The 56,591-nt window shown below is 66.0% G+C and carries 59 protein-coding genes, 1 tRNA gene and 1 pseudogene (1 of these 61 cut by a window edge); 37 read left to right on the top strand and 24 right to left on the bottom strand.

What is annotated here, in order from left to right:
• The 14 genes from IEY55_RS03910 to IEY55_RS03845 form a co-directional block, all read right to left on the bottom strand.
• Positions 1-223: the 5' portion of a hypothetical protein gene (locus IEY55_RS03910; protein WP_189053926.1), read on the bottom strand. The gene continues 92 nt to the left of window position 1, outside the view; 223 of the gene's 315 nt are visible here — the first part of the coding sequence; it begins with the start codon at positions 221-223; its stop codon lies beyond the left edge, outside the window.
• A gap of 72 nt (positions 224-295) precedes the next feature.
• A complete protein-coding gene (locus tag IEY55_RS03905; RefSeq protein ID WP_189053924.1) occupies positions 296-922 on the bottom strand; it encodes a phage tail tube protein in 627 nt (208 codons plus the stop codon).
• A 15-nt stretch (positions 923-937) separates the two neighbouring features.
• Entirely contained in the window at positions 938-2,656 is a 1,719-nt protein-coding gene (locus tag IEY55_RS03900; RefSeq protein WP_189053922.1) for a phage tail tube protein, read from the bottom strand.
• Positions 2,646-3,071 carry a hypothetical protein gene (locus tag IEY55_RS03895; protein ID WP_189053920.1) on the bottom strand — a complete coding sequence of 142 codons (426 nt, stop codon included), beginning with the start codon at positions 3,069-3,071 and terminating at the stop codon, positions 2,646-2,648. Before IEY55_RS03895 ends, IEY55_RS03900 begins: the two co-directional genes overlap by 11 nt.
• On the bottom strand, positions 3,068-3,382 hold the full coding sequence (locus IEY55_RS03890; RefSeq protein ID WP_189053918.1) for a hypothetical protein: 315 nt from the start codon (positions 3,380-3,382) through the stop codon (positions 3,068-3,070). Before IEY55_RS03890 ends, IEY55_RS03895 begins: the two co-directional genes overlap by 4 nt.
• Before the next feature lie 333 nt (positions 3,383-3,715).
• Positions 3,716-4,144 (bottom strand): hypothetical protein, encoded by a 429-nt coding sequence (locus IEY55_RS03885; protein WP_189053916.1) that lies wholly within the window; start codon positions 4,142-4,144, stop codon positions 3,716-3,718.
• Between the two features lie 19 nt (positions 4,145-4,163).
• Entirely contained in the window at positions 4,164-5,174 is a 1,011-nt protein-coding gene (locus tag IEY55_RS03880) for a major capsid protein (RefSeq protein WP_189053914.1), read from the bottom strand.
• 22 nt (positions 5,175-5,196) lie between these two features.
• The gene (locus tag IEY55_RS03875; RefSeq protein ID WP_189053913.1) at positions 5,197-5,721 is read right to left on the bottom strand and encodes a hypothetical protein; all 525 of its coding nucleotides are present in this window, start codon (positions 5,719-5,721) and stop codon (positions 5,197-5,199) included.
• A gap of 33 nt (positions 5,722-5,754) precedes the next feature.
• Positions 5,755-6,507, bottom strand: coding sequence for a VG15 protein (locus IEY55_RS03870; RefSeq protein WP_189053911.1), 753 nt, complete (start codon positions 6,505-6,507; stop codon positions 5,755-5,757).
• Positions 6,504-7,991 carry a phage portal protein gene (locus IEY55_RS03865; RefSeq protein WP_189053909.1) on the bottom strand — a complete coding sequence of 496 codons (1,488 nt, stop codon included), beginning with the start codon at positions 7,989-7,991 and terminating at the stop codon, positions 6,504-6,506. The genes IEY55_RS03870 and IEY55_RS03865 overlap by 4 nt, the downstream gene beginning before the upstream one ends.
• A gap of 20 nt (positions 7,992-8,011) precedes the next feature.
• Positions 8,012-9,649: a terminase large subunit domain-containing protein gene (locus IEY55_RS03860; RefSeq protein WP_229685965.1), complete on the bottom strand. Its 1,638-nt coding sequence runs from the start codon at positions 9,647-9,649 to the stop codon at positions 8,012-8,014.
• A gap of 1 nt (position 9,650) precedes the next feature.
• A complete protein-coding gene (locus IEY55_RS03855; protein ID WP_189053906.1) occupies positions 9,651-10,082 on the bottom strand; it encodes a phage terminase small subunit in 432 nt (143 codons plus the stop codon).
• Positions 10,083-10,169: 87 nt separating this feature from the next.
• Positions 10,170-11,168, bottom strand: coding sequence for a GH25 family lysozyme (locus tag IEY55_RS03850; protein ID WP_268239272.1), 999 nt, complete (start codon positions 11,166-11,168; stop codon positions 10,170-10,172).
• A 30-nt stretch (positions 11,169-11,198) separates the two neighbouring features.
• Positions 11,199-11,272: transfer RNA gene (locus IEY55_RS03845), tRNA-Trp, on the bottom strand.
• A 1,270-nt stretch (positions 11,273-12,542) separates the two neighbouring features.
• On the opposite strand from IEY55_RS03845, the gene IEY55_RS03840 reads away from it, so the two are divergent.
• From IEY55_RS03840 to IEY55_RS03765, 16 genes are all read left to right on the top strand, one after another.
• Positions 12,543-12,899 carry a hypothetical protein gene (locus tag IEY55_RS03840; RefSeq protein WP_189053902.1) on the top strand — a complete coding sequence of 119 codons (357 nt, stop codon included), beginning with the start codon at positions 12,543-12,545 and terminating at the stop codon, positions 12,897-12,899.
• A gap of 74 nt (positions 12,900-12,973) precedes the next feature.
• The gene (locus IEY55_RS03835; RefSeq protein ID WP_189053900.1) at positions 12,974-13,237 is read left to right on the top strand and encodes a hypothetical protein; all 264 of its coding nucleotides are present in this window, start codon (positions 12,974-12,976) and stop codon (positions 13,235-13,237) included.
• A 1,342-nt stretch (positions 13,238-14,579) separates the two neighbouring features.
• Complete coding sequence (locus IEY55_RS03830; RefSeq protein ID WP_189053898.1) at positions 14,580-15,125, top strand: antirestriction protein ArdA; 546 nt, start codon at positions 14,580-14,582, stop codon at positions 15,123-15,125.
• A 1,976-nt stretch (positions 15,126-17,101) separates the two neighbouring features.
• The gene (locus IEY55_RS03825; protein WP_229685964.1) at positions 17,102-17,686 is read left to right on the top strand and encodes a hypothetical protein; all 585 of its coding nucleotides are present in this window, start codon (positions 17,102-17,104) and stop codon (positions 17,684-17,686) included.
• Between the two features lie 82 nt (positions 17,687-17,768).
• On the top strand, positions 17,769-18,062 hold the full coding sequence (locus IEY55_RS32905) for a hypothetical protein (protein ID WP_373289962.1): 294 nt from the start codon (positions 17,769-17,771) through the stop codon (positions 18,060-18,062).
• Entirely contained in the window at positions 17,987-18,835 is an 849-nt protein-coding gene (locus IEY55_RS03815) for a RecB family exonuclease (RefSeq protein ID WP_189053894.1), read from the top strand. Before IEY55_RS32905 ends, IEY55_RS03815 begins: the two co-directional genes overlap by 76 nt.
• A gap of 176 nt (positions 18,836-19,011) precedes the next feature.
• Entirely contained in the window at positions 19,012-19,788 is a 777-nt protein-coding gene (locus IEY55_RS03810) for a DnaB-like helicase C-terminal domain-containing protein (protein ID WP_229685963.1), read from the top strand.
• 16 nt (positions 19,789-19,804) lie between these two features.
• Complete coding sequence (locus tag IEY55_RS03805; protein ID WP_189053892.1) at positions 19,805-20,149, top strand: hypothetical protein; 345 nt, start codon at positions 19,805-19,807, stop codon at positions 20,147-20,149.
• A gap of 16 nt (positions 20,150-20,165) precedes the next feature.
• Positions 20,166-20,552, top strand: coding sequence for a CHC2 zinc finger domain-containing protein (locus IEY55_RS32900; RefSeq protein WP_373289958.1), 387 nt, complete (start codon positions 20,166-20,168; stop codon positions 20,550-20,552).
• A complete protein-coding gene (locus IEY55_RS03795; RefSeq protein WP_229685961.1) occupies positions 20,545-21,114 on the top strand; it encodes a toprim domain-containing protein in 570 nt (189 codons plus the stop codon). Before IEY55_RS32900 ends, IEY55_RS03795 begins: the two co-directional genes overlap by 8 nt.
• Positions 21,111-21,878, top strand: coding sequence for a metallophosphoesterase (locus IEY55_RS03790; protein WP_189053890.1), 768 nt, complete (start codon positions 21,111-21,113; stop codon positions 21,876-21,878). The genes IEY55_RS03795 and IEY55_RS03790 overlap by 4 nt, the downstream gene beginning before the upstream one ends.
• A gap of 13 nt (positions 21,879-21,891) precedes the next feature.
• Positions 21,892-22,497, top strand: coding sequence for a hypothetical protein (locus IEY55_RS03785; RefSeq protein ID WP_189053888.1), 606 nt, complete (start codon positions 21,892-21,894; stop codon positions 22,495-22,497).
• 52 nt (positions 22,498-22,549) lie between these two features.
• On the top strand, positions 22,550-23,029 hold the full coding sequence (locus IEY55_RS03780) for a D29-gp49 family protein (protein WP_189053886.1): 480 nt from the start codon (positions 22,550-22,552) through the stop codon (positions 23,027-23,029).
• Between the two features lie 161 nt (positions 23,030-23,190).
• Positions 23,191-23,364, top strand: coding sequence for a hypothetical protein (locus tag IEY55_RS03775; protein ID WP_189053884.1), 174 nt, complete (start codon positions 23,191-23,193; stop codon positions 23,362-23,364).
• Positions 23,365-23,367: 3 nt separating this feature from the next.
• Positions 23,368-25,170: a DNA polymerase gene (locus IEY55_RS03770; protein WP_189053882.1), complete on the top strand. Its 1,803-nt coding sequence runs from the start codon at positions 23,368-23,370 to the stop codon at positions 25,168-25,170.
• 12 nt (positions 25,171-25,182) lie between these two features.
• Positions 25,183-25,437, top strand: a complete 255-nt coding sequence (locus IEY55_RS03765) for a hypothetical protein (RefSeq protein ID WP_189053880.1) — start codon at positions 25,183-25,185, stop codon at positions 25,435-25,437.
• Between the two features lie 66 nt (positions 25,438-25,503).
• Here the strand turns inward: IEY55_RS03765 and IEY55_RS03760 are convergent, their stop codons facing one another.
• Positions 25,504-25,770 carry a hypothetical protein gene (locus tag IEY55_RS03760; protein WP_189053878.1) on the bottom strand — a complete coding sequence of 89 codons (267 nt, stop codon included), beginning with the start codon at positions 25,768-25,770 and terminating at the stop codon, positions 25,504-25,506.
• A gap of 168 nt (positions 25,771-25,938) precedes the next feature.
• Here IEY55_RS03760 and IEY55_RS03755 point away from each other — a divergent pair, with 168 nt between their 5' ends.
• Positions 25,939-26,397, top strand: coding sequence for a hypothetical protein (locus tag IEY55_RS03755; protein ID WP_189053876.1), 459 nt, complete (start codon positions 25,939-25,941; stop codon positions 26,395-26,397).
• A 377-nt stretch (positions 26,398-26,774) separates the two neighbouring features.
• Here IEY55_RS03755 and IEY55_RS03750 read toward each other — a convergent pair whose 3' ends face one another.
• Positions 26,775-26,984, bottom strand: coding sequence for a DUF397 domain-containing protein (locus IEY55_RS03750; protein ID WP_189053874.1), 210 nt, complete (start codon positions 26,982-26,984; stop codon positions 26,775-26,777).
• 11 nt (positions 26,985-26,995) lie between these two features.
• Complete coding sequence (locus IEY55_RS03745) at positions 26,996-27,859, bottom strand: helix-turn-helix domain-containing protein (RefSeq protein WP_189053872.1); 864 nt, start codon at positions 27,857-27,859, stop codon at positions 26,996-26,998.
• 1,844 nt (positions 27,860-29,703) lie between these two features.
• Between IEY55_RS03745 and IEY55_RS03740 the strand changes: the two genes are divergently transcribed.
• The 5 genes from IEY55_RS03740 (at position 29,704) to IEY55_RS03720 (ending at position 32,803) form a co-directional block, all read left to right on the top strand.
• On the top strand, positions 29,704-29,931 hold the full coding sequence (locus IEY55_RS03740; RefSeq protein ID WP_189053869.1) for a hypothetical protein: 228 nt from the start codon (positions 29,704-29,706) through the stop codon (positions 29,929-29,931).
• Positions 29,932-30,192: 261 nt separating this feature from the next.
• Entirely contained in the window at positions 30,193-30,306 is a 114-nt protein-coding gene (locus IEY55_RS03735; protein ID WP_189053867.1) for a lasso RiPP family leader peptide-containing protein, read from the top strand.
• Between the two features lie 110 nt (positions 30,307-30,416).
• Positions 30,417-32,123 carry an asparagine synthase-related protein gene (locus tag IEY55_RS03730; RefSeq protein WP_189053865.1) on the top strand — a complete coding sequence of 569 codons (1,707 nt, stop codon included), beginning with the start codon at positions 30,417-30,419 and terminating at the stop codon, positions 32,121-32,123.
• A gap of 6 nt (positions 32,124-32,129) precedes the next feature.
• Entirely contained in the window at positions 32,130-32,381 is a 252-nt protein-coding gene (locus IEY55_RS03725; RefSeq protein ID WP_189053863.1) for a lasso peptide biosynthesis PqqD family chaperone, read from the top strand.
• On the top strand, positions 32,381-32,803 hold the full coding sequence (locus IEY55_RS03720; RefSeq protein WP_189053861.1) for a lasso peptide biosynthesis B2 protein: 423 nt from the start codon (positions 32,381-32,383) through the stop codon (positions 32,801-32,803). The genes IEY55_RS03725 and IEY55_RS03720 overlap by 1 nt, the downstream gene beginning before the upstream one ends.
• On the opposite strand, the gene glf is transcribed toward IEY55_RS03720, so the two are convergent.
• The gene (gene glf / locus IEY55_RS03715) at positions 32,800-33,984 is read right to left on the bottom strand and encodes a UDP-galactopyranose mutase (protein ID WP_373289957.1); all 1,185 of its coding nucleotides are present in this window, start codon (positions 33,982-33,984) and stop codon (positions 32,800-32,802) included. The two genes, IEY55_RS03720 and glf, sit on opposite strands and share 4 nt — an antisense overlap.
• Before the next feature lie 323 nt (positions 33,985-34,307).
• Here glf and rlmN point away from each other — a divergent pair, with 323 nt between their 5' ends.
• Together rlmN and IEY55_RS03705 are read left to right on the top strand one after the other, a co-directional pair.
• Entirely contained in the window at positions 34,308-35,414 is a 1,107-nt protein-coding gene (gene rlmN, locus IEY55_RS03710; protein WP_189053857.1) for a dual-specificity RNA methyltransferase RlmN, read from the top strand.
• Between the two features lie 61 nt (positions 35,415-35,475).
• Positions 35,476-36,039: pseudogene (locus IEY55_RS03705) on the top strand (radical SAM protein); the annotation flags it as partial.
• Between the two features lie 251 nt (positions 36,040-36,290).
• Here IEY55_RS03705 and IEY55_RS03700 read toward each other — a convergent pair.
• Positions 36,291-36,545: a DUF2631 domain-containing protein gene (locus IEY55_RS03700; protein ID WP_189053855.1), complete on the bottom strand. Its 255-nt coding sequence runs from the start codon at positions 36,543-36,545 to the stop codon at positions 36,291-36,293.
• 216 nt (positions 36,546-36,761) lie between these two features.
• Between IEY55_RS03700 and IEY55_RS03695 the strand changes: the two genes are divergently transcribed.
• From IEY55_RS03695 to IEY55_RS03680, 4 genes are read left to right on the top strand one after another with little or no spacing between them, the layout of a single operon-like run.
• On the top strand, positions 36,762-37,979 hold the full coding sequence (locus IEY55_RS03695; protein WP_189053853.1) for an ABC transporter ATP-binding protein: 1,218 nt from the start codon (positions 36,762-36,764) through the stop codon (positions 37,977-37,979).
• A 5-nt stretch (positions 37,980-37,984) separates the two neighbouring features.
• Positions 37,985-39,145 (top strand): polyamine ABC transporter substrate-binding protein, encoded by a 1,161-nt coding sequence (locus tag IEY55_RS03690; protein WP_189053851.1) that lies wholly within the window; start codon positions 37,985-37,987, stop codon positions 39,143-39,145.
• Positions 39,145-39,996, top strand: coding sequence for an ABC transporter permease (locus tag IEY55_RS03685; protein WP_189053849.1), 852 nt, complete (start codon positions 39,145-39,147; stop codon positions 39,994-39,996). Before IEY55_RS03690 ends, IEY55_RS03685 begins: the two co-directional genes overlap by 1 nt.
• Positions 39,993-40,859, top strand: a complete 867-nt coding sequence (locus IEY55_RS03680) for an ABC transporter permease (protein ID WP_229685959.1) — start codon at positions 39,993-39,995, stop codon at positions 40,857-40,859. The genes IEY55_RS03685 and IEY55_RS03680 overlap by 4 nt, the downstream gene beginning before the upstream one ends.
• A 209-nt stretch (positions 40,860-41,068) precedes the next feature.
• Here IEY55_RS03680 and IEY55_RS03675 read toward each other — a convergent pair whose 3' ends face one another.
• Positions 41,069-41,341 (bottom strand): GlsB/YeaQ/YmgE family stress response membrane protein, encoded by a 273-nt coding sequence (locus IEY55_RS03675; protein WP_189053846.1) that lies wholly within the window; start codon positions 41,339-41,341, stop codon positions 41,069-41,071.
• 188 nt (positions 41,342-41,529) lie between these two features.
• On the opposite strand from IEY55_RS03675, the gene dxr reads away from it, so the two are divergent.
• The 4 genes from dxr (at position 41,530) to IEY55_RS03655 (ending at position 46,110) form a co-directional block, all read left to right on the top strand.
• Positions 41,530-42,816: a 1-deoxy-D-xylulose-5-phosphate reductoisomerase gene (dxr, locus tag IEY55_RS03670; protein WP_189053844.1), complete on the top strand. Its 1,287-nt coding sequence runs from the start codon at positions 41,530-41,532 to the stop codon at positions 42,814-42,816.
• Positions 42,813-44,012 (top strand): M50 family metallopeptidase, encoded by a 1,200-nt coding sequence (locus IEY55_RS03665; RefSeq protein WP_189053842.1) that lies wholly within the window; start codon positions 42,813-42,815, stop codon positions 44,010-44,012. Before dxr ends, IEY55_RS03665 begins: the two co-directional genes overlap by 4 nt.
• 35 nt (positions 44,013-44,047) lie before the next feature.
• Positions 44,048-45,196: a flavodoxin-dependent (E)-4-hydroxy-3-methylbut-2-enyl-diphosphate synthase gene (gene ispG, locus IEY55_RS03660; protein WP_189053840.1), complete on the top strand. Its 1,149-nt coding sequence runs from the start codon at positions 44,048-44,050 to the stop codon at positions 45,194-45,196.
• Positions 45,197-45,273: 77 nt separating this feature from the next.
• Positions 45,274-46,110 (top strand): DUF4081 domain-containing GNAT family N-acetyltransferase, encoded by an 837-nt coding sequence (locus IEY55_RS03655; RefSeq protein WP_189053838.1) that lies wholly within the window; start codon positions 45,274-45,276, stop codon positions 46,108-46,110.
• Between the two features lie 100 nt (positions 46,111-46,210).
• Here the strand turns inward: IEY55_RS03655 and IEY55_RS03650 are convergent, their stop codons facing one another.
• Positions 46,211-46,471 (bottom strand): hypothetical protein, encoded by a 261-nt coding sequence (locus IEY55_RS03650; RefSeq protein WP_189053836.1) that lies wholly within the window; start codon positions 46,469-46,471, stop codon positions 46,211-46,213.
• 231 nt (positions 46,472-46,702) lie between these two features.
• Here IEY55_RS03650 and IEY55_RS03645 point away from each other — a divergent pair, with 231 nt between their 5' ends.
• Complete coding sequence (locus IEY55_RS03645) at positions 46,703-48,523, top strand: penicillin-binding transpeptidase domain-containing protein (RefSeq protein ID WP_189053834.1); 1,821 nt, start codon at positions 46,703-46,705, stop codon at positions 48,521-48,523.
• Between the two features lie 169 nt (positions 48,524-48,692).
• Positions 48,693-49,550, top strand: coding sequence for a type I methionyl aminopeptidase (map, locus tag IEY55_RS03640; RefSeq protein WP_189053832.1), 858 nt, complete (start codon positions 48,693-48,695; stop codon positions 49,548-49,550).
• A gap of 20 nt (positions 49,551-49,570) precedes the next feature.
• Here the strand turns inward: map and IEY55_RS03635 are convergent, their stop codons facing one another.
• The gene (locus IEY55_RS03635; protein ID WP_189053830.1) at positions 49,571-50,284 is read right to left on the bottom strand and encodes a hypothetical protein; all 714 of its coding nucleotides are present in this window, start codon (positions 50,282-50,284) and stop codon (positions 49,571-49,573) included.
• Positions 50,285-50,335: 51 nt separating this feature from the next.
• Between IEY55_RS03635 and IEY55_RS03630 the strand changes: the two genes are divergently transcribed.
• The gene (locus IEY55_RS03630) at positions 50,336-51,880 is read left to right on the top strand and encodes a cobyric acid synthase (RefSeq protein ID WP_189053828.1); all 1,545 of its coding nucleotides are present in this window, start codon (positions 50,336-50,338) and stop codon (positions 51,878-51,880) included.
• Between the two features lie 215 nt (positions 51,881-52,095).
• Here the strand turns inward: IEY55_RS03630 and IEY55_RS03625 are convergent, their stop codons facing one another.
• Positions 52,096-52,794: a FadR/GntR family transcriptional regulator gene (locus IEY55_RS03625; RefSeq protein ID WP_189053826.1), complete on the bottom strand. Its 699-nt coding sequence runs from the start codon at positions 52,792-52,794 to the stop codon at positions 52,096-52,098.
• Between the two features lie 48 nt (positions 52,795-52,842).
• Here IEY55_RS03625 and IEY55_RS03620 point away from each other — a divergent pair, with 48 nt between their 5' ends.
• Both IEY55_RS03620 and IEY55_RS03615 read left to right on the top strand, forming a co-directional pair.
• Positions 52,843-54,120, top strand: a complete 1,278-nt coding sequence (locus tag IEY55_RS03620; RefSeq protein ID WP_229685957.1) for a CynX/NimT family MFS transporter — start codon at positions 52,843-52,845, stop codon at positions 54,118-54,120.
• 63 nt (positions 54,121-54,183) lie between these two features.
• Positions 54,184-54,765, top strand: coding sequence for a hypothetical protein (locus tag IEY55_RS03615; RefSeq protein WP_189053822.1), 582 nt, complete (start codon positions 54,184-54,186; stop codon positions 54,763-54,765).
• A 134-nt stretch (positions 54,766-54,899) separates the two neighbouring features.
• Here IEY55_RS03615 and IEY55_RS03610 read toward each other — a convergent pair whose 3' ends face one another.
• The gene (locus IEY55_RS03610) at positions 54,900-56,276 is read right to left on the bottom strand and encodes a mycothione reductase (RefSeq protein WP_189053820.1); all 1,377 of its coding nucleotides are present in this window, start codon (positions 56,274-56,276) and stop codon (positions 54,900-54,902) included.
• Between the last annotated feature and the right edge of the window lie 315 nt (positions 56,277-56,591).

Raw genomic sequence — 56,591 nt, 5'->3', positions numbered from 1 at the left:
GGTAGTCGTCGCCCAACACGTGCCGGGCCACCGTCACCATGTTGCGGATGTCGGGCTCGTCTCCGGCCTTGGGCATCGCCTCAAGCGCCTCGTCCGGCCACAGTTCCACCGGGGGAAGACTGAAGACCTCGCCGGCAAGCTGGAACTCGATGCGGTGGGCGGCTTCCACAATCGGTGCGCGAAGGGTCTCCAGCTTGAGGCGTGCCTTGTTTGGCTGAGTCATCGAATCTCCAAGAAAGAGGGCATGAAAAAGGGGAGCCCCTGCGCCTGGGCTCCCCGAGAGATCAGGGCCTGATCAATTGTCGCTGGTGTCCGGCGGCGGAGCGGGCGCGGCGAGTTGGTCATCATTGGTGTAGATCGACAGCAGCGGGTGACGACTACCGAGAGCCTTGATCGTCATGCCCCACGTCACTGCATCACCAGCGGTGAACTTGGGAGACTCCAGCTCCGTCACCTGGGAGCTGGGCAGCACGATCCGGTACACGCGCTCCGTGCCGCTCGGGAGGTGGCCGTCCCGGAACTCGAAGACACAGATCATCTTCTTTCGGGCGACATTCGCGCCGACGTCCAGGCTGTGAACACCCGTGTCGGTCGTGACGTCTGCACCGTAGAAGAGGCTCAACGCTTCCCGAGAGGTCTCCAGGGAAGCAATTTTGAAGGTGGCGCTGCGACTCTTCACGATCGAGCGGACGATTCCTCCTTGCCAGGAGGGGATGTCCTCAATGTCGTCATCGAACTCGTGCTCTACGGCGTCCTCAGACAGGAAGCCGAGGTGCTGGAAGTCGGTGTCAGCCAGAGCGACGTCAACTTTCTTCACCTTGTCCTTGAGCGTGTCATAGCGGGTGCCGGTCTCGTCATCGGCGAAGTAGATCGCACCGGTCGTGGCGACGCGGACCGCCGCGTTGTTGAAGCTGTAGACCATATAGTCTGTCTCCGGTCAGGCGGGAAGGAGAAACGTCTGCGTGTTGGAGCGATAGGTGGGATCGCTCGGCGTGGTCGTGGCCACCACCTGAACCGCCATGCGGTCACCGGGCTTGGCCTGCCAGCCATAGGACGGGTGCTGGAGCGTGAAGGACGTCTCATGGCTGTCAGGGGGCAGGTTCGTCGTGACTGTGGTGAGTTGCGAAGAGGTTGCCGGTCCGTACAGGACTGTCCAGGAAGTCACGGTGGGAGGGGTCAGCTCCGTGAGCTGCCATCGGATCGTGACCGTGGTGTCGGTGAGGTCAGCGGAGCTGATGTCCTGAAGAAGTGCGCCACCGTAGCCGGCGGTGAACGCCAGAGGCGAGGAGGACAACTCTGTGCCGTCGCTCATCTGTGCCAGGACGGAGACTGTGTAGGTGGTGTGGGGTGTGCACGTCGCGGGAATCTCGCCCGTCCACTGTGTGGTGTCCCCTGGCACGAGGGCGATCGGATCGGGTAACGCGGAGATCCGCACCTCGTACTGGTTCACGGTCGTGCCGCTCGCTGGCTGCCACTCGGTCGTGAGTGTCCGTGCCATACAGGAGGCGTGGACGAGGGTGGGGGAGGTGAGGCGTGCCACCCGAAACGGCAGGCCGTTGGAGGAGGTGGTCCCTCCGTCTCCTTCCGCGTCGATGCGGAGTAGGAGGTCTCGGCCCCAGAGTTCGGGGAAGGGGTCCAGTGAGAGGCGGGATTCGGCGACCGGGGTGGAGGTCTCCCCGACGTCGTGGACAGCGTCCGGTGTTGCTGGGTCCCACACGCGGAACACCCATCGTGTGGCGCTGGTGGGTTCGGTGTGCCAGTGCACGGTGAGGTCATGCTTGGTGGTAACCACACTGGACACGAGCGGGGTCTTGGGGCGCGGAAAGGTGCGGATCGTGTGCACTGCACGGTCCGACTCCCAGCCCTGGTAGGTCTGCGTGGCGGTCACGGTGATTTCCTGGTCAGGGGGGAAGTCATGGAGATCCGCCCACCAGTAGCCGTCCGGGCCGACTGGAAAGGTGCCTCGCTGCCCGTCGCTGGTCTCGACGGTGACGGTCGCGCCCAGCATCCCGAGCCCACCCACCGTGTCCCAGGGGCGGACTCTGCCTGTTCGGCCCACCAGCTCCGGCAGGAAGATTCGGGGAGGGGCCACCCCATGTCCCTGGGTAACGGTGGGGTCGTTGGTCGACCACGTGGCGAGATACCCCGCGTTGTCCATGGCCTTGAACGTGATGCCCCACTTCACCATGCCACCGGGCGTGAACTCGGGTGCGTCCAGCTCGGTGACGTGGGCGTGGGGAACGAAGAGACGCCATTGGACCGGCCCGTCGTATATGCAGTAGAGCAGTGCGTAGCACGGGCGTCGGGAGTATCCGTTGGTGACGGTGAGTACGACGTTCAGCTCGTTGCCCTGGGCGTCGCTGCCGTAGAACATGCCCACCGTGGTGCCGCTGGTTTCCAGAGCAGTGAACTTCATGGTCAGCACGCGGCCACGGATAATCTGGGAGACATTTCCCCTGGTCCAGTTGGTGATCTCCTTGACGTCCTCGGAGAACTCGTGCTCGAACCCGTCATCGCTCAGCAAGCCCACTGACGAGAACCGTGCAGGAATGGGAAGGCTGGCGTCCGTGGCCTGGGCAACCTCCAGTGGACTCAGGTCGTCAGTGGAGAAGTAGACCTCCCCAACTCGTCCAATGCGGACACTCTCACGGTTCATGTGACTCCAGGGCGCGCATGTAGACGGCGACGGTGGAGATCCACCGATGCTCCGTGGATACCCCGTCGGGGAAATACTGGGGTCCGCTCTCGACGAAGACCTTGGTGATGCGGGGCAGCAAGGTGCCATCTAGCGCGGTGTAGGTGCGGTTCTCCAGGTGGGCGACGAAGAGCCACCCCAGCGCTGCCTGAAGGGTGTCCTGCGCCAGGGATCGGGACGTGCACCACGTCTCGATGCTGAACCGGGCGTAGTCGATGGCGGGTGGCCGGTAGTTGCCGCCGTAGCGCCGTACCACCAGGTACGGCGCGGACGGTTCAGTGACGGGAAAGTCGGTGCCGGACGCGAGTTCCGGCATCTTGTCCCGGAGGTAGGCCAGCACGGACGCCTCGGCATCACCGAAGACGAACGGCCTCACTCGATCACCGCCGTCAGAGCATTGGCCATCGTGTGATGCGGCGGTGTCGGACCGAAGGGGGAGTTCTTGGTGCCCCACTCGATGTGCGCGGCGGCAGGATCATCGGAGCCCACGTACACCACGGCGGCGTCGGTCTGCTTCTGTCTGCCCCCGCTGATCCGGAAACTCGCGGCGTAGTCGCCGCTGCGGACCGGTGCGGTGGCCTCGCAGCGCGCCTTGACGTCGCGGGCCTTCTTGCCTAGCACCGCATAGGCTTCTGGGCTCTGGAGGATAGCCTTAACGCCGGCCATGCTCATCTCCACTCGCGCCATCGGTCCATCCCTCCACTTCTCTCAAGCGCACGGTCAGGTGGCTCACGCCGCCCCAGTTCCGCCTGGGCTGGACGGCCTCCACGTCAAAGCTGTGCGTCTTGTACGTGACGCGGCAGTGGTAATCAATGGGTACTTCGGGGGAAAGCAGGAGAAACCAGGTGGTGACAGCGGTCTCCCGGTACTTTTCCTGTTCTCGCCCCGCGGTCATGTATAGCCGGCAGGGGTGCTGGGCTGCCAGCTCACGTGGATAGCTCGTTGTGCGGTTGCCATAGCGGTCAGTCGCCCACCGGGGACGCCACACGGTCACGACGTCCCGCAGGAGGTGATGAGAGATCACCGGTAGTACCCCCACTCCCGGTGGACCAGTGGGGACCAAGTGGCGCGGTCGGTGTCGTCGATCTCCAGAGGAGTACGGACCGTTGTGGCGGCTGAGCGCCCGACAGCGCGGTCCACCATCCGTTGTTCGTTTCGGGTCAGCGACATCCCAGCGACCGAGGTGGACGCCCTCCGGTAGGAGTAGTCGCCCATCTGCTCCGACGTGATTCCCAGGGGGTTGAGGTAGCACCGAAGGGCCACGCTCACACACACGACCCGCAGCGCGGGGGGAAACGACGGCGGCACGGCGGGCCACCCGAGATGAGTGAGGATCAGCGTGGTCGCGTCCTCCAGCAGGGCCACTGCCCGACCGCGCTCCGACTCCAGCAACGGGGCGGACAATCGGGCCGTAAAGTCCTCCAGGGCAGCAAACGTTGACATCACCATCGCTGCCTCCAGGAAAGGCTCAGCGCGTGGCCGACGCGGTGAGCTTGACCGTGGTCTTCAGGCCGCGCACCTGCGTGGCCTTGGACAGCAACACGGCAGGGTCGGTGATGCCTGAGACATCCTCCTTCGCGGGGATGTCCTTGACCTCACCGATTCCGGTGTAGACGTTAATCAGGGACCGGTCGGTCGCTTGCTCGAAGTCGTAGTCCCGGATGTAGCGCAGCGCCACGCCGTTGGCGGACAGGGACGTCGAGTAGGTTGCGCCCTGCGGGTTGGCGGGGGCCATCGACACGAGCTGTAACGCCGACCCGTGGAAGGAATAGAAAGCGTTCTCGGGGACCGCGTTGGACGACAGCAACGTGAAGCCGTACAGGCGGCCGATGACGGCCTCACGCAGAGCGCTCGCGCTGCCGGACTCGTCCACCTTGGTCAGGTGCGGGTCAGTGAGAAGAATCCGCTCGATCTCGCCACCGAGCACGGCGTAGCGGCCAGCGGTCGGAACATTCTCGGCGTTCAGGGCCTTACGCAGCGACGTCAGGTGTCGCCGGATCAGCGCGGCCTTCGCCTCATCATCGGTGACCTTGGACAGGTCCAGCGTGCCGCCATCACCGAAGCTGGCCTCCATCTTGGTGGCCACCATGTCCTCATAGTCCTCGGCAATCGCGCGGATCTGCGGATCGATGACCTGAGTGGCAAACGACTCGACATCGAGGGTCAGCATCTCGTCCGGCAGGTTGATCGCGCTGTAGACGTTGTCGGCCAAGCGAACCGGGATGCTCCACTCGTTGAGGACCGACCGCTCAAACGTGCCCGTCGCGCGAAGAGCACGCCGCTTAGCCTTGAGCTTGGACGGCCGCTTGACGTTGATCGTGTCGCCCAGAGCACCGCGAAACTCGCCTTCGGCGTGCCGATCAAACAGGCCCGGAAGGATGAGCCGGCGCTCAAGCAGGCTGAGAGCGGTCGCGGCAAGCTTCGCGTCCTGCTTGAGAAGACCATTCTCGGCGCGAGGCATTGTTGGGGAAATAGCCATACGAATCCTTGGGGTAGATCACTCACAGGACGGTGCCGCGCGTGAAGACCTTCGCGGCAAGGGCGTCCGGATCAATGTCGTCATCGGTGTTCGGGGCTGAGCCGCCGGACTGGAGCCTGGCCACGGGCGCGCTGCGCAACGTGGTGGAGTTCTGCGTGGTGACGAGCTTGGACAGCCGCTCCGCAGCAGAGCGCATCGTGTCCTCATCGCCCGCCAAGAAGCCCGCCAGATCCTCCGACAGGCGGTACTCCCGCAACACCCGCTCACGCGTTAGCTCCGTCTTCAGCTCCAGCAGCTCCGAACGGGACGCCTCCAATTGCTCAGCCAGCCGTGCCACCTCAGACGTGCCGGTGTCCTCCAGCTCCTTAGCCCGCTGGGCCAGGGGCTCGACCTGGCGAAGTTTGGTGCGGTAGTTCGCCGCCTCCTGGCGGGCCTGACGTAGCTCCCGCTGTGCCCACTCGGGCAGGGCGTCAACACCGGTCGGCTCCGGGGTGGCCTCGGGTGCAGCCTTCTCAGCCGGGGTGGGCTGCTCAGTCGTGTCGGTCACGTTGTCCTCCTGGGACCGGGGTAGCCGCCTGGGCTACTCGTTTCGATGCGCATACAACTCGCGGCGGAAGTCGTTCAGACGCTTGTTTTCCTCGGCCGCGTCACGGTGTGCTCCCCCACGACCCTCAGAGGCGGTCCACAGGTTCGCGTACTCCTCGGAGATGGATGGCCACGCCTGGCTGCGTCGCCACATCGGGCGCGGGTAGCACATGCAGTAGTCGTGCGCCCGGAAGCCAGCGGTGGCCCGGGTGCGGTACATGGGGCCTCGGCTGGCTAGCATCGCGCAGAACGCGCACGCCCGAGGGGACGCGACACGGAACCATCCCCGGGCGTGCTCGTCCTGGCGGACGTTGGACGTGATCTGGTCCCGTCCCGCGTTGAGGACATGACGTGTCACCGCGCCTGCCGCGCCCACGAGTCCGTTGTCCATGGCCCGCTGGAGGGGGACACCGTGCTGGATCGCCTGTTTGATCGCGATGGGTCCCGTGGACAGCAGCGAATCGAAGAGCTGGCCCACGGGCAGCTCTTCAACCTGACTGGAGATCCACCCACTAGGGATGTCCTCCGACTCCCTCAGATCCCGGTAGTAGCCATCCGCCAGGCGGGCGGCCTGGTACCGGTAGGAATCGACCAGGCGGACCAACGCGGCGACCAATCCCGGGAACGATCGGTCCAGATCGTCAGGGTCAAGCAGGGGCCACAACGCGGTGAGGTCGCGAATCGCCGAGGCCCGAAGGGCGAACTGGTCTTGGTAGTAGTCCTGAGAGAGCGTGTCGGCCGTGGTCACGTATCTCTCTTCTTCTCAGAGGGGGTCCCGTGGCCGTCCTCGGCCGTCGTGGGCACCCCCGGAATGTTGGTTCCCGGACGGGCCTTATCCCGCCCAGCCGGGCGGGCCTGCCTCGCCCCAAGCGTGGCGGCCTGGGAGTCCAGCATCCCGAGCATGGTGCGCAGGGAGTCCGCCTCCTGGGCCATCTGCTTCCATGCCGCAACGTCGGAACTCGTAACGCCCGGAACCCGCTCCCAGAGCGCTTCCGGGGGCACGTGAAGCATCTGGGACAGCTTGCCCAGAGCATCCACAGTGGAAGCCATGGAACGCGCCTCGGTGTCGCGCCAGACGATCCGGTTGTCGTACTGGGACTCCGCGGTCGTCGCACCGTCGGCCACGACCGCCAGGCGCATGACCTGAGCCCACGCCTCACCAAAGACGGTGCGCTTCTCGGTGACCTTCCGCTGGAGGCCCGCCTCAGAGGCAGCCAGCGCCTCAGCGGACATATTGACGATGTCACCCAGCAGGTATACGGGAGGCACCTGCGAGATGGCGCTCATGTGTTTGACGGTCTCGTTGATCGCCGCCAGGATCTTCGTAATGTCCGACTCGGCGAACTCTCCAAACTTGGTGTCCGTGGAGTCGGACACCCACAGGCGATTCACGGCCGCGTTGAACGGCTCGACGGGACGGCCCGTGGCCGGGTCTTCAGGAATTACCAGGCCCGTGGCCCACCGTTGCCGAAAGCTCGCGTACTGCGCGATCATGCTTTCGGACAGAACGAGGTTGTTGAGCCGGTCCTGGGTGGGGATCAGGGACTCGATCTCCCCAGCGGGAGCCACGTTGGGGGACAGGCTGAGCGTGTTGCGCATTCGCACCACCGGGCACACGCCCAAACCGTGCGCCTTGGTCTCGACCAGCTCAAACGAGTCGAGATCGATTGCCACGCCCAGCGCGTAGTCACCAACGTAGGTGTGGACGTTGGTCGCGTCGTACAGGTGCACCTTGGATCGCTTCGTACCCGTGGTGTAGTCGATGCTGTGATGCAGCGCCCATACCGGCCACTCGTCGTGAATGGGGTCCTCATACAGGGCGGTCATCGCCAGCGGGGACACAGGACGGATGACCGGGGCCTTGTCGCCCGGGAGAACCAGGATGTAGGAGACACCATAAGAGAGGGCGTCACGGTGCGCGGAGTGCTGCCACGCATCCATGGAGTTGCGCCGCCAATACTCCCAGGCCGAGTCATCATCGGGCGAGTCCGGCTTGCGGTACCCCTCCACATAGAGCTGCTGCGCCACCGCCGTCACGATCAACGGCAGGAAATTCAACACCGACTGCTGGAGCAGATTGCGATATTCGCGGTGGGCGTGCTTCGGCACATAGGGCGGGTCATGCTTCCCGGTCAGATACGCCTCAATGTAGGAGTATCGCTGATACTCGTCGATGAACCGGCCGAGCGACCGTTCCAAGGCATCCCGCAATCCCGTCGAGGGGGCCACCATGATTACCCCCTCCTTCGGGGCTAGAACAAGCCAACCAACCGCCCAGGACGAGTGGACTTCCATCGTTGGAGCACACCCTTTTCCAGAGCGATACGTCGCGCCCTCCGTGCGATCACCAAGGCGACAGCAGCGTCAATCTTGCGCTCACTGCCCCGGCTTTCCTTGCCGATGCCGATGCCGTACTTGTTTGGGCGACGGCGTGCGTTCTTCAAATGGCGAACCAACGCCGGATGCTGGTGAATGGTGATCGCGCCGTTGCGGAACGCCGCCTCGGTGGCCTCCGCCTCAGCGGTGAAGTCCGCCAATCGGCCGCGCATGTCGAAGCTGAAGACGCCCTTGGGCGAGACGGCACAGAACACCCGGTCCCGATAGGCATCCGCCCAAGAGTCCACGTAGGACTCCCAGTAGGCGAGGTCACAGCCCATCGCCGCGACCCGGAACCGGCGAAACGCCGCGTGGACAGCAGCGTCCACCTCGTGGCGTGGGACCTCCCAGCCGTCGTAGCCTGGGAGGTCCGGCCGCTCCCATACACCCAGCAGCTCACCGTGGCCGGTCTCAATGTCAGTCGCGACCAACGCAGTGGCGTCCTGGGCGCGGGACCCATCAAAACCAAGGGCGACCATCCGACCGTCCTCGATCCGCAGCTCGGTGACGGCTTGGTCCACCTCGTGCGGGGCAAGCCAGGCATCCTCCGCAGCGATGATGGTGTTGAGGTAGAACCTGCGGGAGTCCGCTGGAGGGGTGGCCGGGTCGTAGATTTCCTCCACGATCCGCTCAATGTCGAGCCAGGTGGCATCCCCCCGGACGTCCTCCAGCGCGGCACGAAGCGTGGCCTCATCCGCCAAGTCCATGACGGGGATGTCCGACTCAACCGAGTCGTAGAGGATTCCGGTCGTGCGAGAGCGGCCTTCCTCCTGCGCACGAAACGCCTCATAGTCCAGCTCTGCCACCGACTGCTCACCAGGAGCGAAAGCGTTGGTGGTGACCAGCATCCGTGCGGCACCGCCCCGGCTCTTGCCCAGGTTGCGGCGCAGGACTCGCGCGAGCTTGTGGCCGCCTGTGCTGTCGGTCCAGTGCTGCGTCTCGTCGGCCAGTACGAACGTGGGCCTCGCGCCTTCCAGCGTGGCGAAGGCAGCGGTCACGGGCTCCAAACGGCGTTCGTTGTTGGCCCCCGCGTAGATGCGGGTCAGGCCGGAGTCCACCGGGATACCGTCGATCTCTTTACGGTTCCCGATTAGTCCGCGTGCCATGTCGAAGGCGTTGGCGGTCTGCTTCTCCGACACGGCCGCAAACTGGACCCAGGCCGTAGGGTTACGGCCCGCACGCCAGGTGTGGGCGGACCGGTCATAGACAGCGCGGCAGGGTCCGAGAAGTTCAACGAGCGCGATCGCCGCGCCCAAGGGTCCCTTGCCCCAACCCTTGATGCGCTGAATGATCCCCCGCCGGTACAGCCACTTGTGGCCGTTGTTCGGGTCGGTCGCATACCACCAGGCAAGGAAACGCTTCTGCTCTGCGGTGAACCGCCAGGGTTGGCCCGCCACCGGGCCATCCGGGTAGAGGAGATACGTCTCTGCCCAGCGGACCACTGCGCGGGAGACGAGCATCTGTTCCGGGGGCGGCAAGGTGTGCGGCAGGTTTCCTGTCTGGATCGCCACCATGTCAGGTCATCCCGGCGAACGGGTCATCCTCGACCGGCTCAGGCTCGCTCCTGGCTGCGGGACGGACCTTCAGCCCAGCGCGTACCCGGTCCGCATGGGCCATCAGCAGGGACGATTCCTGCTGCCGGATCTCCGCCGCGTACTTCAACCGCAGCGAGTGATCCTCAAGGGACAGCGAATAGAAAGCGTCCTTGAGCAACAGCAGGTCCTTGACCCGCTGCCAGTCCGAAGGCTGGTACATCTGCGCCTGGGGACTGCGGAGAATCGACACAAGCCACTGGCGCGTGCGGTCCTTCAACCGGCTGACGTCGCCGAAGTCGGGCGCGGCCGCCAGGTGCTCCCGCAGCTCCTCAACCTCCGCTGCGGCCTGGTCCCGCCGAGACTCGTTACGCCGTCGACGGGTCTCCTTCGGCAATGGGCCATGACCAGCCATGACTCACCTCCGGTGGGCTCGAACGGGAGCCCACCGGGGGCTCATCGATGTGCTCAGCGCCTCGCGCGGCGGTGTTGAATGGGGACGTCAGGGACGAACGAGCCAGTCACCGGCCCGGATGAAACTGGGGTTGGCGATGCCATTGCGCGAGGCGATCGCGTCCACCGTGGTTCCCCAGCGCTGCGCCAGTGCCCACAGCGTGTCGCCCGGCTGGATCTGGTAGCGCTCACCGCCACCACCTCCGCTGCCGGAGCGAGGCACCTGGATCACCTGGCCTGCGAAGATCCGATTGGGGTCCGCTATCCCGTTGCGCGCGGCCAGCTCGGCCACCGTGGTCCCACGCGCCGCCGCGATACCCGACAGCGTGTCACCCCACTGAATCCGGTAGCTCTCCCAGTCGTCCGGCCGGGGAGTCGGCGGAGGCTCCGGCGTGGGCACCGGCGCCGCCTCACCGAGAGTCAGGTGATCCAGCTCGACACCGTTCACCGTTACGTTGCGGTCTACATTGCCCGGAACCCCGCGGACGGTGCCCCGGCTCGTGTGCTGGTGCAGCCCCAGCCGGGGGTGCCAATACCCACCCGTGTCGCCAGGCTGGCCGTTGTAGAGCGCCAACCAGACGAACACGTCCTCATCCGTCCACTCGTCCGGACGCAGCATCGTCCGCCAGAAGTTCAGGTTCGCATAGACCGCGACCTTCCGAATCCCGGTAGTCTCGCGGAACACGCGAATCCACTCCGGGATGAACGAGTTAGCCTTCCCCGCGTCCCAGTAGATCTGATCGGTGGGGGAGTGCTCCACATCCAGCATCGGCAGCAGCGAGCCTGACTCGAACACGCCCAGCTCCCGTCCCATACGGACGAAAGCGTCAACGTTCGCCTCGACGGTGTTGTCCGGATCGGCGAAGTGATAGCCACCGGCACGAACACCGGCACCGCGAGCACCGTCCACCTGGGACCGCGCCTTCGGATTGCGGTAATAGTCGCCCTGCGTCAACTTGACGCTGGCATACGTGATGTTGTGGCCGCGGACCGCCCCCCAATCGGCCACGTCGTTCCAGCTCGATACGTCAATGCCGTAATACAACATTTCTCCAGGCGAAAGTCTGCCTACGCTCTGCGAGGAACCGAGGACTCGAACCTCATCCGTCCGGTTTTGGAGACCGGCCGTGCTCCCTGCTACACCAGCTCCCCACGCTCCGGATTGCAACAAGGCTCGACGGAGCGAACATGCTTCGGAGGAACTACCCCTTTAAGGCTCCGCATACGGCGGAGCCAAGAGAAAATAATCAGCTCTAAGAGGCAAGCCTTCAAGGCTTGCCCTAGTTCTTAAGTAATCTAGGGCTTCGTCCTTCAAAGACGAAGCTAGTAGTAGCTAGTAATCTAGCTATTAGTGGTAGTAACTAGTTACTAGGGGCGAAGCCTTGAGGGCTTCGCCCTATTAGCCTCTCAACTAGTAAAGAGGCGCAAGAAGTGCCGACCAGTGCACCAGGTGACGAAGGACACAAGGAGATTGGTTCGCGCGCCTGCGCGTTGGATGACGTTTTCGCAGGGTACCCCCTGTGCGGGCGTGGGATGGGAGACCCGTACGCGGGTTTTTTCGCTATGCCAGGCGGGGCAGAGAGGGAAACGGGAGGGGGGTATCCCCACCTACCCCGAGGGGGTACCGGGAGCCTCGGCGGTCCTGAGTGGACGAAAGCAGGCATAGGGCTAGGGGGTAAGGGTGTTCGAAATCGAAACAACTTGCGTTTTCTTGGTCAAATCGATGACGCGAAGAAGGACGATCAATGATGTGAGGTTGAAACTATTTGAGATGCGAAGAGGAAGGTGAAGAACAACGTTGGAGGCTGAAAGTAAATTACTTTGAGTGACAGTGATGTGCTTAACAAACAGTGATGTTTGCGCAGGTCACATGCGCTGCATCACGAGCTCACAGCGTGTACGCAGGGTGATCTTCGGTCCCCCTTCTCCGGTCCCCCGTCTCCGCTCTACCCCCTTCCCGAGACGACTTCCGGGCGTGGTGGTAGCGGCAGAGGGCACGTAGGTTGCTCACCCCGTGGTTGTCCCCCCGTCGTATGTGGTCCACGTCCGTTGCCGGGTGCCCGCAGGGGGTTCCGGTGTCCCCCCGTATCCACTGGCAATGGTTCAAGTCCCTAGCCAGCACAAACGCACGCCGTGCCGGCCAGTCGGCGGGTAGTCGAGCCTTCCGATTCGACCTGTTCCAGTGTGGCACCGATCACACTCCGTTCTATCGACTAGACATGTCACGAGCGCGCCCCTAGCTTGTTTGGTGTCGCCAGTGGCGGACCACTGGACCAGGCGGACAGAACAAGCGCCACAGAGATCAGTCGTGCCCCGCCGCGATTCTTGGCGACGTGTGTTTTTTCCTTTCACTCATGCCGTAGAAAGAGCTGCTTCAATGCGCACACGGCCGAGCCATGTCATGACTGCTGCCCTACGGGTTGTGGCACCCGATGACCTTTACGTGCCACCCGAGCTAACGGATGGGATGAACCAAGAGAGGTTGCGTGAGATCGAGCGATCCTGTCTCCGGCGCGCGTGGTTCATGCTCGCCACCCGTGAGGGGGTGGAAGACGCGCTGATCAAGCTGACCCGCGACACCGCGTCAATGGACTTCTATACCCGCCAGATCGAGAGACTTCCGGGACCAGGACTCCGGCCAGCATCCGTGTCTGACGCGCTCCGCGCCGCACTGCTGTTGCGCTGGATCGAGTACAGGGACGCGTCGCACAAGTGGGCGGCACTGTTCAAGGAAGCTCGGGATGCTGCGGAAAGCCTGTCGCGGCAGGGGGAACAATGACACACATACCACCGGCCACCGGTGACGCTCCGGCATACGTCACCGCCATACAGGACGCGCTACACCGTCACGGCATGTACACCGTCGCCGCGAGGCGCAAAGACATTGTTGACCGCGGAACCGATGTGGACCGGGATACCTACCGCATAACGGCACTCCGGTTCACAGGGGCACTGACGTTCATGGTGAACATCCGATGTGACGCGCGAGACCGTTTCACTATTGCCACGATAGGCGGCAACTTGTTGCATATCGTGAGTGATGTTAAGTCGGCGTGGTCGGCAGCGCTAGAGGAGTTGTACGAGCAAATCACGATGGTTTGCGACTGGGAGCTGTGACGATTCAGTGGATACTGTCATCGTATTTATCGTAAGTCGCCACAGTACACCCCCCAAGCTTAGGGCCTTATGGCGCGTCAGTCGGTCGGACGCAATGAAGATTTGCGGTGATCCACGTACCGCGACCCGTAACCACATGCTGTGTTGGACCAGTCATGGGATCGAGGGTGAGGATTACGAGTTTATCCATGACAACGGGCGGTACGACGCGGTTCTGAAAGAACTTGGCATTGAGGTACTGCACTACATGAGGGGGTAGGCATACATGGTTGACATAGCACGCTTTGACAAGTATTGCGGTCCGCTGGTCGACGCTGACGAGCTTGCGGAGGAATGGTACGACGCGTTGACCTTGCTTGCCGAGCGTCCCACGCGGGAGCGCGATCCGGAAGCACGCGCGGAAGGTCTCGCCGGTGTCCTGTCCGCGGAGTGGCGCCACTGGTCCCATGCGGAGTGTCTGACGCGCCTTGACGGGTGGGAAACCGCCGTTGACGACTACGTGAGTGACACGGTGCGGGTCGACATCGTTGCTGTCGCCAAGCGGGTCACGGTTGAGACCGGTTGGAAGTGGCGTCGGTTGTGTACGGCGTTGCCCGGTGTGTATGCGGTGATCTCGGTGGGTCAGTACGCATCCTGTATCCGCGGGATCGTGTGGCTTTCCGATGATCCAGACCACGCCGAAGGTTTCCGGGAGCACGCGTTTTACCGGTGCCTCGACACGGCGGACGTGTCTCGTGTTGCTGTTGGGTGTGCGTCGTGCGACTGGGAGTACGACACCGGCGAAAGTGGCTCGTTTGACTGGGTGACCTTGACCCGTGACGAGTGTCCGGACGGGTGCCCATGCGGCGACTCACTAGACGCTCCGCATTGTCCGGAGTGCGGTAGCACCCGGGTTGGGTTGACCGTTTACTGAGAGGAAACCCGAGTGAGCGGGATGATTTGCACTGACTACGCCGTGACCCTACGGCACGACAACGGCCTTATCACGATTACCGCTGCTGCGACCAGTCGGGATATAGCGGTACGCATGGTTCTCGCCTTCGAACGTGCGCCTGAGAGTGTGGTTGTTCGGGTTCAGCGTCGGCCGATCTGTGACTATTGCGACGTAATGGCTATGCGCATCGGTGACGGTGTGCCTTTGTGCGTGTCGCACGCCCGGGAGCTCTACGCCCGGTGGCGACAGGACACGCGCAAGCTCGGCATTCGGAGCTTCGAAGAGGCGTAACCGCGTTACATCCGGGCCGTGATGGTCAGCCCCGGTCGATTGGTCGGCCGGTTGCCCGGGGCTGGTCACCCTGGCCAGGGGTGTCCACTTTTCGTACTTGGTGATCTGGGAGAATTAATGGATACTCCCCAAATCTATATCGCCTCACTCGCCGACTACACGGACGGCTATTTGCACGGCGAGTGGGTCGACGCTGACCAGGACGTAGACAGCATCCGATCGGATATTGAGAGGATGTTGAAGGCGTCCCGGTTCCGGGACGCAGAGTACGCCATTCACGACTACGACGGCTTCTATGGCCTGTTGCTGGACGAATGGGAGAGCCTCGACCACGTCAGCGCGATCGGTCAGGGCATCGCCCAGCATGGCCCAGCGTTCGCGGCATATGTCCACGTGCTCTCCAACAACGCGGGTGGTGTGTCACGTATCGATCTCGACGACTTGAGCAAGTTCGAGGATCGGGCACGTGGCGAGTGGAACAGCTTTAGAGACTACGCGGAAGACCTCGCGCGAGAGTTTGGGTACTTCGAGGTCTTGGACAAACTGACTGATGTAACCCACTACTTCACTTTTGATGTTGGCGCATTCGCTCGCGATTTGGAGATGGACACGGACTCCTGCGAGATCGCCGGCCGCGTGTACGTGTTCGATCTGAATGACTGAGGGGAATCATGTACGTCCTTCCCGACTTTGGGGAGCAGTTGACCGTGTGGTGGTACGACGAATCCGGAGAGCATTGGATCACGGGCGCCGTGACCGTGGTGTGCCGTGATGCGGCCGACACTGCCAAGGCAGCCGCTGTCCAACTTGCCCGCGTCGACCCCCGGAAGCCGTGCGAGTGCAATCGGGATCAAGTGGAACACACAATCGAGCATAACCTAGAAACCTGTTGCGGCAGGAATGTCCGTTGATAAATGGATCGTACGGACCATGCGCCGGTACGGCATCGATCGCTGCTCCGCCGTGCGGTTGCTGGTCAGTGAGCTAGCGTCACGTCGGCTCAACGTTGTCAACGGGATTGTGAGGACGAACACAACTTTACAAACCATCACGCGGTGATGGGATAGACCCCTGGGGTCTACGGCACGGCAAGCGCCATGCACGGGTAGCCACTCCCGAGCATGGCGCTTGTTCGTGTTTCCAAACACGGTGACGGTTCGGGGGCTGGCGACGCGCGATCAGAGCAAGTGTGCACAGGGTAGACGAGACGAGGAAGTCAAACAGCGTTTAAAAACGCCACAGAACCTAAACTGCAAGAGTGTTGGTGTGATGCCACCGGAGGAGGGGGTTGGGCTCGTGGTGAGCCCGTGGGGGTCAGAAACGAGATTTTGGGGGATGTTTCATGGCAGCGAGCAACAGAAACAGAATCATAAGGTTTCGCTCGGTGATCCAGTGGATACCTACAACCGGAATCGTAAATGCGCGAACGACTGAGGCACGTGTGCCGATCTAGCGCGAGAACGGGACTCACGTGGGGAGAGCTGAAAACTCTGTGGAAAATTATTTCCGCTGACGACGAACGATAGCGCAAGTTCGTTGAAAAAATTGCTTCGGAAATGATCCGGAGCGGTTTTTTATTCCCGCGGCCCGACAGGAGCTATACCTTCCGGTCGGACCCTCGGGCGGGGTGAAGGTATGAGGGACGGCAGCTCAATACCGGGAAGCTGGGCTCCAGGGAAAACCCAGCCGGATCTACGCGCGCGTGCGCGCGTCACATATGTATTATATATACACGCGGGACGTTGAGATTTGTCCGATTTGGGCGAAAGTGATGGTGGTGTGATGAGTGGCACTTGACATGTCACGAACCACGGGCTTTGATGTGGTGCAACGAGATCAACAGGTGGACTAACCCTGGGGGAGTGCGTGGTCAGTGCGTGGACGCCAATTGACGAGCAGGCTGCTTGCCCTGGGAGGAGCGGGCTCGTACTGGGAAGGAGGGTGGGCGGTCAGCTCAGGGGCGTTCGGCAGACTCAGCAGCCCAGACCGGCGGACCAGGAAGGGCACGCTGAACTGGGTATGTGGCTGAGACCGGGCGGGGGCGAGCTCTGGCCCAGTGCCTCGATGCAGGGGCGCTGGGAAGGCCCATGGCGCCACCAGAAACCCCCCTCCCCTGGGTACCCCGGCCGGAGGCCCCCTCCCCGAGGCACCCCCCTGCTGGGTACCCCCTGCTTGGGACCCCCGGGCAGGGTCCCCGCAGCCCGATCCTCAATGGGGGCAACAAAGAAAATGCCCTCACCCCGCGAGGGACAGGGTGAGGGCTGTGCGGGGGCGCTCGACGCTGGAGCCGAGAAACGGGGAAACGCGCGCTCAACAACGGAGCCAGAGGCCGCCCGCAACGGGGGCGAGGAGTAGGGCGAACCGTGTCCTCACCCTAGGTATAGGTGCAACATCACGGATTGTGTGCTGTTACAGAAAAAACTGTGACAGCAGTCACAAGTAGCCGAGGTAATCATAACGAGTTGATCACGTGGCGGGAAAGATGTTGAAAGGCTTGCGCGTGTTGGTGCACGCTGGGTTTACTGCTGATGACGGAGAGGTAGACAGCGAAGGAGGGTAGCCTATCGCTTGACATGGAACGAGGGATCTCACTAGCCTCGACATTATGTGGTGCGCATGGTGGTCGAGGAGGACAGACGGTGGCTGATCTGCGCCTACTGGATTCGATCGGCAAAGGAACCGAACTTACTCCAGAGTTGACGGTCAAGCTGATCGAGGCCGGTGTCAAGCAGATGGATATTGCGAAGTGGTGGGGAATTAGCAAACAGCGAGTATCGCAACTGAAACAACTGGCGACTCGTGGCAAGGCTCTGACACCGCGTGAGCAGGTTCAGGAGCACTTCCCTTACCCCGGACTCCCTGGGCGGTACCACAACTCCCTCTACAAGCGGTTGCGGGACCATGGTGAGTTCGTTGCGACTGGCGGGGAGGGTATGACTGCTGACAAGCTTCAGCGCTTGAGAAGCTTCTACCTCAAACTTCGCGCGAGTCGTACGGTCATTGTCTTCGATCCGAGTATCCCAGCAAAAAAGGGGATTTCAACCGCAGGCGGGTGGGATCTTGTCCCCCGGACACCAGAGGACAAGGACTCACTCATACGCTGGAATAAGCATACAAAGCGAACTCCGGAAGGTCAGATGATCTACCGGTTTCCGCCAGAGTTACCGGAACTGCTGGGGGAGTCGGACATGTCAGGGGGATCAGACTCACCTACATCTGACTAGCTGGGGACGCCTGGGACCTGGGGAGGGTCCATACGTGGGCAGCAGTGAGGAAACGGCCATCGTGTCCAAACCGCCGTACATCATGGCGTGGTGGGAGGAGCACGAGGAGGGGAGGGTGCTTGGCGTATACCAGAGTCCGATGGTCAGGGAAGACGACCCGATTTATGCCCCCGTGGCAGCCGCGTTGCGGGATCGGTGTCACCGTTGGATGGCGTCGGAGGTGGTCCGGGACACGGACATGATGTACCGGAAGGCTCGTCTCACCGCGTACATGGTTTTTGCCGTTTGCCCTGGGCCTCGATGGGTACACAGCTGCACGAGATCGGGAAGCAGACCAGCCGAGGCCGCCACGAGTTCGGCCCGGGGGTGTGCGTGACCCATCGCTCCGTCAGCCAGCGCAACGAGTATCGGCGCTGCGGATGGGCCTATTACCTGGGGCGAGTCGCCGGAGTGTGGGCGCGGCCGGCATCCTGGACCGTGCAGGGCACCGCGTTCCACGCTGCCGTCGAGGCGTATGAGAAGTCCCGGCGCGCGCTGAGCGGTGGCGACGTGCGGGATCTGTACCGGAAGGAATACGCGGCAGCGGCAAACGCCTTGTGTGTCGGAACCCCCAACTTCGAGTATTGGTTCGGTTCGGGTCCCTACGACGGTGAGCGGGACTTGGAGCGTCGGTACGCGATCGGCTTGGAGCAGGTTGACCGATACCTCCAGTACGTAGCCGACACGCCAGAGGAGAGCATTTGGGAAGCACCGGATGGGACGCTGGCGGTCGAGCTGAAGTTTGAAATTGACTTGGACGGGGTTCTGGTCCGGGGATATATTGATCAGGTCGTTCGACAGGGCAACGAAAAACTCCGCGTGCGTGACCTCAAGACCGGGCGGCAACCCGGTGACGACTTCCAACTCGCCGTGTACACGGTGGCGCTGGGGATGAAGTACGGAGTAGACGTCACCACGGGGGACTACTGGATGGCTCGGGTGGGGAAGGCGACCCATCCCTACGAGCTGCGGGACTGGACGACCGAACGGATCACCGAGGAGTTTCACAAGATGGACCAAGCCGTCAAGGCGGGCCGCTTCGAGCCCGACCCCGAGCCCAACAAGTGTCGGTTCTGTCCCGTCAACTCGTCCTGTGAGTACATCCAGTAAGTAGACACCACCATTCGGCCACGTGTGGGGACGTGGCCGATTTTTTCGGCTCAACGACTAGACATGTCACGTTAGTTACCGCTAAGTAATTAGTTTGCTCAGGAAGGAGAACGGTCATCTACAGCCTGCTCCAGTCTCGGCGCGTCAGGGGCGCGGCAGGTGAGCCCCTGCCCACCGTGTACCGGTCACTGGACGCGGCGGGCATCCGCTTCCTGCGGAGTCAACTCGTGTTGGTAGCGGCCGGACCCGGAACCGGCAAGAGTGCACTCGTTCTGGCGTTGGCCTTACGTGCCCGGGTACCGACGTTGATCTACAGCGCGGACAGCGACGCCTTCGTGCAGCTCACGCGGTCCCTCTCGATCCTGACCGGGTGGCCCCTGGAGGTGTCGGCCAAGGCGCTCCTGGCTGACGAGATCGGCGGAGCGGCTGAGCAACTGGCCGGACTGCCGGTGCGCATGAACTACAACGCCAGCCCCACCTTGGACGACCTGGAAACGACGATGGCGGCCTACGAGGAGGTGTACGGGGACTTTCCACAGTTGGTGGTGGTGGACAACATCACCAACGTGCGCGGGGAAGGGAAGGGATCGGAGGAGGACCCCTTTGGGGGCCTGGAGTCCTTGATGGACTACCTCCACGGAATGGCGCGAGAGACATCCGCCTGTGTGATCGGCTTGCATCACGTCACCGGGCCATATGTCGACGCGACGAAACCGATCCCTTTGAGCGGGGTGAAGGGTCAGGTGACGCGCGTCCCGGAAATGGTCCTCACTCTGCATCGGGCAGACCGGTTGTGCGTCTCAGCGGTCAAGAACCGGTCCGGGAGAGCAGATCCGTCCGGACAGACCTACGTCGAGCTGTTGTTCGAGCCCGAACGGATGCACATCGCAGACGTCCCCGCCGACCAGCAGACCTGGGCAAGCGAGGAAGGAGACATGTTTGGCGGCTGGTAGGCCGAGGAAGTTGAGCGTGCCGAACGGTCGGGCTGTCAAGGCCCGAGGGCGGAACTGGGAAACCGCCGTCGTGATGATCTGGCGACGCATCGGTTTCCCACGCGCCAAGCGCAACGGAGCGGTCTTCGGCTCCAAGGACCGGGGAGACGTCGGGGAGATTCCTGTGACCTGCCAGGCCAAGGCAGTGACACGAGTCCAGATGTGGCAACACCTGGACGAGGCGCTGGAGCAAGCCCGCCACAACGGCACGGGGGTCGCGGCCTGCGTGGTCTACAAGCGACACCACGCGGCTCCCGAAGACGCGGCGTGGGTGCTGCCCGGTCGGTTTGCGGAAGAACTGTTGCGGAGCTACTACAGCTAGACCCGGGGGGAGGGGAATGGTGAGGGATGCTCTGATCGTCAAGGTTCTCCAGCGCTATTACCCGCACTGGGTGCCCCCCGAGGAGCGAGGTGAATGGACGGCCTGTCTCTGCCCGGTCCATAACGAGCACCGCCCGTCAGCCTCGGTGAGCTACCGCCGCAATGCCTTCAAATGCCACGGCTGTGGTGCGCGCGGCGATGCCATCAGCATCATTCGGAAGCAGGAGGGGATGTCCTATACCGAGGCTGTCAGATATGCAGCGGAACTTTCTCAAGGAAGCGACCCTCCGCTACGCGGAAGCACTCCCCGGAAGCGCAGCAGAAGAGTATTTGGCGACACGAGGACTGCGAGCCGAGAGCGTGAGGGAAGCTGTCGACGGCTACCGCCTTGGCGTCGTGACTGAACCCCTCCCGGGATACGACCTGTACCAAGGAATGCTCGCCATTCCCTACCTGCGCCCCTCATGGGGAGGGGATGGCTGGTCGGTGGTGTCGATGCGGTATCGCTGCATCACCGCAGGATGCCAGCACGAGTGGCACGGCAAGTACAACACGTCGGCGGGCGACCGGCCCCGTCTGTACAACACTGCGGCGCTTCACGCCGCACATGACGAGATCGCACTCTGCGAGGGGGAGATTGACACCATTACGGCCGAGTCGTGTGGATTCCCGGCGGTCGGGATCGCCGGAGTCGAGGCATGGCAGCCACATTTCCGGGAGGTGTTTCTTGGGTACGCCACGGTGTACATCCTCGCGGACAACGACGATGCGGGGCAGGGACTCAAGTTCGCGCGAAAGATCGCGGGGGAGCTGCCCAACGCCAAAGTCATTCTTGCCGAGAAGGGAGAGGACGTCAACAGCATGGTGTGTCGATACGGCTCGCAAGCGCTAATCGACCGGTTGGAGCCCTGGTGGCGTCGGCTCCGAGATCAACGCGCCAACCCCTGGCGCAAGGAGATTGCTTGACAAAGACTTACGTTGTCATTCCCGACATTCAGATACCCTACCACGATCCCCGAGCATTGAAGGCGGTGATCCACTTCATTCGGGAGTACGTCCCGGATGAAGTGGTGCAAATCGGTGACTTGATGGACTATCCCCAGCCGTCCCGGTGGACCAAGGGAACGGCCGGAGAATACCAGGGATCAGTATTCGCGGACAGTGAGACCGCAAAGAAGGTGTTCCTGGGTCCCCTGCGTGAGACGTACGGCGGACCAATCAAGATCATCGAAGGTAATCACGATCTCCGGCCACGAACGTACCTCGCAAAATATGCGCCGGCCCTGAGTGAGTCGGGTGCGTTCAACTTTGAACGGCTTCTCGACTTCAAGGGGTTTGGGGTCGAGAAAGCCCCGGACTTCTACGAGTTCGCACCGAAGTGGGTTCTCACCCACGGGCATCTCGGCAGGATTTCGTTGAGCAGGATCGCGGGGAATACGGCGCTCAACGCCGCCAAACGGCTCGGGGTGAGCGTGATCATGGGGCACACACATCGCCTCGGGATGGGCAGTCACAGCGTCGGCTATGACAACCGAATCGTTCGGACGTTGACCGGTGTCGAGATCGGGCACCTGATGAACATGCGATCGGCTTCCTACCTCAAGCAGGGGGCCGGTGACTGGCAGCAGGGATTTGCCCTTCTCCACGTGGATGGCAACCACGTGAAGGTCGAACTCGTGCCCATCCAGGGGCGCAAGTTCATCGCCGCTGGATCGACGTACAAGCTTTGAGAACGGGATCAGTGTGAAGACTGAGATCAATGAGTGGCAGTGGAGCGTGCTGGACAGACTGGTGCACGGCGCGGCACACATCGTGGCGCAGCAGTGGCCACACTGTGTGGAGGCCGATGACGTGCACCAGGGCGTGATGCTGCGCCTGCTGGAGTCCTCCGGCTACGCCGCCAAGATCCTCGGCATGGAGACCCCGGCACAACGCCGGTTGGTCCGCAAGATGGGGCACCAGGTCGCGGCCCAGCAGCGCGACGACTACGAGAGGTACTCCGGCCAGCACCTCTACTCCGCCTACGAGGTTCGGCGACTCCTGGAAGCGGGCGGGCTTAACCGGGAACGGGACGAGTTCTCCGCAGCAAGCGTGGACCTCCGCCAGGCATACGCCATGTTGCGGGAAAGCCACCCGGCTTACGTCTCCGCGATCGAGGCGCGCTTCGTGCGCAGCGACTTCGAGGGCGGCAAGTGGACGGTCACCCGTGCCGTGAATGCGTTGACCGGCGTGATGAACCGGCTGGCCCGACAGAAGCAACGCCACCACAACGAGGGGCCAGGAACCCGGAAGGTGCTCAGCAACGCCCAGGCGGTAGCGATCCTGGCTCGCTCCTACCAGCACTCGTGACAGAGACGCTTGCGAGACCAACACGCCAGAACAAGGGAAGGTAGGACACTGCGTGACGTTTGATCCCTTCGCGGACACGGCCGAGCCCGCCGCACCCGCGCCGACTCAGGAACCCTGGGACGAGGCCCCAGCTCCCGCCAGCACCACCCCGCCGGACAGCGACGTGCACCGTGTACGGATCACGCTCAAAGGCGGAAGCGGGCATGATTCACCCTGGGTCACAATCGACGGAGCAAACATCGAGGACGCCCGCGCACAGATCGCGGATAAGGAGGCGCTGAAGGCGCTCCTGGACGACGTAGCGAAGGCCGGCGCCTACTTCGCGCGACTCGGCAACGGGGGATCTCGGCTGAACATGAACGGCAAGCCCGCCTCGCAGCAGCGACCGCCACACCAGCAGGCCCCCGGCGGCCAGCAGCGCTACTGCGAGCACGGCCCCATGGTCTACAAGTCCGGTGTTGGCCGAAACGGAAAGCCATGGAAGGCATTCGACTGCCCCAATAGCACCTGTGACCGGCAGTGGGTGAACTAGCCCCACTCTAATGACGAGTTGCACGGGGAGGGCAGGTAGCCCTCCCTTTCTGTTAGGAGCGACAGGAAGACATGCAAACCGAAGACGGTGCCCTGCACCCTCGTGGAGCTGGCGGACCAGCTCATCTCCACAACATGGGAACACCAAGGGAGTCCAGGCGTATGACAGGCGACATCGCACAGGTCACCGTGCTCCTCCGCAACGGGATTCGCGTGGAGCACACCGACTGCGAAATCCAGCGTGACGACAAGGAACTCACTGTCTACGCCCACGGCGGATACGTGACGTTCCCCATGGGGAACGTGTACTTCTACCACGTGCAGTTCAAGGAGTAACGGATGCGGGTCTTCCACGAAACCGTGGGAGGAGAGCCCGTCACGATCTATGTCGTCCAGCACGCCGAAGACCTTGACCAGTTCCGGGACTTCGTTCGCCGCCACCTGCGGGCGCTGGCGTTCGACACTGAAACCACGGGACTGAACCTGTGGAGTCCGGAATTTCGGTTACGCCTGGCCCAGTTCGGGACAGACCGGGAAGCCTGGGTGATCCCTGTCGAGCACGGCGGACGCTTCGCTGAGGACGCACGTCGCACCCTCCGAGCCGTCCGCCAGCTCGTCATCCACAACGCCAGCTATGACCTCCTGGTGGTGGACCGCCACCTGGGCGTGCCCATGGAGGAACTGTGGCCCAAGACCCTGGACACGCGAATCATCGCCCACCTGGTGGACCCCCGAGGCCGCGACGAAGGCGGCATCGGACACAGCCTGGAAGCTTTGGTGGAACACCACATCGACACCACGGTTGCCCAGGACATCAAGGGACTCATGCGCACGCTGGCACGAGAGCTGAAGACCACACTCAGCAAAGTGTGGGCAACGGTGGATCTCGACCACCCCGACTACAACCGGTATGCCGGGATGGACCCCATCCTCACCGCACGACTCGCCCGAACCCTCCTTCCCAAGGTGCCCGTGTCAGCGCGGCGCTTGGTCCCTTTTGAACACTCGGTGGCGGAGATTTGCTCCCACATGGAGCGTGAAGGGTTCCTCCTCGACGTCGAGTACACCCAAGAGTTGAGCACGCGACTCCAGCAAGGCGAGGAACAACACAAGGAAACCGCACGAGAATTGGGCTGTGAGAACGTCAACTCCACTGAGATGGTGGCGGACGCTTTGGAAAAGATGGGGGTGAAGATCCTCGGGCGAACGCCAAGCGGCCGGCGTCAGGTAGACAAGACGCTCCTCAACCAGTTGAGCCAGGCTGGAAACCCCCTCGCTACCGCAGTGAAGGAGGCCAAGAAGGCGGGCAAGTGGCGGAAGACCTGGGTGGACGGCTTCCTCGCCGCTCGTGACGGCAACGACCGATGTCACGCCTCCATTCAGAGCCTGCGTGCCCGCACCGCCCGCATGTCCATCACCGGCATCCCTGCACAGACTCTTCCAGCGGGTGACTCCATAATCAGACGTTGCTTCCTCGCCGACGCGGGACACGTCATCGCCAGCGTGGACTACCAGGCTCAGGAACTCCGCGTCCTAGCCGCATTGTCGGGTGACCGCACGATGATCAACGCCTTCCGTGACGGCGCCGACCTGCACATGCTCACTGCGAAAGCTGCATTCGGTGAGGAGGCCAGCGACAAGCACCGCAAGATCGCCAAGACGGTGAACTTCGGAAGGGTGTATGGAGGTGGGGCGAAGACGGTGAGCACCCAGACCGGGATTGACTTGGCGATTGCCAAGCGGGTGGTAGAGGCGTTCGACCGCCGGTATCCCGGCGTGGCGAAGCTATCGGAACGACTCCAGGCACAGGCCCGACGACAGGGATACATCACCACACCATCGGGTCGGCGACTGCCCGTGGACCGGAGCCGGGCTTACAGCGCGCTCAACTACCTGGTGCAGAGCACATCAAGGGACGTCACCTGTCGTGGCCTGATCCGACTTCACCGCGCTGGTTACACAAGGTACTTGCGCTTGCCGATCCACGACGAAGTCGTTGCCTCTCTCCCCGCAGCGAAAGCGGAGTGGGGAGCAAAGGAGATCGCGCGACACATGGCAGAAGACATGGGGCCTGTCCACATCGGCACTGACCCCGAGGTCGGGGGCCGAAGCTGGGGCAGCCTCTACGGGGCGGACTACTGAGACGGGGGAGCAGTGCAGGCAGGTCGATGGGTCACGTTCTTCGGGCAGGACTCCTGCCTTGAGTGTCGCACCCTCCACACCAGAATCACGGCCTGGTGCAAGGACAACGGGGCGAACTACCTCTACAAGGAGGCCGGACACCGGGTGATCGAGGAGTACAACCTCCCCGGAATCCCAACACTCCGCTACTACGATCACGACTCAGGCGAGCCCCGGACGGAGCTGGTTGGCCTCGTCGAGATCGCCAACTGGATGGACAACAACTGAAGTAACCGACATGTCAGGGCTTCCGGCAGTGGCCGGAAGCCCTGACATGGTTCCTGATGCTCTGCGCTAGCTTCGTTGATCCACAAGCATCACGACCCGGTAGACACCACGAGGAGCAGACCCGGTCTTCCCTTGCTGGGCAAGCATAGCCTCGAAGTCCTGCTGGACCTTCCGAGCCTCCTGGAGCGTGTCAAACACCCAGCCGTCGCCGTCGTAGCTTGTGCCCACAAGATGCACAAGACGGCGGGCCTCCGCCTTGTCCTTCGCCACGACATACCACGCCGCGAAGGATTCCTGATCGAGTGCAGTGGCACCCGTGTCAGGGTCGGTCACTGTCGGCGGTTCCCTTCGTACTGCTTAATCGATGACGCCGAACACCCTACGACAGCGAGATCGGTGAGCAGAACAAGTATTGGTGGCCAGCGGGTCCCGTCCGCGTTGACGTCGCTCCCGAAGTGGATCTAGGTTTGCACCTCAGAGTGACCTCAGAGGGGGACCACCATGTTCGACAGGGTTGGGGGCCGTCTTACTCGGGCGGCCGTGCTGGGTGCGGTGGCGCTGGGGCTCGTGGCGTGCGGGGAGCTACCACAGGCACCTACGCCGCCCACTGCTGCCGTGACAACGGTGGACTACCAGAAGCAGGCCGAAGAGAGAAAGCGCGCCGAGAAGGAGGCTCAGGAGCGCGAGGAACGGAGGAGGGCAGTCAAGCAGCTCCAGGACTCCTACAACGAGATCAAGGCGTGGCAACAGACCCAAGACAAAGCCCCCGGCGACCCGCTGTCACTGCGAAAGATGCGGCAGGAGCGGGACGAGTTCTACGATCTGCTCAGCCAGTTCATCAACCAGTACGGTCCGGATACACCGGAACTCGCAGAGGGAACAGGCACCGTCCAACGGTGGAACCGTGAGATCGATCAGATATCCACCCGCTACCGACTCGACCAGACACACGGTGGATGAGCTGCCCCAGTAACGTCCGGGCCAGATGTAGTAAAATCGCACCTGGTCAGGGCAATATTCCTGACTTTACAAAGACGGCCAATGCAACCATCTTTGTGAATGCGCAGACCCCCGCCAGTCGCCCCTGGCGGGGGTCTAGCGAGTTGAGCGTTGCGGCACCCGGGCTGGTGGGTTTCTCTGCCGCAGGTTGTTGGCCGCTTGCCGGAGCCGGCCGTGGCTCGCTGGGGAGGCCCCCTCACCGTTGCCGTGCGGTTGGGCCTCCGATCGGTTGTTCTCGCGACATGCCCTCAGCAAGCGGTGCTTGTCGATCGCGGGCTTGGCACGATGCCCGCTTGGTGGTAGGTCCCGAGCGGTAGGCGCGTTCGGGACCTACCACCTCACCGGCGGTCGAGACGCCCAGACTTGAGGGCGCCACGGAACGCCAGCCACTCGCGAGTGCTGAAGGCCAGCACCGCTCCGGTGGGGTTCTTCGAGTCGCGGACCCCGACCGTGGCGGCTACGCACGCAAGCTCGACGCAGGCTTGATTGCCGTTGCTCCTGGTGCTCTTCCGCCAGCCGAGGGGGCCGGCGAAGTCGGGCGTGGGCATAACGTGCTCCCTTACCTCCAGGCCCTGATGATCTCTTGGATCCGGCGAGCCGATTTGTCGGGGGAGAGCGCCATCGATGAGAGGCGCCCGAAGTTCAGCGTATACGCCTTGAGGTCGTCTTCTTCCTCGATGTGGACGCCGTCCATCAGGTGTTCGAGGTACACCGCTCCTGGCTCGTCCTCCTCGAACGTGACCAGGTGGTACGAGGTGCCGATACCAGGGAAGGCCCCTACTGCCTCTGGCAAGACCTGAAGCGTGACGTTGGGAAGCCTTGCACGCTTCAACAGGTGCTCAAGCTGCTCTCGCATCACGTCGGCCCCACCAATCGGGAGCTTCAACGATGGCTCGAACAGGATGCTGTGCAGGCGGAGCGGGCCGCGCGAGGCGTCAAGCCGCGCTTGACGATCACGGCGGAGCTGCCTCCGCTCGGCGACGATCTCGTCGGTGAGGTCGGGCTCCCAGACGCGGACGAGTTCTTCAGCGTATGCCTCCGTTTGAAGCAAGCCGGTGATAAGCACCATCTCGACGGTGCGGACCTGGGTTGCCTCGAACTCGTCTTCCAGATAGTCACGGAACGAGCCGCGGAGGGCGTCGGGACTGTAGGTGCCCCACGGGCTGATCCCTTCTGATGCGGCGACAGCCAGGTGCACTGCCTTGTCCCGCGTGGCGTCGTCGACTCCCAAGATGGCGGCAAGCGCGATGATCTCGGCCGGGCCGGCGTTGACTTTCGCGCGCTCGTAGCGACTCAACTTCGACTCCGACCATCGCAACGCGCCAGCCACCTCGTCGAGGTTCTTGCCCCGCGCCTTCCTCCAGTTACGGAGCATCCGGGCCACTCGGCGTTGCCTCACGCTCGGTCCGTTGCTCTGCGCCACTCACTACCTCCGCGGTGCTGATCACGCCGTGCCCGAAACCCTACCGGTCGTGCAGCTACGCCATCCGAGTGGATCACAAACAAGTCGTGATGACGGACTTGTAATCGTGCAAGTTGTCATGGGACCTTCGTGGCAGGCACTACACGATCAGCAACGTCCCGTCAGGGTGTAGCCCTCGCCCGGGTACCACTGGACCGCGTGTGCATCCGCGCTCGTCCTGGTCCGGAGGTTGAGATCACGACGGAGGTCCTGTGTCCAACAAGCCGATCCCGAATTCGCTTCGCGTGCCGGCGTCTCTTGGACCGCTGCTCGGTTCGCGTGAACTCGGTGTAGTTCCTTCCCCTGCTGCTGGTGCCGTTGTACTGCAACTTCCCCACAGCCCACCGGTATGGGTGCGGGTGGAGCACCTTGAGTTGTTGAAAGCCGCTCTTGAACAGGCCGGGGCACAGGCCGGTTCTGGTAGCAAGGTGAATGCCCCGTCTAACAAAACGACACGGCCGTGATGCGTTCTGCATCGACAGTGGCACCGAAACAAGGTTATTTCCCTGCCTGTTTGTTGAACCGGTCAATAGGCTCTTCTTGGTGTATTTTCCTCTCAATACGAGGAGGGTCCGATGTCATCCGGTGACAGTCGTGGACCGTTACGTATCCCATGTCAGGCCGCAATCGGCTGCCACGATGCACACATGCTTGTCTGGGCAACTGGGGAACGAATCCTGATAGTGGGTCCCAAGGACGGGAGCACTCACGACCACGGCCAACTTCGCGCCTTGTTCCTGGCTGTGCTGGAGCTTCTTCCTCCCGGGCAGCGGCTCTCGTTTGCTACAAATATTGTACGCGACGCATGTCGATGGGCTCCACTATCAACGCTGATAAACGACTAGGCTAAGCGGAATCTAGGTGTGAGAAGGTCGGGCGTTTGGTTGCTCCGCCATATTCAAGCCGCAGGGGCTGGCGTGTCCTGCCCGCCCGGCCCGCCGCCCCAATTCCTGAAGTGGTAGGCGGAGTCCGTGATGATCGCGTTGTTGGAGTCGGCAGCCGAAATGCTAGCTGGCCTGCTAGCAATGGTAGCACTACTCGCCCTTGCGCAGCGGCTTCGGCATCGCCGCTCGAATAAGGAGGACCGGTGAAAGCCCCTGAACACGCTCAGTTATCGGAACTTGTGGCCTCGTCATGGTTTCGCAAGCCCCTCGCTTCGGGTGCGGCATTCATAGACGATTTCCCCACCGCAGTGTTTCCGATGCCGGAGATAACCGGCAACGAGCTTCGGGATTCATTCGCGGACGCCCGGTGTCGGGACTGCGCACAGGACCAACATCTCTGGTCGCTACCCAGTATCGAGGACACGTTAGCAGGGCAGCTACTCCGGCGAACCTGTGTGTGCCGACGCTGCGAATGCTCACAACGTCAGCTTCGCATCCAGCCTCGGGAGAGGACGCGCCACGATCCGGAGCGCTCAGTTGGTGCTGCTATCCCCCGGCCCCGCGAGGAGGTGAAAGGCGCGTTCAGCAAGCCTGACATCGAGGCAACTACCTAGGGCCGACGCAAGATCCGCTGTTGCCCGTTCCCACGTCCGAGGACGCGATGCTTCGTTCGAACGAGCCGTTGCCGACGTTATCCGGCGACCTCATGACCTATGTCGAACAAGTCGCCGCGGCCCACCAAGTCGAGCTAGACATGGCACATCGTCAGCTCGTAATGCTGGGTGTGGCGGTATACCTCAGTACACAGCCAGGTACGTCGCTGCCTGTCGGTGTGCAGATCGACGATGGCACTGTGTGGTTTGTGGGTGTCCATCGATGCGCTGCGTCCTCCCCAGTCGTTACCGCCCATCAGAGGTCACCATGAAAGCAATAGCTGTGTTCATCAAAGCGCTTCTCGTGTCCGGGGCGGGCCTGGCCATAGTGGCTGCCGCTATCTCACTCGTGCTCACAGCACTCGCTATGACCGACCTCGCTCCGGGGGTAAAACCCATGTCGTTCTTCGCCGCACTCCAGTTTATTCTCGGCAACATCACCACAGCGATCCTCTCAGTGCTGTGGCAAGCAATGTCCAGCCTGCGCCTCTACTAGCCCGTGAATAGGAACCGACCATCCCAGACATGACCGGACCAGTGGCTGACCGCAGAGGTGCCCCGACACAGCACCGCCCCGACCGTGTGCGCGCCGGGATACCCCCGTCGGCCGTGGGTACCAGTCCCCTACCCACGGCCGGCGGCAGCTCTCGTACTGCATCGAGATGACCTTTCTGCCTTGCGGGATGACCGGTTCGGCGGCTTCCCGAGTAAAGCGTCCCCGGTGATGATCACCGGGGCAATGGAGAGGAGATACGCAATGGAAGAGACCGTGTACACCCCACCTGTACTGGTTGAGGTTGGAGAGTTCACCGAGGTGACGGCAGGCACCGTGGGACAGGTGTCCGACGAGGGCGCTTACCGCGACAACTGACCATGCCGATAGTCACTCAGGGGCTGCTTCCGTCGGGACCGTGGTTCACGGTGCTGCCTGACGGGGGCAGCCCCTCCCCCTTGAATCGGTTACAGACGCTTGGCGGGAGTGTGCTCATTGAGCACAGCACCGGCGAACCATGGGTGGTCGGATTGTGGCCCCGCGAACAGATTGAGCTTTTCTCAGCAGGGTCGAGCCGGGTAGCTCTCCTCGGTGAACTCCCACCCCGGGAGGCACTGTGTTCGATTCGCGATTCCCCCGAGCGGCCCGACGTCGAGCAGATCGCCAAGATCCCCGGCGATTTCTTCATCCTCACGGCCCGCCCCAGAGAGCTTCGAGCGTGCGGCACCCGGTCAGCGCTACGTCGTCTCTGGTACGCGAACTACGCTGGGGTCACCATCGCGGCTAGTCATCCCCTTCCGCTCGCGCTCCTGAGCGGGGCGGGCCTGGACGTCGAGCGGCTGGCGCTCCAACTCGCCTTTCCTATCCTGCCCTACCCGCTGGCAGATCAGTGTCTGTGGCGCGGTGTCCAGGATGTCTCCCCCGATGCGGTGCTCGTGCTCACGAGTGGCGAAGTCCGACTCGAACCGCGAATTCCTCTTCCCGAACCATCCCTCTCACTGGATGAAGGTGCAGCGCGGGTGCGATCTGCTGTCGAGGCAGCAATAACGGCCCGCACCAGCCGGGCGGGCACGGTCAGCGCGGACCTGTCCGGCGGAATGGATTCCACGAGCCTGGCATTTCTTGCGGCCCGTGAAATGCCCGAACTGGTCACCCTGCGCCATTGTGAGGCCGACCCGGCTAGTGATGATTCGCAGTGGGCGTCCCTTGCATCATCGTCGCTTGCCGAAGCACAGCACGTCGTGTTCGGACACGAAGAGTGGCCACTGATCTACAGCTCCCTTACCGGTCCACCCGTACTTGGTGACGCCCCGTTTCGCTGGGTTCGGACACTTGGCCGGTACCGGCGCGTTGTTGACGTCGCCGCTGGCCACGGCAGCACCGTGCACCTCACCGGTCACGGTGGCGATGAACTCTTCGGCCACGCGCCGACCCACCTGGTAGACCTCGCTCAACGCGCACCGCTGCGGGCGCTCCGCGAAGCGCTGACACAGAAGGCACTGCGTCGCTGGTCCTGGACTGCCACCGTTCAAGTCCTCACTGACCGGCGAACGCTTGGGCAGTGGCTCTCCGACGAGGCCGCGCACCTCACCGAACCGCTTCCGCCACCAACAGTGCCCCCTGGACCATGGGGATACCCGATTCGGATGCCGCCATGGGCGAGCCCGAACGCGCTAGCAGCAGCCCAACGCCTGATGAAACATGCATCCGAGGTGGGACCACTGCACCCCTCGCGAGCGCTGCACGTCACGTGGCACGCGGCCCGTCTATGTGGTCAGGCTGTGCGACACGTTCAGACGCTCACGTCCTGCCATGGTCTCACCTTCGCCGCCCCATTCCTCGATGACACCGTTCTCATGGCGGCACTCGCCGTCCGCCCGGAGGAGCGCATCAACGCACAGCGCTACAAGCCGTTGCTCGCGCGCGCCATGCGCGGTGTGGTCCCCGACTCGCTCTTGGGCCGTACCACGAAGGGGGACTTCACCGCCGATATCTATATCGGCTTAGAGCGGAACCGGCGAGATCTCCTCGAACTTTTCGAGGACGGCTGTTTACTGGCTGCGCATGGGCTCGTCGACGCCGCCACCGTCCGCAGAGCGATCCTCGCGCCGCACCCCCACCTGAGATCGCTCATTCCGCTGGAACACACTGTGGCCTGCGAACTCTGGCTTCGAGCGATGACCTCAAGGAGCTGATGCCCGGTGAGACTCGCGTCCGATGTCACCGTCACTGAAACCGACGATGGCGCCGTGCTGCTGGATGAGCGACGCGGCCGATACTGGCAGTTGAACCGTACCGGTGCATTCGTGCTGAAGCAGATCTGCGAAGGAGCCAACGCAGAAAAGTCTGCTCACCGGTTGGCGGAGAGAGAGCCCGTCAGCCCGGACGATGCCTTGACCGATGTTCAGAAACTGGTGGCTGGACTTCGGGCCGCCGGTTTGGTGGTGGACTGATGACCGAGCCCGTTGTCCTCGTTAACGCGGAACGGCCGCCCTGGCGGGTCCGCTTCGCAGCGCGGGTCGCCGTGCAGCTCGCTCAGCCACTCACGAGGTTGACGCCCGCACAACTTCGCCGAGTTCTGCGCGTGCTCCGGGGCCGCGCCCGGCCAGCAACCCAGGCACAGGCATTGGCCGCCCGGAACGCAGTGGTGACCGTCAGTGCCCCGTGCGCAAGTCCGACGGGGTGCCTCCGCCGTTCGCTCGCCGCTGTCCTACTGTGTCGGGGGCTGTGGGGAGTATGGCCGACCTGGAGCACCGGAGTGAGGACCAACCCGTTTCGCGCGCACGCCTGGATTGAGGTTGGCGGTACCCCGGTGGGGGAGACGTTCCCCCCTGGGTACTACCGGCCGACGCTCCAGGTCGGCCCCAAGTGTTAGCCGCCGTTGCTGAGCGGCTGGCCCTCGGTGAAGTACGGCGCGATGTGGTTGTCGAACATCGTCAACGCTGACCCGATCGCCATATGCATATCCAGGTACTTGTACGTGCCCAGCCGTCCACCAAACAGCACCCGGCGCTCTGCGGTCTCCTTGCGGGCCAACTCCCGGTACCGCTCCAGCTTGGCCCGGTCCTCAGCCGTATTGATCGGGTAGTAGGGCTCGTCTTCCTTGTCCGCGAACCGAGAGTACTCGCGAACGATCACCGTCTTGTCCCGCGGGTAACGGTCCTCCCGTTCCGGGTGGAAGTGTCGGAACTCATGGATTCGAGTAAACGGCACAGCCTCGTCGGCATAGTTCATTACCGACGTGCCTTGGAAGTCTCCGGTCGGAAGCACCTCACGCTCAAAATCGAGCGTACGCCACCCGAGGTAGCCCTCAGAATACTCGAAATACCTGTCAAGCGGTCCCGTGTAAACCACGGGCACACCTGCTGGTAGTTCGTTCCGTACATGGAAGAAGTCGACGTTGAGGCGCACCTCGATGTTGGGATGGTCGGCCATCCGCTCCAGCCACGCCGTGTAGCCGTCGACTGGCAGCCCCTCCCAGGTGTCATTGAAGTATCGGTTATTGAAGCTGTACCGCACGGGCAGCCGGGTAATGATATTGGCCGGCAGCTCCTTGGGGTCGGTCTGCCACTGCTTCGCGGTGTAGCCGCGAAACAGCGCCTCGTACAGCGGGCGGCCGACGAGCGAGATCGCCTTGTCCTCGGCATTGTTGACCTCACCCTGGATCTCCGCCGCGTGTTCGGTTACCCATGTCTGAGCCTCGGCCGGCGTCAGACGTCGACCCGCGAAGGCGCTCATCGTTGACAGGTTGGGCGGCATCGAATAGACCTGCCCTTGAAACAGAGACCAGACAGTGTGCCGGTACCCAGTGAACGCTGTGAACTGGTTCACATACTCCCACACCCGTCGGTTCGACGTGTGGAAGAGGTGCGCGCCATACTTGTGCACCTCAATACCTGTCTCGGGCTCGGGCTCGGAATAGGCGTTGCCCCCAATGTGGTCCCGGCGCTCCAGCACGAGGACGCGCTTGTCGAGTTGGGTGGCTGCCCGTTCGGCGACCGTCAGGCCGAAGAACCCGGAGCCGACAACGATGAGGTCATAGGGGGTGGAGGTCACAGACGCAGGGTAGCGAACACTCAGTGACCATGCGTGACCGACCACCATATGTGCCCTCTGAGCCTCGCTTGATCGCTACTTCTTGTGGTGATTGAGGTCCCATGGTTGCTGGCAGTGGCAGAGCAGGCTGTTGGAGCGTGCCCGACTGGGTTGCCCGTAGGTGGGTTGACGCGATCTGGTCTGACATGTCGGCACAAGCAGACGCGGCGCCTTGCCGCGTGCCGCAACTTCTGCGTCACGTCGTGTGTTGGGCGTCACACGAAGTCAGCGCGCGTGCTGGCCTTCGAGGTCAGTCCCGCCCGCATGGGACACTGGTGGGCGCTATGACTGCGCTTCCCCTCGTGTTCGACGCTCCGCGCCGCGGCAAGCCGCCGCGCCACCTCGCCGACCTCTCCGCCGAACAGCGCCGCGAGGTGGTTGTCGAGCTGGGGGAGAAGGCGTTCCGGGCCAGGCAGCTCTCGCACCATTACTTCGGGCGGCTCACCGCCGACCCGGACACCATGACCGACATCCCCGCCGCGAGTCGAGAGCGCTTGGTCAACAACCTGATGCCCCCGCTATTCACCGTCGTTCGGAAGGTGACCTGCGACGAAGGCGCGACCCGGAAAACGCTGCTTCGCGCACATGACGGCACGCTTATTGAGAGTGTGCTGATGTGCTACCCGGACCGTGCGACGCTGTGCATCTCCAGCCAGGCCGGGTGCGGCATGGCGTGCCCGTTCTGCGCCACCGGCCAAGGCGGACTGCAACGCAACTTGTCGACGGCAGAGATTGTTGAACAAGTTCGCATTGGTGCGGCTGCCATGCGGGACGGTGAGTTGCCCGGTGGCCCCGGCCGATTGTCCAACATTGTCCTGATGGGTATGGGGGAACCTCTCGCCAATCTCAGGCGAGTGGTCGATGCGATCTACCGCATCTGCGATCCGGCCCCGGACGGCCTGGGTATCTCGCAGCGTTCGGTGACCGTGTCGACGGTGGGTCTGGTGCCGGCTATCCGGAAACTCGCCGACGAGGGCCTTCAGGTGCGTCTCGCGGTGTCCTTGCACACGCCGGACGATGAGTTGCGTGACACGCTGGTGCCCGTGAACACGCGTTGGAAGGTCGGCGAGGTGTTGGAGGCGGCCCGGTATTACGCCGACCGCACCGGGCGCCGCGTCTCGATCGAGTACGCATTGATTCGCGATGTCAATGATCACGGCTGGCGAGCGGACCTGCTGGGGGAGCTGCTTAAGAAGCATCTTGGGCAGCTCGTCCATGTCAACCTTATCCCGCTGAATCCGACCCCGGGCAGTAAGTGGGATGCCAGCCCCAAGCCGGTCGAGCGGGAGTTCGTACGTCGGGTGGAGGCCCAGGGGGTTGCGTGCACGGTGCGTGACACCCGCGGCCAGGAGATCGCCGCAGCGTGCGGGCAGCTCGCCGCTGAGGGGTAGGTCACACTTGCCTCTGAGGTGGGCAAACACCTAGGAGCTGGGTTGTAAGTCTGTTGCCAGGGGTGAACCGCTGGCGAACTACCGCCGCGTGCTGGATGCCGTGCAACGGATCTGCGATCCGGCGCCGGACGGGCTCGGCCTGTCCCAGCGCTCGGTGACCGTCTCGACGGTGGGCCTGGTGCCGGCCATCCGGAGGCTCGCCGACGAGGGCCTCCAGGTGCGCCTGGCGGTGTCGTTGCACACGCCCGACGACGAGCTGCGCGACACCCTCGTGCCCGTGAACACGCGGTGGAAGGTCAGTGAGGTGCTGGAAGCGGCCCGGTACTACGCGGATCGCACCGGGCGCCGCGTCTCGATCGAGTACGCGCTCATCCGCGACATCAACGACCACCCGTGGCGCGCCGACCTGCTGGGCAAGCTGCTCCGTCAGCATCTGGGACAGTTGGTCCACGTGAACCTCATCCCGCTGAACCCCACCCCGGGCAGCAAGTGGGATGCCAGCCCCAAGCCGGTCGAGCGGGAGTTCGTGCGCAGGGTCGAGGCGCAGGGTGTCGCGTGCACGGTCCGCGACACCCGTGGCCAGGAGATCGCCGCCGCCTGCGGCCAGCTCGCGGCCGAGTCCTGACCGGAGATTCCGGGCCGGAGAAAGCCCGGCGCCCCAACGGTCACGCGGGTGCGCGCACGCTGAAGCCTGCGAGCACGTCTGTCAGATCCTGGCGGGTCGTGCTGCGGCCGGGCCGGTGCGTACAGCGTTGCTGGTGTGGCGAAAAACACTCGATGTCACCGGTGTGACCGGCGGCACTTCCGGTGTGGACAAGTAGACAAAAGAGCGCGCCCAGAGCCGCCGAGGCCCCGGGCGCGCCCGTCAAGCGGTTGTCAGCGGCGCCAGGACGTGCGGCGCCGCACGATGTCCCAGACCAGCATGCCGGCCATGGTCACCGCGATCAGGACCAGGTACAGGTCCTCGGTGCGGCCCTCGTGGTTGCCGATCAGCATCGCCAGCATCACCAGGGCGGTGAGCCAGCCGGCGATCTGAATGCCACGCGGGAAGGTCCCGTGCCAGCCCCACTCGGCGGAGGGCTCCTCCGCCGGGTCCACCGTGGGCCGCTTCTCCAGCTCTTGGGTGGCCACGCTTCCTCCAGTGCCCGAAGAACCCGTCGAACTCACCCTCCATCGTTGCACATCGGACCCGGGTGACCTCGCCCGAGCCGGTTGGCCTCCGTCACGTCGCCTCGTCTACCCTGGCGCACCGCGGGCCCATTGGCGCGTCCTGTTCGCACGCCCGCCCCGTCCCTGCACACCCCGCGCTGCCGGCCCAGGCAGCAGAGTGCCCGGAAGGTGCCCCGATTGACCGATGAGCCCCCTGGGGGATTCCACCCCGTAGCGGAGCGCACGCCCGACACCTACGCGCCGGTGGAAGTCGGGATCTACGGCGTCACCAAATGCTTCTCGGACCAGGTGGCGGTCGACGGTATCGACCTACAGGTGCACGAGGGCGAGTTCTTCTCGGTGCTCGGGCCCTCGGGCTGCGGCAAAACGACGTTGCTGCGGATGATCGCCGGCTTCGCCGATCCTGACAGCGGGCGCATCGAGCTCGACGGCGTCGACATGGTGGGCGTGCCGCCCTACCGTCGCGACGTCAACACGGTTTTCCAATCCTACGCGCTCTTCCCGCACATGACGGTGTGGGACAACGTGGCTTACGGCCTGCGGCGGAAGCGGCTCCGTGGCGCCGAGTTGCGTCGCCGGGTGGCCGAACACCTGGAGCTGGTCCAACTCGCCAGGTTCGCCAAGCGGCGGCCCACCGAGCTCTCCGGCGGCCAGCAGCAGCGGGTGGCGATCGCCCGCGCGCTGGCCGCCCGCCCCCGGCTGCTGCTGCTCGACGAGCCGCTGGGCGCGCTGGATGCCCAGCTGCGCAAGCAGATGCAGATCGAGCTGATGCAGATCCAGCGCGAGGTGGGCACGACATTCCTCTACGTGACCCACGACCAGGAGGAAGCGCTCGTCCTCTCCCACCGGGTGGCTGTGATGAACGCCGGACGGGTGGAGCAGGTCGGCTACCCGGAGGACGTCTACGAGCGGCCGTCCACCCGCTTCGTCGCCGGGTTCATCGGCACCTCCAACATCATGGACGTCAAGGTGTCCGATATGGACGGTGAATGGCTGGAACTGACCGGCGGTGGTGTCGAACGACTGCGGGCGGTACTACCCGACGGCCACTCAGCGCGACACGGTCAGCAGCTGTCGGTGACCGTACGGCCGGAGAAGCTGCACCTCTACGACGCCGACGGCGAGGAACAACCGCCACCGGGCTGGTGCTCGCTCGCCGGCACCGTGGCCGACGTCGTCTACACGGGGATGTCGACCCAGTACGTCGTCGACGTTCCGGGCGGCGACTCGCTGGTGGCGTTCGTGCAGAACACGCGCCGGATCTCCGACGCCGGAACGCCTGGACAACCGGTGCGCATGGCCTGGGACCCCGAGTTCACCGTGGTGCTCGACTCGCCCGCGCGGGGCGGTGCCGAGCCTGCCGAGGCGGAGCGGACCAAGGAGGAGGTGCACTGAAGGCCATGGCGCGCAAGGACGGGACCGTGCGCATCGCGCGGCTGTGGGACACCGACAGCCGGCGGCTGACGCGACGCAGCATGTTGCGGTCGATGGCGTTCTTCGCCCTGGCCGCCCAGGGCGCGACGGCGTGCGCCATCTCCGAGGCTCCACCACGCAACGCCAGCGGCGCCACGAACACCAAGGCGAGCAACAACGTCGCCGAGAACCGGCTCAACTTCTTCAACTGGACGGACTACATCGCCAAGGACACCATCCCGGGGTTTGAGAAGGAGAGCGGGATCGGCGTCACCTACGACAACTTCAGCTCCAACGACGAGCTGGAGGCCAAGATCGCCACCGGCGCGCCCGGCTACGACCTCGTGGTGCCCAGCGACAACTTCCTGCGCCGCTTCGTGCGGACCAACCTCGTCCGGCCGCTGGACCACGACCTGCTGCCGAACCTGAAGAATCTGGAGCGGCGGTTCCGCGAGGCGGACTACGACCCGGGCAACCGGTTCTCCGTGCCCTGGGCGTGGGGCACCACCGGCCTGGCGTACTCGCGTAGCCAACTGGGCACGGAAGTCACCGGGTTCGACGCCTACGACCTGCCCGCGGCTCGGGGCCGCAGCATCGTGCTCGACGAGGCACGCGACGGCATGGGCCTCGGCCTGCTCGCCCTGGGCTACGACCCGAACACCAAGGATGCCCAACAGATCGAGGAAGCCACCCGGTACCTGCTCGACCTGAAGAAGAAGATCGGGCAGATCACCTCCGACGTCGTCGAGCCGCTCACCTCCGGACAGACTCCGCTCGCGCAGGTCTACTCCGGCGACGCCTTCCAGGCCAAGGACACCAATCCGGACCTCGAGTACGTGATCCCCGAGGAAGGCGGACTCACCTACGTCGACCTGCTGTGCGTCCCGGCCACCGCGCCGCACGCCGAGAACGCGCACCGCTTCATCGACTACATCCTGCGGCCCGACGTGGGCGCCGAGCTGGCCAACACCATCCGGTACGGCAGCGCCAACACCGCCGCCAAACCCATGATCGACAAGGAACTGCTGGACAACCCGATGGTGTACCCGCCGGCTGACGTGCTGGCGAAGCTGCCGTTCACCAAGGACCTCGGTCCGGACGTGGAGGCGCGGTACGCCGATGCCTGGACCAAGGTCAAGACCGGCTGATGGCACGACGTCGCGTCCCACGGTGGCTGGCGGCCAACCTGCTGCTGTTGCCGGCGGGGTTCTGGCTCGCGGTCTTCCTGCTCGTTCCGCTCGCCCTGGTGGTGGAGTACAGCTTCGCCACCCGCGACACCGGGCCGCTGCGCGTCGTGCTGCCCTGGACGACCCGGGCGTACCGGACCGCCCTGGATCCCGCTTTCCTGCCGATCTTCGGCCGCACCCTCACCTACGCCGGTCTCACCGCGTTGGCGTGCCTACTGCTCGGATTTCCCTTGGCCTGGTTCATCGCCCGGCACGCCGGACGGTTCCGCACGGCGTTACTGGCCGCGGTGTTGGTGCCGTTCTGGGCCAGCTACCTCGCCCGGATCTACGCGTGGAAAGCGTTGCTGGATGGGGAAGGACTGGTCAACCGGCTGCTGGGGCTGGTGGGCCTGGACCGTGACGGTGGCTTCCTGCTCACCGACGGCGCCGTGATCCTCGGCCTCACCTACGGGTTCCTGCCGTTCATGGTGCTGCCGCTCTATGTCGCGTGCGAGCGGTTCGACTACCGGCTGGTGGAAGCGTCCTACGATCTCGGACACGGCCGGGTCTCCACGTTCTTCCGGGTGGTGCTGCCCGGGGTGTGGCCGGGCGTGCTCGCCGGCTCGCTGTTGGTCCTGGTGCCCGCCGCCGGCGACTTCGTGACACCCAAGCTGCTGGGCGGGGTGGACCAGTCGACGTTCGGCAGCGTCATCGACGACCAGTTCCGGGGCGGCAACAACTGGCCGTTGGGCTCGGCAATGGCCGTGCTGTTGCTGCTGCTCGTCGTCGTGGTGCTCATGCTGCGGGGACGCCGGGGGGAGGACGTGCTGTGAGCCAAACCGTGACAACGCGGGAACCCGCCACCCGTCCGGCGCGGCGACGCACGGGACGCCCGTGGGCGTTGATCGTCGCGGTGTGCCTGGTGTTCGGCTTCCTCTACGCGCCGATCGTCTGGCTGGCGCTGGTCTCCTTCAACGACTCCCGCACGGTCAGCCGCTTCACCGGCTTCTCCACCCACTGGTACGCCGAGCTGGTCCAGGACGAGCGGGTCATCGCGGCGCTGGGGTTGACGCTCCGGATCGCCCTCAGCAGCGCTGTGGTCTGCACGATCGTGGGCACACTGGCCGCGTTCGGCCTACGACGGACGTTCCGCGGGCGTGGGCTGTGGACCGTGGTGCTCACGCTGCCGCTCGTCGTGCCCGAGGTCGTGATGGGCGTGAGCCTGCTGGCGTTCTTCGTGAAGCTGGCCGGAATCCCGCTGGGCTTCTGGGCGTTACTGGCCGCGCACGTGGCGTTCTCCCTCAGCTTCGTCGTCGTGGTGGTGCGCAGTCGACTGGCGGGGATGGACACCCGCTTGCAGGAGGCCGCGGCCGACCTGGGTGCCGGCCCGCTCACCGCGTTCCGCACGGTGACCTTGCCGCTGGTGGCGCCGGCGATCGCCGCGGGTAGTGCGTTCGCGTTCCTGCTGTCTTTCGACGATGTCGTGATCTCCAGCTACCTCACGGGCGTGGGTTCCACCACGCTGCCGGTCTTCGTGTACGGGCAGGCCAGCAAGCGCGGGGTGTCGCCGGAGATCGTGGCTCTGTCCACGGCGATGGTCGGTGTGAGCGCTCTGCTGCTCCTCATCGGCGTGGCCGTGGTCACGTGGCGGGCCCGTCGGGTCGGCCGGCGTGTGGACCTGACGGTGGCAGGCTGACGCCGACCCACCACGCCACATGTCAAGTCCATTCCCGTCCGCTGTGGACAACGCCGCGACCCTGTGGACAGCACTTTGACCTGCTGTTTCGCTGATCACTAGGCTGGACGCGGGGCGTCGGCCCCCGGGACGGGCGGGGGCTGTCCGGCGGGTGAGGCGGGCGGCGGCTCCCCGCCGCCCGCAGCGACCGCGGCCGGTCGGGCCCCGGCCTAGGACCCGCTACCCACCTTCCGGCCGGTCACCAGCCGGTAGACGGCGAGCACGACGATCGCGCCGAGGACCGCCAGGATCCAGGTCCGGATCTGGAAGAACGTGCCCAGGTCGGTGTTGAAGATCCACTTGCCGATGAACCCACCCACGAAGGCGCCCACGATGCCCAGCAGCATCGTCACGATGATCCCGCCCGGGTCCTTGCCCGGCATGATGGCCTTGGCCAGGGCACCCGCGATGAGGCCCAGCACGATCCAGCTGATGATGCCCACCGGGTTCTCCTTCCTCCGGCGCGCGACCGCGCCAACGGATGATCTTCCGCCGCTATGGAGTTGCCCCGCCCCGGGTTCCTCACGCTTGATCCACCCTGTCGTTATCAGGGCGTTATCTTGGGGTCCGTCGCGCCCGCATCGGCGGCCTCCCGCGCCCGCCTTACGCCGGTTCGGGGACAATGAGGGCGATGGCTTCCGCGAGTAGTCCGGGCACACCGCTCGAACCCCCCCAGACGTCCCCCTCCGGCCGGCGCGATGTGCTGGTCCTGGGCTCGACCGGCTCGATCGGCACGCAGGCGTTGGACGTGGTGCGTCGCAGCCCCGACCGGTTCCGGGTGGTGGGCCTGGCGGCGGGCGGCGCCGACCCGGCGACGCTGGCCGCCCAGGCGCTCGAGTTCGGTGCCGCCGCGGTGGCCGTGGCCCGGGCCAGCGCGGTCGAGGACCTGCAGCTGGCCATGTACGCCGAGGCCCAACGGCGCGGCTACGCCCGGGGCGCGTTCGCGCTGCCCCGCATCCTGGCCGGGCCGGAGTCGCTGACCGAGCTGGTGGCGACCACCCCGGCCGACGTCGTGCTCAACGGGGTGGTGGGCTCCCGTGGCCTGCCGATCACCCTCGCGGCGCTGCGCACCGGCGCCACCCTGGCACTGGCCAACAAGGAGTCGCTGGTCGCGGGTGGCCCGCTGGTGCTCGAGCGGGCCAAGCCAGGGCAGATCGTGCCGGTGGACTCCGAGCACTCCGCGCTGGCGCAGTGCCTGCGCGGCGGCCGCGCCGCCGAGGTCGACCGCCTCGTCCTGACCGCCTCCGGTGGCCCGTTCCGGGGTCGCCGCCGCGAGGAACTGGCCGAGGTCACCGTCGAGCAGGCGCTCAACCACCCCACCTGGGCCATGGGGCAGGTGATCACCATCAGCTCGGCCACCCTGGTCAACAAGGGCCTGGAGCTGATCGAGGCGCACCTGCTGTTCGGGGTGCCCTACGAGCGCATCGACGTGGTGGTGCACCCGCAGTCGATCGTGCACTCCATGGTCACCTTCACCGACGGCTCCACGATCGCCCAGGCCAGCCCGCCGGACATGCGCCTGCCGATCGCGCTGGCGCTGGGCTGGCCGCAGCGGGTGCCCGAGGCGGCGCCGGCCTGCAGCTTCGCCGTGCCCACGGCCTGGACCTTCGAGCCGGTCGACGACGAGGCGTTCCCCGCCATCACCCTGGCCCGGCACGCCGGCACCGTCGGCGGGTGCCTGCCGGCGATCTACAACGCGGCCAACGAGGAGGCCGTCGAGGCGTTCGTGGCCGGCCGCATCCAATTCCCTGACATCGTCGACACGCTCGCCCGGGTACTGTCGGCCGCCGACGGCTGGCACGACGACCCGGCCGAGGTAGTCGACGTGCTCGCCGCCGAGGACTGGGCCAGGGCACGGGCTAGGGAACTGGTGACGGCGGCCGGGACGGCCGCGGGCGTGGGGAGGAACACGCAGTGACGTTCGTGCTCGGTGTCATCCTCTTCGCGCTCGCGATCGGCATCTCGATCGCGCTGCACGAGTTCGGCCACCTGCTGACCGCCAAGGCGTTCGGCATGAAGGCCACCCGCTACTTCATCGGCTTCGGTCCCCGCCTGTGGTCCTTCCGCAAGGGAGAGACCGAGTACGGCATCAAGGCGATCCCGGCCGGCGGTTTCGTGCAGATCGTCGGGATGACCGCGCTGGAGGAGGTCGCGCCCGCCGACGAGCGCCGCGCCTTCTACAACAAGCCGGTCTGGCAGCGGGTCGTGGTGCTGTCGGCCGGCTCGATCATGCACTTCATCATCGGCGTCGCCGTACTGTTCGTGATGGCGCTCACACTCGGGCTGCCCAACGTCGACGGTGCCCCGCTGGTCGGCCGGGTCACCCAGTGCGTGCCGGTCGACCCGAACCAGCAGGAGTGCCGGCCGGGCGACCCGGCCCCGGCCAAGCAGGCCGGGCTGGCGCCCGACGACGAGATCCTGGCCGTGGACGGGCAGCGCACCGCCACCTTCACCGACGTCGCCCGCATCACCCGCGGCAAGTCCGGGCCCACGGAGTTCACCATCCGCCGGGACGGCGCCGAACAGAAGCTGATCATCGACGTCGCGCAGGTCCAGCGTCCGCCGCTGGGCTCCCGGGACGCCCAGAAGCTGGAGACCGTGGGCGCCGTCGGCATCACCCCGGCCGGCATGCTGCCGCCGTCCGGGCCGATCGAGGCGGTGCCGGCCACGTTCAGCTTCACCGGGACCCTGTTCGCCAACACCTGGGAGGGCGTCAAGAAGCTGCCGGAGAAGGTGCCCGCCGTCTGGCGGGCGATCCTCGGCGAGGACGACCCCAACCGGCCGGTGAGCGTCGTCGGCGCGACCGTCATCGGTGGCGACGCGGCCGAGCGCGGCCTGTGGGAGGTGTTCCTCCTGCTGGTCGCGCACCTCAACATCTTCGTCGGCGTGTTCAACCTGCTCCCGCTGTTGCCACTGGACGGCGGGCACATCGCCGTGAACCTCTACGAGAAGGTGCGGGACACGGTCCGCCGGCTGCGCGGGCTGCCGCGCGGTGGTCCCGTCGACTACACGAAGCTGCTGCCCGTGACGTACGTCCTGATGCTCCTCGGTGGCGGGTTGATGCTGCTCACCGTCACGGCGGACATCGTCAATCCGATCCGGCTCCCCCAGTAACCTGGATGCTGCAACCCGTCAGCGGAGAGGAACCGATGACCGTCGACCTGGGCATGCCCGCCACCCCGCCGCCGGTGCTGGCCGAACGGCGCAAGACCCGCCAGCTGATGGTGGGTTCGGTCGGGGTCGGCAGCGAGTTCCCCGTCTCGGTGCAGTCGATGACCACCACGGTCACCGCGGATGTGAACGCCACGCTGCAGCAGATCGCCGAGCTGACCGCGGCCGGCTGCGACATCGTGCGGGTGGCCTGCCCGTCGGCCGATGACGCCGAGGCGTTGCCGGCGATCGCGCGCAAGTCGCAGATCCCGGTGATCGCCGACATCCACTTCCAGCCGAAGTACGTGTTCGCCGCCATCGAGGCCGGGTGCGCGGCGGTACGGGTCAACCCGGGCAACATCAAGAAGTTCGACGACAAGGTCAAGGAGATCGCGCAGGCCGCGCGCGAGCACGGCACGCCGATCCGAATCGGGGTCAACGCGGGTTCGCTGGATCCGCGGCTGTTGGCCAAGTACGGCAAGCCGACCCCGGAGGCGTTGGTCGAGTCGGCGTTGTGGGAAGCGTCGTTGTTCGCCGAGCACGACTTCCACGACATCAAGATCTCGGTGAAGCACCACGACCCGGTGGTGATGGTGCGGGCCTACGAGCTGCTGGCCGAGCGGTGCGACTACCCGCTGCATCTGGGGGTGACCGAGGCGGGGCCGGCGTTCCAGGGCACGGTCAAGTCCGCGGTCGCGTTCGGTGCGCTGTTGTCGAAGGGGATCGGGGACACGATCCGGGTGTCGCTCTCGGCGCCGCCGGTGGAGGAGGTCAAGGTCGGGCTGCAGATCCTGCAGTCGCTGAACCTGCGGCCGCGCAAGCTGGAGATCGTGTCCTGCCCGTCGTGCGGGCGGGCGCAGGTGGACGTCTACAAGCTGGCCGATGAGGTCACCGCGGGTCTGTCCGGGATGGAGGTCCCGTTGCGGGTCGCGGTGATGGGGTGTGTGGTCAACGGTCCCGGTGAGGCCCGGGAGGCCGATCTGGGCGTGGCTTCGGGTAACGGCAAGGGCCAGATCTTCGTCAAGGGTGAGGTCATCAAGACCGTGCCCGAGCACAAGATCGTGGAGACCCTGATCGAGGAGGCCCTGCGGCTGGCCGAGACCATGGGCGAGACGGGCGAGGGACAACCCGTCGTGACCGTCGGCTGAGCTCGCCATCCGGTCGGACGCCTCCGGTCGGGGGTCACCCTGCGCACATTTCCGGTGACGTCTGGCACGCTTGAATCGTGCTCAAACTCGCCGGCGCCCGGCTGCTCGACGACCGCGACGCGCGCCACGTCGGCGCGGCCATGGCCACCGATCCGGTTGGGTGTTGCATGGTTGCGTCCCGAGTGGAGGTTGCCGGGGTCGACCCGTGGCGGCTGGGCGGCGAGCTGTGGGGCTACGGCAGCCGGCTGGACGGGCTGTGCTTCGCCGGGGCGAACCTGGTTCCGTTGCGCGGCGGGCGCTCGGCGCTGCGGGCCTTCGCCGACCGCGCCGCGCGCCGCGTCCGGTGCTGCTCCTCGCTCGTGGGCCCCGCCGAGCAGGTGATCGGCCTGTGGGAGGAGCTGGAACCGGGCTGGGGCCCGGCCCGGGACGTACGGGCCGACCAGCCGCTGCTGGCGATGAAGACCCGACCGCTGGTCCCGCCGGACCCGCTGGTCCGGCCGGTGCGCCCGGACGAGCTGGACCGCTACCTGCCGGCCGCGATCGCGATGTTCGTCGAGGAGGTCGGCGTCGACCCCGGGCTGGGCGACAGCGGCGTGGGCTACCGGGCGCGGGTGGCCGAGCTGCTGGCCGCCGGCCGCGCCTTCGCCCGGTTCGAGGGCGGCCAGGTGGTGTTCAAGGCCGAGATCGGCGCCATGTCCACCCGGGTCGGCCAGATCCAGGGCGTGTGGGTGCATCCGGCACGCCGCGGTCGCGGGCTGGGCACCGCGGGCACGGCCGCGGTGGTCGACCGGCTCGTGCGTGGACTGGGCCGGACCGCCAGCCTCTATGTCAACGCCTACAACGCACCGGCCCGGGCCGCCTATCACCGGGTCGGTTTCCGGCAGGTCGGCCAGTTCGCCACCGTGCTCTTCTGACGGCTCCTCGTGCCGAACCGATCCCGCCACCGGACTTCGCCCGTGTGCGGTAGCCGGATGTCCCTGTGGGCCGGTGAGGTTCGAGACGGCGGCGCGGATCTCACTCCCCGCGCCCGGCGGCGTGCTCGTCGATGCGGACGTGGATACCGGGCAACTCCTGGAGGAGGCCGCCACCCAGGAGAAGGGTGGGCGTGCGGTAGCCGGCAGGTGGTACCTGTCCCGTGAGGACATGTGCGGTGATCCTGGTCGCGTTCTCGACCGGCAGTGCGTGCCGGTTGGGCGCCGTCACGGTGCCACTGGTCCGGCGGCCCGCGTTGTTGACGACCTTGCCCCACAGGTAGGAGTGGCCCTCGCGGCGCATCCGCTCTCCCGGACCGGGAACACTCCGGTCGATGAGGCGGTCGGCGAGCGACTCTGCGTGCCGTCGCGGAATTGCTTACGTCGCAAGAAGTCCCATGGTTGCGAAAGCGTCTGACCGCTTCTGTCGGTCGAAAGTATTGCCCTTCCACGACATCGCGTGGGGGAGTGTATTACTCCGGCGTGTTGGGCGTGGTAATCGACGGTGGGACAGCGGGAGCGGCATACTGCCTGCGTGCGCGGAGGACAGGCTCGGCACCGACTCGGCAGGCTGCTCGTCGTCGGCCTGTTGCTGCCCGCGGCGGGCTGCGGGCTCTTCCGGTCGACCGACGATCCCGGCGACACCGTCCAGATCTTCTTCGAACACGTTGCCAAGGGCGATACCGAAGCCGCGGCCAAGATCACCAATGACGAGGTTGGCGCCCGGGACCTGCTCGACCGGGTCCGCGGGGCGCTCCGGCCGGCCGGCCTGACCTCGCGCGTCGAGCAGGTGCGGTCCGCCGGCCCGGAGGCGGCTTCGGCCGAGGCCACCGTCGTCCTGGACTGGGATCTCGGCGAGGGCCGGCACTGGTCCTACCAGAACACCGTGGAACTGCGCCGGCAGCAGGACCGCGAGTGGCGCGTGCACTGGCTGCCCACGGTCGTGCATCCCAAGCTGGCCGTGCAACAGACCGTGGCGTTCCGGGAACAGCAACCGGAACTGGCGCCGGTCCTCGACCGCGACGGTGCCCCGCTGCTCAGCTCGCAGAAGGTCGTCACGGTCCTGCTCAACCGCAAGGAGGTCGGCGACCTCGACGCCGTCTCCGGCTCGCTCGCCCGGTCGCTGCAGCAGTTCGACGAGCGGATCAGCCAACAGTCCGTCACCGAGGGGGCGCAGCGGACGCCCGAGGGCCAGGCATACGCCGTGGCCGTCCTGCGCGAACCCGACTACCAGCGGGTCAAGCCGGACATCTACGACCTGCCGGGGGTGCGGTTCACCACCGACACCCGCCTGCTCGGCCCGGACCGCAACTTCGGTTCCCGTGTGCTGCCGGCGATCCGGACGACGGTGCGGGACCACATCACCGGGAAGCCCGGCTGGCGCGTGGTGTCGGTCAACGCCGCGGGCGCGGAGGTGGAGACGCTCCACGAGGTGCGGCCACAACCCGCGGAGGCCGTCTCGACCTCGTTGAGCCGCAGTGTCCAGGCCGCGGCCGAGGACGCGGTGGAGACGGTGCCGCAGCAGAGTGTCGTCGTGGCCATCCAACCGTCCACTGGGAACATTCTCGCCGTCGCGCAGAACAGCGCCGCGGACAACGGAAACCTGCTGCCGTGGACCGGACGCTACCCACCCGGCTCCACCTTCAAGATCGTCACCGCCACCGCGGCGCTGCAGGCCAAGACCGCCACGGCGGACACCGTGGTGCCGTGCCCGGGAAGTTGGATCATCCAGGGTTACCGCGTCCCCAACATCAACGGCTTCGCCCTCGGCAACGTCCCGCTACACACGGCGTTCGCGCAGTCCTGCAACACCACCTTCGCCCAGCTGGCCAAGGACCTCCCGGCCGACGCACTGACCAACACCGCCCGCCAGCTCGGCTTGGGCGTGGACTTCGAGATTCCCGGGGTCACCACGGTCACCGGCGCGGTACCGCCGGCCAGCGACGCCAAGATGCGCGCCGTGGACGGCTTCGGCCAGGGCAAGGTGGTGGCCAGTCCGTTCGGTATGGCACTGGTCGTTGCCTCGGTGGCCAACGGCACCATGCCCACGCCCACCCTGATCCGCGGCATGGAAACCAAGGCCGACGCCGCGCCGGAGCCACTGGCACCGGAGGTGGCCGACGCGGTGCGCGCCATGATGCGCCGCGTGGTGACCGAGGGAACGGCCAGCAGGTTCACCGGCGTCGACGGCGTGCACGGCAAGACCGGCACCGCCGAGTTCGGCGACGGCAGCCAGGCGCACGGCTGGTTCGTCGGGTTCCGCGGTGATCTCGCCTTCGCCACGTTCGTCGCGGAGTCCGGGAGCTCGGTTCCCGCCATCGACATCAGCGAGCGGTTCCTGCGGGCACTCGGCTGACCGCATCCCGCCGGTCGTGACCAGGTTCACCCGTGTCGGAGAAGGAATGACGTGCGACGACGAGTGGAGAGCGACCGCGGGCCACGCCGCCCGTGACGTGCGACCGGGGACTGGGCCAGCGCGAACGTGGCTTCCACCGGCTGGCGGAACCTACCCGTAAGGTGGGGACATGCCCGTGAGAGCACCACTCGTGCCGGGCCGGCAGTCCGCCCGCCGGCCGGTCCCGGCCACCATCGCGCACCCCGAGTACGTCGGCAAGCCGGCCCCGGCCAGGAACACCGACCCCTGGGTGCAGCCGCCCGAGGTGATCGAGGCCATGCGGGTGGCCGGAAAGCTCGCCGCGCAGGCGCTCGCGGAGGCCGGCCGGACGGTCCGGCCCGGTGCCACCACCGACGAGATCGACGCGGTGGTGCACGAGTTCCTGTGCGACCACGGTGCCTACCCGTCCACCCTGGGCTACCGGGGCTTCCCCAAGTCGTGCTGCACCTCGCTGAACGAGGTCATCTGCCACGGCATCCCGGACTCGACCCTTATCGAGGACGGCGACATCGTCAACGTCGACGTCACCGCCTACATCGGGGGCGTGCACGGCGACACCAACGCCACCTTCCTGGCCGGCGACGTGGACGAGGAGTCGCGGCTGCTGGTCGAGCGAACCCACGAGGCCACGATGCGGGCGATCCGCGCCGTGCGGCCGGGACGGCAGCTCAACGTGGTGGGCCGGGTGATCGAGTCCTACGCCCGCCGCTTCGGTTACGGCGTTGTCCGGGACTTCACCGGGCACGGGATCGGCCGCTCCTTCCACAGCGGACTGGTGGTGTTGCACTACGACGAGCCCAGCGTCGACACCGTCCTGGAACCGGGCATGACCTTCACGATCGAGCCGATGATCACGCTCGGCACGATCGAGTACGACATCTGGGACGACGGCTGGACCGTCACCACCAAGGATCGCAAGCGCACCGCCCAGTTCGAGCACACCGTGCTGGTCACCGAGGACGGGGTGGAGATCCTCACCCTGCCCTGAGTCCCCGGGGCCGCTCCGCCTCAGGTCGGCGGCGCGAGAAGCGCGCCGACCAGCTCCAGCACCGCGTCGGCCACCGGCTCCGGCTCGGTGGCCGCCGCGAGGTGGTGTGCCCGGACCCGTCGTACCGGCCAGCCCGCCTCGGCGGCGGCCCGTGCCTCGCGACCATAGGCGGCCTCGCTGAGCAGGAGGTACCCCATCCGGCCGGGCCACCGCTCCGCCGGGCGCGGCTCGTCGAGGAAGGCCACCGGCACCCGCGGCTGTTCCGCGGCGATCCGCTCGCGCACCGCCGCGTCGTCGACCAGCTCCGGCAACGGATCCGGCTGGAACCAGGTGTTCCACGGCGGCAGCCGATCGCCCTCGGCCAGCCCGCGCAGCTGCTCGACCAGCTCGGTGGGCGCGCTCTCCGCCCAGGAGCGGCCGGGGGTCGGCAGGCCCGCGTCCAGCAACACCAGGCCGGCGATCTGGCGGTCCACCGCGGCCGCCAGCGTGGGCAGCAACGGACCGGCCCCGCTGTGCCCCACCAGCACCAGGTCGCCCTCGGGTGCCGCGGTCACCACCGCCTCGGCGAAGACCTTGGCCAGCCGGGGGTGCACCGGTGGCTCGGTCACGCCGGCCCGCAGGTCCGTGACGACGGCGGGCCGCGCTCGTCGGAGCAGGGCGGCGGCCAGCGGGCGCATGCTGGTCGGACCGAGGAACGGGCTGTGGACCAGGACGATGGTGGGGACATGCGGCACGACCGGAGATGATGTCAGCCGGGGAGTTGGCGGCGGACGGGAGGATCAGCGGTGGGCGGAGCATTGCTCGTCGCCGGGACGACGTCGGACGCGGGCAAGAGCGTGGTGGTCGCGGGGCTGTGCCGCTGGCTGGCGCGTCGCGGGGTCCGGGTGGCCCCGTTCAAGGCGCAGAACATGTCCAACAACTCGGTCGTCACGATGGACGGCGGCGAGATCGGGCGGGCGCAGGCGGTGCAGGCGGCCGCCGCCGGGCTGGAACCCAGCGTCCGCTTCAACCCCGTGCTGCTCAAACCGGGCGGTGACCGCAGCTCGCAGGTCGTGGTGCTCGGCAGGGCGCTCGGCGACGTGACCGCGCTGTCCTACCGGCAACGCAAGGCGGAGCTGGCGGCGACGGTGCTGTCCACGCTGGCGGACCTGCGCCGCGACCACGACGTGGTGGTGTGCGAGGGTGCCGGCTCGCCCACCGAGATCAACCTCAGGGCGAACGACATCGCGAACATGGGGTTGGCGCGCGCGGCGAACCTGCCCGTGCTCGTGGTCGGGGACATCGACCGGGGCGGGGTGTTCGCCCACCTGTTCGGCACGCTGGCCCTGCTCGACCCGGCGGACCAGGCACTCGTCGCCGGCTTCGTGATCAACAAGTTCCGGGGCGACCCGCTGCTGCTGGAGCCCGGCCTGCGACAGCTGCACGCGCTCACCGGCCGGGAGGTGTACGGCGTGCTGCCTTGGCGCGAGGAGCTGTGGCTGGATGCCGAGGACTCGCTCTCCTACACCGCCGACGGGATCGTGGGACGACCCCAACCGCCGGTGGGGGAGCAGTGGCTGCGGGTGGCGGTGGTCCGCCTGCCCCGGATCTCCAACGCCACCGACGTGGAGGCGTTGGCGACCGAACCCGGCGTGTCGGTCCGGTTCGCCACCGAACCGTCCCGGCTCGCCGATGCCGACCTGGTCGTGCTCCCCGGATCCAAGGCGACGGTGTCGGATCTCGGGTGGTTGCGGGACACCGGGCTGGCCGAGGCCATTCGCGCCCACGCCCGGCGAGGGCGACCGCTGGTCGGCATCTGCGGCGGCTACCAGATGCTGTGCCGGACGGTCGACGACACCGTGGAGTCCGGGGCCGGCGAGGTGCCCGGCCTCGGCCTGCTCGACATCGACGTCTCCTTCGCCGGCACGAAGACACTCGCCCGGCCGAGCGGCACGGCCCTGGAGCACGACGTCACCGGGTACGAGATCCACCACGGCCAGGTCGTTCGACGGGCCGACGCGCTGGCACCGTTGGTCGAGCTGCCCGACGGCGAGCCCGAGGGAGCGATGGCCGGTCCCGTCGTCGGCACCCACTGGCACGGGCTGTTCGAGAACGACCGTTTCCGGCGGGCCTTCCTGGGGTGGGCGGCGGACCGCGCCGGACGGCACGGTTTCGTTGCCGCGCCCGACACCGCGTTCGCCGCCGTCCGCGCCGCCCAGCTCGATCTGCTGGGTGATCTCGTGCAGCGCCACCTCGACACCGACGCGATCGAGAAGCTGCTCGACGGCGGAGCCCCCACCGGTCTTCCCGTGCTGCCGCCGGGCGCGCCGGCCGTCGAACCAGTGAGCTGACCGCCGGCCGCCGTCGATCGCGGTTCGGTTCCGGTGCCGGGCGCACGGCGGTGTGCGGGGTTTCCTCGGCACGCCAGGGTCTCCGTGGCCCGTGTGAAGGCTTCCGGGTCGTGATGTCGGGTGGGAGGCCGCGGCGCTCGTGCCGGTGGGAGTCCGGCCACGAGCGCCGCGGAGCCCGGAACGGCTCGGTGAGCCGCCCCCGGGCGGAGCAGGTGTCAGGCCGAGGAGTCGGTCACCTCGGGCTGGCCGAGGCGGTGCAGCATCTCCTCCAGGAAGCCACCGGCCTCGGCCGCGGCCCGCTCCGGGTCCCGTTCGCGTACGGCGTCGAGCAACTCGGTGTGCGAAACCTGCTCCTGCCGCTCGGGCTGGAGCGAGAAGGTGGTCGCCACACTGGCGCGCACCGCCTCGGTGAAGCCGCGGTAGAGCTCGGTGAGCACCGGATTGTGCGCGCACTCGACGAGCAGCAGGTGGAACGCCGTGTCGGTGGTGACCACCTGCTCGCTGTCCCCGGCCGCCACCGCGGCGTCCCGCTCGGCCAGCGACTTCTCCAGCCGGCGCAGGTCGTCCGCGGTGCGGCGGAGGGCGGCCAGCCGCGCGCCCTCGACCTCCAGCGCGCGCCGCACCTCCAGCACCTCGCGCAGCTCGCTGCCGCACAGGCGGTGGACCGCGCCGGACAGCTCGCTGGTCGCCCGCACGAAGGTGCCATCGCCCTGCCGCACCTCGAACAGTCCGGCATGGGCGAGCGCCCGCACCGCCTCCCGCACGGTGTTGCGCCCCACCCCGAGCGCCGAGACCAGCTCGGGTTCCGGGGGGATCCGCTGCCCCACCAGCCATTCGCCGCTCGCGACCAGCGCCCGCATCTGGTCGATCACCTGCTCGACGAGGCCGGCTCGCCGGGTTGTGGCCAACGGCACCGTCTCATCCTTTCATCCAAACATCCTATGTTTGCCATACTAGCCGTCGTGACCGCCGAACCGCAGCACGACGACCGTTGCTCGATCGAACACCCTGCCACTGCCCCGTCCGGCGCGGGAGCGGTGGCGGTCGAATGCCGTCCCCCGGCGCGGCGCGTCGCCACGGTCGCCGGTGGTCTGCTGCTCGCGAGCGGCGTCGTGCTTGCCGCCGCCAACCTGCGGCCCGCCGTCACCAGCCTCGCCGTCGTGCTGCCGGAGGTGCAGCAGGTGCTCGGGCTGTCCACCGACATGACCAGCGTGCTCACCGCGCTGCCCACCCTGTGCTTCGGCCTGGTCGCGATGATCGCCCCGCTGGCGGCCCGCCGGCTGGGCAGCCGCGGCGCGATCACGCTGGCGCTGGCCCTGTTGACCGCGGGCCTGCTGGTGCGGGTGCTGGCCGGGCCGACGCTGCTGGTGGCCGGCACCTTCGTCGCCTCCTCGGCGATCGCGCTGTGCAACGTGCTCATCCCGGTGGTGGTCAAGGAATCCTTCCCCGGACGCATCGGAGTCGTCACCGGCGCCTACAGCGCCTCCCTGGCTGGCGGTGGCGCGCTCGCCGCTTCGGTGACCGCCCCGATCGACGGCGCGCTGGGCGGCTGGCGGCCCGCCGTCGGCTCGTGGGCCCTGCTCGCCGCGGCCGCACTCGTGGCCTGGTGGCTGGGTACCCGCGGGCACAGCCGGGACGGTGCGGGCCGGCGCGGCCGGCACGAGGCGCCGCGGTCGCTGCTGCGCAGCCCGCTGGCCTGGGTGGTCACCGGCTTCTTCGGGCTGCAGGCCCTGGTGGCCTACACCGTGATGAGCTGGCTGCCGCAGATCCTGCGGGAGACCGCCGGCATCGACGCCGCCACGGCCGGCGTGCTGCTCGCGATCGTGCTGGTGATCGGCGTGCCGATCAGCTTCTTCGCACCGCCGCTGGCGGCCCGCGCCCGCTCCCAGACGGGCATGGTCGTCGCGTTGCTGCTGTGCGGGCTGGTCGGCTTCGGTGGCCTGTTGGTGGCGCCGACGGTCGCCCCGGGCCTGTGGGCCCTGCTGATCGGCGTGGCCATGGGCATCTTCCCGGTGGCGCTGACCCTGCTCAGCCTGCGCACCCGGACCGGCGCGGACACCGCGGCGCTGTCCGCCATGGCGCAGAGCTTCGGCTACCTCATCGCCGCGGCCGGTCCGTTCCTGGTGGGCGTGCTGCGTGGGAACACCGGCTCCTGGACGGCCTCGCTGCTGCTGATCGTCGGGATCTACGCCCTCCAGCTGGTGCTCGGCGTGCTGGCCAGCCGCCCCCGCCACGTCTGACCAGCAAAAATACCGACCTATGGTGGGCTTGCCAGCGCCCGGTGGGTACCTACGATGGGGTAGGTGGAGACACCGCACGGCCCGGGGGAGAGCCCCGCGCCGCCGGCACCAACCGCCGGGCGTCCACTCCTACCGGGGCTCGTCCTCGGCACGAGTGCCGTGTTGTTCGTGGGTGTGCTCCTGCCGTGGCTGCACGCCGAGGTCCGGTTCCAGCTCCCCAACGTCGACATCTTCGACCAGCGGGTCGACCGGTTCCAGGTCTACGAGTCCGCCGCGAACGGTCTGGACATCGCCGAGCCCTGGGGCTGGGTGACCCTACTGTCGGCGCTGGTCGCGGCCGCGATGGCGATCGTCGCGCTGGGCCTGCAGCGGTCCGGTCTGGTGACCTGGGCCGCCCTTCCGGGCGGGGTCGCCATGATCGCGTTGCTGCTCGTCCCGCTGCGCATGCACGAGGCGGGCGAGCACCTCACCTCGGTGACCGACATTCTCGGCCGGCTCCCCGGCCTGGGCGGCAAGCTGCTGGCGGTGGAGCTGAGCCTGGCCTACGGCTGGTACGTGTCGGTCATCTCCGCGGCGGCGCTGCTCGTGGTGGCGTTCGTCGCCGGCCGCAAGCCAGCCCCGGCGCCCTCACCGGAACAGCTCTGATCCTGCGCTGCGCCCTACCGGTCAGCCCCATCGGTCGCGGGCGCGGTTCCGATCCAAGGTGCTTTGCGGACCGCATTTTCGGTCCGTGACCGCGAAGCGGTTGGGGTTGGGGCTGGCTACGGCTGGATCTCCGGTCAGCGCTCGAGGGGAAGGTTCAGCAGCGCGTTCTCGATGAGCTCCGGCATCGCCGGGTGGATCCAGTACTGCCCGCGCGCCATCGAGCGTGCGTCCAGGCCGAAATGCATGGCCTGCACCAAAGGCTGGATCAGGGTCGGCGCCTGCGGGCCGACGATGTGCGCGCCGAGCAACTCTCCACTGTCCGGGTCCGCGAGCAGCTTGGCGAAACCCGTGGTGTCCTCCATCGCCCAGCCGTAGGCGATGCCGGCGTACTCCTGCGTCGCGGTGACGTACCGGACGCCGCGCGCCTCGGCCTGCTGCTCGGTCAACCCCACCGAGGCGACCTGCGGCGAGGAGAACACCGCGTGCGGCACGAACCGGTGGTCGGTGGTCACCGGGGAATCCGGCCACAGCAGGTTGTGCTGCACCACCCGCGCCTCATGGTTGGCGACATGCTTGAGCTGGTACGGCGAACTGAGGTCACCGAGCGCGTAGACGCCATCCACCTCGGTCCGCTGGTAACAGTCGACGACGACCCGGCCGTCCGGATGGGTCGGGATCCCGCTGGCCGCCACGTCGAGCAGGTCCGAGTTCGGCTGCCGGCCCACCGCGACCAACAGCACCTCCGCCTCGACGACCTCCGCGCCCTGCGGCCCCTCCACGTGCAGCCGGACCACGTCGCCGTCCCGCTCGGCCCGCAATGTCTTGCGGTTCAACCGCACGTCCCACCGTTGCTGGGCGAGCCCGGTGAAGCGGGTCGCCACGTCGGCGTCCTCGGCCCGCAGCAACGCACCGGACCGCGCGACAACCGTGACGTCCACCCCGAACGAGCTGAACACGTGCGCGAACTCCGTCGCCACGAACCCGCTGCCGAGGATCACCATGCGCCGCGGCAACGTCTCCAGCCGCATGACGTCCTCGTTGGTGTAGTAGCCGACCTCCGCGATGCCCTCGACATCCGGCTCGATCGGCCGGCTCCCGGCGGCCAGCACGAACCGGTCGGCGGTGATGACCTCGCCGGTGCCGGTGTCCAGCCGCTTCGGGCCGACGAACCGGGCCTGTCCGGTGTAGACGGTCACGTTGGCGCAATCCTCGGCCCGGTACCGCTTCCCGCCCTCGGCGATCGGGTCGATCCGGCCGAAGATCCGGTCACGCACCTCGGGCCAGCGCACCCCGCGCAACTCCGCGTCCACCCCGAGCCGCGCCCCCACGGCCGGGGTCCGTGCCACGTCCGCGGTGTGCACGAACATCTTGGTCGGGATGCATCCCACGTTCAGGCAGGTGCCCCCGAAGACGCCCTTCTCCACGATCGCGACGTCCCAGCCGTCGAAACGGGGATCGAGGATCGAGTTGCCGGAGCCGGTGCCGATGATCACCAGGTCGAAATGCCGCACGTTCCCCATCCTGCCGCTCGATGAACTGTCCGTCGGTTCGTCCGGCCCGCTCAGGCACATTCACGACCGCGCGGGCGCCGCCACGCCCGCCCTGGTAGAAACCCGCTCCTCGGCAGGACTATTCCGTGCGGGACCGGCCGAACACACTGCCTCGTGACAGGACACGGCGTGGGCCACGAGCACCTGGGGCGGGGCAGAGCGGGGCCGGCAAGGCGGAACGTGACCTGGCTCACGGCAGGACCCGGCCGAGTGGCGACGTCGGTGTCGGGACGCGCGGCCCGGACCGGGCCATGACGGACACCGGTCGGGGGGGGG

The organism is Longimycelium tulufanense (assembly GCF_014645795.1).
In the GTDB taxonomy this organism is placed as follows: domain Bacteria; phylum Actinomycetota; class Actinomycetes; order Mycobacteriales; family Pseudonocardiaceae; genus Longimycelium; species Longimycelium tulufanense.
This window is presented reverse-complemented; position numbering and strand designations above follow the sequence as displayed.

What these genes read in the sequence shown, in the direction of transcription:
- IEY55_RS03905 (WP_189053924.1), bottom strand. Translation starts at nt 922, where the DNA reads ATGGTCTACAGCTTCAACAACGCGGCGGTCCGCGTCGCCACGACCGGT.
- IEY55_RS03900 (WP_189053922.1), bottom strand. Translation starts at nt 2,656, where the DNA reads ATGAACCGTGAGAGTGTCCGCATTGGACGAGTTGGGGAGGTCTACTTC.
- IEY55_RS03890 (WP_189053918.1), bottom strand. Translation starts at nt 3,382, where the DNA reads ATGGCGCGAGTGGAGATGAGCATGGCCGGCGTTAAGGCTATCCTCCAG.
- IEY55_RS03885 (WP_189053916.1), bottom strand. Translation starts at nt 4,144, where the DNA reads ATGGTGATGTCAACGTTTGCTGCCCTGGAGGACTTTACGGCCCGATTG.
- IEY55_RS03880 (WP_189053914.1), bottom strand. Translation starts at nt 5,174, where the DNA reads ATGGCTATTTCCCCAACAATGCCTCGCGCCGAGAATGGTCTTCTCAAG.
- IEY55_RS03865 (WP_189053909.1), bottom strand. Translation starts at nt 7,991, where the DNA reads ATGGTGGCCCCCTCGACGGGATTGCGGGATGCCTTGGAACGGTCGCTC.
- IEY55_RS03860 (WP_229685965.1), bottom strand. Translation starts at nt 9,649, where the DNA reads ATGGTGGCGATCCAGACAGGAAACCTGCCGCACACCTTGCCGCCCCCG.
- IEY55_RS03855 (WP_189053906.1), bottom strand. Translation starts at nt 10,082, where the DNA reads ATGGCTGGTCATGGCCCATTGCCGAAGGAGACCCGTCGACGGCGTAAC.
- IEY55_RS03850 (WP_268239272.1), bottom strand. Translation starts at nt 11,168, where the DNA reads ATGTTGTATTACGGCATTGACGTATCGAGCTGGAACGACGTGGCCGAT.
- IEY55_RS03835 (WP_189053900.1), top strand. Translation starts at nt 12,974, where the DNA reads ATGTACACCGTCGCCGCGAGGCGCAAAGACATTGTTGACCGCGGAACC.
- IEY55_RS03830 (WP_189053898.1), top strand. Translation starts at nt 14,580, where the DNA reads ATGGATACTCCCCAAATCTATATCGCCTCACTCGCCGACTACACGGAC.
- IEY55_RS32905 (WP_373289962.1), top strand. Translation starts at nt 17,769, where the DNA reads ATGGCGTGGTGGGAGGAGCACGAGGAGGGGAGGGTGCTTGGCGTATAC.
- IEY55_RS03815 (WP_189053894.1), top strand. Translation starts at nt 17,987, where the DNA reads ATGGGTACACAGCTGCACGAGATCGGGAAGCAGACCAGCCGAGGCCGC.
- IEY55_RS32900 (WP_373289958.1), top strand. Translation starts at nt 20,166, where the DNA reads ATGGTGAGGGATGCTCTGATCGTCAAGGTTCTCCAGCGCTATTACCCG.
- IEY55_RS03775 (WP_189053884.1), top strand. Translation starts at nt 23,191, where the DNA reads ATGACAGGCGACATCGCACAGGTCACCGTGCTCCTCCGCAACGGGATT.
- IEY55_RS03770 (WP_189053882.1), top strand. Translation starts at nt 23,368, where the DNA reads ATGCGGGTCTTCCACGAAACCGTGGGAGGAGAGCCCGTCACGATCTAT.
- IEY55_RS03755 (WP_189053876.1), top strand. Translation starts at nt 25,939, where the DNA reads ATGTTCGACAGGGTTGGGGGCCGTCTTACTCGGGCGGCCGTGCTGGGT.
- IEY55_RS03750 (WP_189053874.1), bottom strand. Translation starts at nt 26,984, where the DNA reads ATGCCCACGCCCGACTTCGCCGGCCCCCTCGGCTGGCGGAAGAGCACC.
- IEY55_RS03740 (WP_189053869.1), top strand. Translation starts at nt 29,704, where the DNA reads ATGAAAGCAATAGCTGTGTTCATCAAAGCGCTTCTCGTGTCCGGGGCG.
- IEY55_RS03735 (WP_189053867.1), top strand. Translation starts at nt 30,193, where the DNA reads ATGGAAGAGACCGTGTACACCCCACCTGTACTGGTTGAGGTTGGAGAG.
- IEY55_RS03720 (WP_189053861.1), top strand. Translation starts at nt 32,381, where the DNA reads ATGACCGAGCCCGTTGTCCTCGTTAACGCGGAACGGCCGCCCTGGCGG.
- rlmN (WP_189053857.1), top strand. Translation starts at nt 34,308, where the DNA reads ATGACTGCGCTTCCCCTCGTGTTCGACGCTCCGCGCCGCGGCAAGCCG.
- IEY55_RS03690 (WP_189053851.1), top strand. Translation starts at nt 37,985, where the DNA reads ATGGCGCGCAAGGACGGGACCGTGCGCATCGCGCGGCTGTGGGACACC.
- IEY55_RS03685 (WP_189053849.1), top strand. Translation starts at nt 39,145, where the DNA reads ATGGCACGACGTCGCGTCCCACGGTGGCTGGCGGCCAACCTGCTGCTG.
- dxr (WP_189053844.1), top strand. Translation starts at nt 41,530, where the DNA reads ATGGCTTCCGCGAGTAGTCCGGGCACACCGCTCGAACCCCCCCAGACG.
- ispG (WP_189053840.1), top strand. Translation starts at nt 44,048, where the DNA reads ATGACCGTCGACCTGGGCATGCCCGCCACCCCGCCGCCGGTGCTGGCC.
- IEY55_RS03650 (WP_189053836.1), bottom strand. Translation starts at nt 46,471, where the DNA reads ATGCGCCGCGAGGGCCACTCCTACCTGTGGGGCAAGGTCGTCAACAAC.
- map (WP_189053832.1), top strand. Translation starts at nt 48,693, where the DNA reads ATGCCCGTGAGAGCACCACTCGTGCCGGGCCGGCAGTCCGCCCGCCGG.